The organism is Nocardia carnea NBRC 14403, assembly GCF_000308515.1.
Taxonomy (GTDB): Bacteria; Actinomycetota; Actinomycetes; order Mycobacteriales; family Mycobacteriaceae; genus Nocardia; species Nocardia carnea.
The window spans coordinates 226,612-283,730 of record NZ_BAFV01000022.1 but is presented as its reverse complement, the minus strand read 5'-3'; the positions used below and the strand labels follow the sequence as shown (position 1 = coordinate 283,730).

The window sequence follows — 57,119 nt, the reverse complement described above, 5'->3', positions numbered from 1 at the left end:
TGCAGATCACCGATTCGGAGTACGTGGCGGTATCGATGCAGATCATGACTCGCTCCGGAGCCCCCGTGTGGAGTCGGCTCGGCGAGGACACAGAATTCGTCGAATGCCTGCACTCGGTGGGCGCACCGCTGAGCCCGGGGCAACCCGATGTGGCGTGGCCGTGTGACCACACGAAATACATTGCGCATTTCCCGGAATCCCGCACCGTCTGGAGCTACGGCTCCGGCTACGGCGGTAACGCCCTGCTCGGCAAGAAGTGTTTCGCCCTGCGGATCGCCTCGGTCCTGGCCCGCGACGAGGGGTGGCTGGCCGAGCACATGCTGATCCTCAAACTCACTTCCCCACAGGGCCGCACCCATTATGTGGCAGCGGCGTTCCCGTCGTCCTGCGGCAAAACCAACCTGGCCATGCTCGAGCCGGCGCTGGCGGGATGGAAAGCCGAAACCGTCGGCGACGATATCGCTTGGCTGCGCTTCGGCCCCGACGGCCGGCTGTATGCGGTGAACCCGGAAGCCGGGTTCTTCGGTGTCGCCCCGGGTACCGGTATGAAGACCAACCCCCACGCGATCGCCACCATCGAGCAGGGCAACTCGATCTTCACCAATACCGCGCTCACCGATGACGGTGATGTGTGGTGGGAAGGGCTCACCGAAACCCCGCCCGCGCATCTGACCGATTGGCGCGGTAACGACTGGAAACCCGGCACCGCGACCGGCCCGGCGGCGCACCCGAACTCACGGTATTGCACCCCGATCGAGCAGTGCCCGTCGGTGGCCCCGGAATGGAACGACCCCGCCGGGGTGCCGCTGTCGGCGATCTTCTTCGGCGGCCGCCGCGCCACCACGATCCCGTTGATCGCCGAATCCTTCGACTGGACCCACGGGGTGTTCACTGCCTCGGTGCTGTCCTCGGAAACCACCGCCGCCGCCGCGGGCCGGGTCGGTGTGGTGCGCCGGGATCCGATGGCGATGCTGCCGTTCCTGGGCTATCACGTCGGTGACTACTTCGCCCACTGGTTGCGCCTCGGCAACCGGGCTGACCCGGCCTGTCTTCCGAAGATCTTCCAGGTCAACTGGTTTCGCCGCGACGCAAACGGACAGTTCCTGTGGCCCGGATTCGGCGACAACGTGCGCGTGCTGAAATGGGCGCTCGAGCGGATCGAGGGCACCGCGGCAGCGGATTCCACCGCGGTCGGCTACGTCCCGGTGCCGAGCTCGCTGGACCTGTCCGGATTTTCCGACGAGGACAAGCGCCGAACGTACGCCGCGCTCGAGGTACGCCACGACGAATGGACCGGCGAGATCGCCTCGATCGAAGACTGGTACACCGGTATCGGCTCCGACACCCTGCCCACACAACTGTGTGACCAGCTCGCCGCGCTGAAGAACCGCCTCGCCCACACCCCGGCCCGCCCTGCCGGCACCACCACCGGGGCGTCGTGATCCTGCGCCCGCTGCTGCCCACCCGCGCAGACTGGGCGCCTGCACTGCGCCGCCCCGGCCCGGACCTGCTCGCCGGCGTCATCGTCGCACTGGTGGCGCTGCCATTGGCGCTCGGTTTCGGGATCAGCTCCGGGCTGGGCGCCGCGGCGGGCTTGGCGACCGCGATCATCGCGGGCGTCACCGCCGCGGTGTTCGGCGGCTCCCGGTTCCAGGTCTCCGGTCCCACCGGCGCAATGACGGTGGTACTGCTGCCGATTGTGGCCGAACACGGCGGCCCCGGTGTCCTCGCCGTCGGGCTGATGGCCGGTGTCATCCTGGTTGTTCTCGCCGTGGCCGGAGTCGGTCGCGCAGTCCGCTACATGCCTGCCCCGGTAATCGAAGGATTCACCGCCGGTATCGCCGTGGTCATCGCATTGCAGCAATTCCCCTCGGCCCTCGGCATCGCCGACGCCGAGGGCGAAAAGATGTGGCGGCTGGCGTTCGATTCACTCGACCGCTACCTCGATCACCCCGCCCCGGCCCCGCCGGTCACCGCTGTGCTGGTCGCCGTGGCAGTTCTGATCGGCGGCCGTTACCTGCCCAAACTTCCGTTCGCGCTCGTGGCCGTCGCGCTCGCCACCGCCGTCGCCGAACTCGCCGGGCTGGACCTCGCTCGCATCGGTTCGCTGCCCGCCGGGCTACCTGCCCCTTCCTTCGAATTCTTCGATCCCGGCCGCCTCGGCTCGCTGATCGCTCCCGCGCTGGCCGTGGCCGCGCTCGCCGCGCTGGAATCACTACTGTCGGCCACCGCCGCGGACTCGATGTCGGTGGGCAGCCGCCACAATCCCGACCGCGAACTGTTCGGCCAGGGCTTGGCCAATATCGCCGCGCCCTTGTTCGGCGGCGTACCCGCCACCGGAGCGATCGCCCGCACCGCGGTCAATGTCCGCTCCGGAGCAGGTACCCGGCTCGCCGCGCTCACTCATGCTGTCGTGCTGGCCGCACTGCTCTACCTCGCCGCACCGCTGGTCGCCGATATCCCGCTCGCCGCGCTCGCCGGTGTGCTGCTGGCCACTACTGTGCGCATGGTCGAAACCGCGTCCGTGGCGGCGATCGCCCGCGCTTCCCGCGGGGATACCGCGATCATGGTTGTCACCTTCGCCGCCACGGTTGCATTCGACCTCGTCACCGCTGTCGCTGTCGGCGTCGGGATCGCGGTCCTGCTCGCACTGCGCGCGGTAGCGAAAGAAGCCCGCCTGCATCAGGTACCTCTCGACGAGGGCGACCACCTGGCCGAGGAACGCGATCTGCTCCGCGACCACATCGTCGCCTACCGCATCGACGGCCCGCTGTTCTTCCCGGCCGCGCACCGCTTCCTGCTCGAACTCACCGAGGTCTCCGATGTCCACGTCGTCATCCTGCGCATGTCCCACATCACCGCCCTCGACACCACCGGGGCCCTGGTGCTGAAAGACGCGATCACCAAACTCCGGCACCGCGACGTCACGGTGCTCATATCGGGACTGCGTGCCGACCACCGCCGCCGGCTGACCGCCCTGGACGCCCTCCCTGTTGCTGATCACCAGTTCACCCACACCGACGATGCCATCGCCTATGCCCGTGGCCACTTCCCCACCCCGGCTCGCGCCTGACCGACTCCAGCAGAAGGGATTCGGAACCGGGAGAGTGCGATGATCGGGCGACCGATGGACAGCGCTCATATCGAGGCGAATACGGATCATTTCCGAAAATGAGCCGGGCCCGAACGATTGAAAATCGTTCGGGCCCGGCTCGTTGGTAGCGGGGACAGGATTTGAACCTGCGACCTCTGGGTTATGAGCCCAGCGAGCTACCGAACTGCTCCACCCCGCGTTGCATCGGTAACCGTAGCGCACGAGAGGCCGCGGGACCAAAACGCGCTCCGGACTCCTGCCTGACATGCCCCGGGAATCGGCCACTGAAGCGTCCACCCGAGTGAGGTGATGCACATTCCCGCCCGGAATGTCCGGCCCGGAAATCGGGGGTGTTACCGTGACCGCGCGTTGGTTACCGCCCGTCTACGACGGGCGGTTCGCAAGAGGGAATCCGGTGGGAATCCGGAGCTGCCCCGCAGCGGTATGTGAAAACGACCGCGGTCATCAGCACTGGGCCTCGCGCCCGGGAAGCGACCGCCAGTAGGCGATACCGGAGTCCGGTATCACGTTCACGAGTCCGAAGACCTGCCCGCGCGGCCTCGCCGACGGCGTGGTCCGGTGTCGACTCCGAGGGAACGGTTGACCAGTGATGGGTTTTCGTGGCATGCGCACGTCTGCGCATATCGACATCGGGATCGGACGACCGGCTCCGATTCGATGAGCACACACGGGATCCGGCGACTGCCGGTGACGGCGTTGATCGCCGGTCTCACCGTGGCGCTGGTGGTCGTCTCCGTTCTCGCGTTGATGCTCGGCGCGGTGCATATCCCCTGGCGGGCCACGGTCGGTTTCCTGTGGGCCGAACTGACCGGCGGTGTCGTCGTGGCGGCGGATATCGCCGAGTACCGGATCGTTGTGGACTCGCGCTTGCCGCGGGTCGTGCTGGCCGCCGCCGTCGGCGCGGGCCTCGGTGCCGTCGGGTTGCTGGTTCAGGCCATGGTGCGCAATGCCCTCGCCGATCCGTATGTGCTGGGTATTTCGTCGGGTGCGTCGGTGGGCGCCACCGCGGTCGTACTTTTCGGCGCCTTCGGTGCGCTGGGGGTCTACGCACTGTCGTCTGCGGCGTTCGCCGGCGCGCTCGGCGCCACCGTCCTCGTCTACCTGATGGCCCGGTCGAGCACCGGGCTGGTGCCGTTGCGGCTGGTGCTCACCGGCACCGCCGTGGGCTACGGCTTTTCCGCGACGACAACAGTGCTGGTGTTCATGGCACCGCACGGTGACGCCGCCCGTTCGGTGATGTTCTGGTTGCTCGGCAGTCTGGCCGGAGCGGGCTGGCAGATGGTTCCGCTGGTGGTCACCGTTGCCGTGGTGGGGCTGGCGATCGTCGCGGCGTTCGCCCGGCAGCTGAACGCCTTGTCGATGGGCGATGAGATCAGCGCCGCTCTCGGCCTGAATGCCTCCCGGTTCCGCCTGCTGTTGTTCGTGGTCTCCGCCGCGATGACGGGGTGTTTCGTCGCGGTCTGTGGGGCCATCGGTTTCGTCGGCCTGGTGGTGCCGCACGTCGCCAGGCTGCTGGTCGGCGCGGACCATCGGCGGCTGATCCTGGTGACCCCGCTGCTGGGCGCGGTGTTCCTGGTGACCGCCGATCTCGTGGCCCGTATTCTCCTGCCGCCGCAGGAGTTACCGCTGGGAGCCGTCACGGCGGCGGTGGGTGTGCCCGTATTCGTTCTGCTGATGCGGCGCCGCGGCGCCATGAGCGGAGGCGGCTGATGCGTATCGATTACGACGATGTCACCGTGGAGCTCGGCGGTACGACGATCCTCGAGGCGGTGACACTGGCGGCCGAAGCCGGGCAGTTCGTCGGCATCGTCGGCCCGAACGGCAGCGGTAAATCCACTCTGCTGCGTTGTCTGTATCGCGCCGTATCGCCCAGCTCGGGACGAGTCCTGGTGCAGGACACCGATATCGCGGCAATCGGGATGCGCGCGAACGCCCGGCGCGTGGCGGCGCTGACCCAGGACACCACCACACCGTTCGATTTCACCGCCGCCGAGGTCGTCGCCACCGGTCGGCTACCGCATACTGCGCTGCTGCGCGGGACCCACCGGCGCGATGCCGAGATCTGTGCGGCGGCGATGGCGACGGCCGATATCGCACATCTCGCCGACCGCGGTTTCCTGTCGCTGTCGGGCGGGGAACGCCAGCGCGTCCTGATCGCCCGGGCCCTGGCCCAGCAGCCGCGGGTGCTGGTATTGGACGAACCGACCAATCACCTCGATGTACACCACCAGTACGGTGTCCTGTCCGCAGCGCGAGATCTGGGGATCACGGTGGTCGCAGCCCTGCACGACCTGAATCTGGCTGCCCAGTACTGCGATCGGCTCTTCGTACTGCACGGCGGCCGGATCGCCTGCTCGGGCACGCCGCACGAGGTGATCACCGCTGATGTGATCGCCCGCTGGTTCTCGATCGGCGGTCATATCGTCACCCATCCCCGGCTGGGTGTTCCGCAGATCATCTTCGACGAGAAGGACTGTTAGATGAGGTCTCCCCGCTTGCTCGTGGCACTGGCCGTCGCGGCCGCGGTCGTTTCGACGGCGTGTGGCGCCGAAGTGCAGCAACCCGCGCAGGCTGTCACCGGCAAGCCGGTGACGGTCACCAATTGCGGTGCGCCGCTGACGGTCCACGGAATCCCTGAGCGGGTCGTCACCAACGACACCGGTATCACCGAGATGATGTTCGCGCTCGGTTTGGCCGACCGGCTGGTAGGCCACAGCAGTTATCTCGGGAAGGAACGCGATATCGCCTCCTCGCCGTGGCAGGCCGAGTTCGACCGCACACCGCTGCTCGGCTACGCGTTCACCCGCGAGGTCGTCCAGGCGGCCGATCCCGATTTCGTCTTCGCCGGGTGGAACTACGGATTCAAGGAGTCCACCGGCCTCACCCCGGAGTGGGTGCGTTCGATCGGTGCGGTGCCGTACCAGTTGACCGAGGCGTGCCGGCAACCTGGTTCTGATCGCCGCGGCGTGATGGAACCGCTCGATGCGCTCTACACGGATCTGGCCGATCTCGGGGATATCTTCGGTGTGCGCGCGAAGGCCGATCAGCTCATCGCACAGTATCGGGACCAGGTCGCGAAGGCCGCCGACAGCGCCCCCACCGGGCGAGAACCGGCCCGGGTGTTCCTGTTCGACAGCGCAACTCCCGAACCGTTCACCTCCGGCCGGACCGCAGCGCCGTCGCAGATCATCCGCGAGGCGGGCGGCAGCAATATCTTCGACGATATCGACGATTCCTGGACCAGTGCGTCGTGGGAGGCGGCAGCGCAACGGGATCCGCAGGTGATCCTGATCGTGGACTACGGTGCGGGTCCGGAGAATTCGGTGCAGGCCAAGATCGAGCAGCTCCGCACGCACCCGCTGATGGCGGGTACCACGGCCGTCCGCGAGAACAATATCCTCGCCTTGCCCTACGCCGCGCTGGTGGAGGGGCCACGCAACCCGCAAACCGTTGTCACCGTGGCGGATTTCCTGCGGTCGAAAGGTTACTAGCGGCTCCCGCTCGCTACAATCCGAACCGTTGCAGCAGCGCCGGGATCTTCGACGCCGACATCAGGGCCTTGAACTGCCAGCTGTCGTCGCGTGGGAGGATCCCGCCGCGCTGCGTGACATCGAAGGCGTCGTAGAGGGTTTCGCCTTCCTCCATGAGTCCGTCGGCGTTGAAGTGGTAGCGGTCCACGGCCGGGCACTGGATGAAACGGCCGGTGCCGTACAGCACGGGAGCGCTCTCGTCGTAAGGGTAGAGCCGCAGCGGGCCGTCCCAGTGGCCGCTGCCTATGTAGCGGATGACGACCCGGACCTTCTCGTCGGGCATGACATCGAGATAGACCTGGTCGGGCAGCGGATCGTAGCGCCAGTCCGGGATGGCGTCGAAAAAGGCGAAGTTGTACTTCACGAATTCGTCGATACCGGCGATGGTGCGGCCGAAGGTGGTGACATCGGTGTAGCGGATATCCGGCGCGTACAGCTCGTGGTTGAGGCTCATATCCCGGGCCAGGAAACTCCACCAGTATTTCTTCGCCCACTCCATCAGCCAGGACAGGTCGAGACCGAGTTTGCCGTAGTACTCGAGTTTCCGGTCGAACTGGACGAACCACTCCTCTGTAGTGGCCTGCAGCTCGGGTTCGGGGATCACACGGATCGGTACCGCGCGATTACCGTCCAGGAATTCGGGAGCGGGCCGGGCGAGGCGGGGGCGGCGCAGAGTCTGCTGGAACGTTTCCTCACTGAACACAGCGGCAACCTTTCGACGGACGCGGGCCGGCCGCACCCGGTAGCAACGTGAATCGTATGATTCATGTTGAATCACTCGATGTCAATGGCGGCGGTCGATGCGAGGATGAACCGATGAGCGCACCCAAGCTGTGGCGCGGCCGGACCCTGGACGACAGATCCGCGCAGCGCCGCGAACAACTCGTGGACGTCGGATTCGACCTGCTGGGCACCGACGGGCCGGCGGCGGTCACCATGCGGGCGGTCACGCGCCTGGCGAACCTGAGTCCTCGCTATTTCTACGAGAGCTTCACCGACCGCACAGCGCTGCTCACCGCCGTCTACGACCGCCTGGAAACCGAACTCCTGGCCCGCCTCGGCGCCACCGCAGAGGCGGCGGATATGCACGCCACGGTCCGTTCGGCGCTGGAGATCTGCGCCGCCTACTTCGAAGAGGACCCGCGCCGGGCCCGGGTGCTGTTGCGCGAACCGCTCACCGACGACACCCTGCGCCGGCACAGCGCCGACCGGCTCCCGGTCTTCCTCCGCACGGTGCTCCCCGCGCTGGGCGGCGAGGTGAACGCACTCCTGCCCGACAGCGAAGAAGCCCTGATCATCAGCGCGACCGCACTCAGCGGCGCACTGGTCGCGCTCTACGTCGACTGGATCGACGGCCGGCTCCCGGTGTCACGCGACCGCTTGGTCGACGCGGCCACCGAGATCGTCCTCGCCCTCGCCCGAACAACCACCTAGCGTCGGCGCCGCGATATCCGGATTCTCGACAGGCCCGCCGCGCAGGCCGCCGGCGGCACACCGGGCCGGGGCGGTCGCGCCAGTCACCGGGGCTGCCGACCTTCGAGCACGCGATCCGACGAGACCTGCCGATTCGTCACGACCCTGACCGCAGTTCCCGGGTCGACCGGATCCGAACTGGTCCCGGCGACCACCTGGTCGTGTACGCGAGCGCGACTGCGACCGGCTCATATCGCCGACCGCACCCGCCGAACGACGCCGACCGGCCGGCGGTGAGCACCATCGCCCCGCGCCGCGCCCGAGCTGTCAGCCCGGATGGGAGCACGCCGGCTACGACCTCTGCCTCCGGCTGAATCAGCCGGTCGACCGGGAAACCGGCGTACCGCGTGGCGGGCAACGGTCCGGCCGGAGTCCGCGGCTAATCTGTAGCCGCGCCCGACAGGCTTTCCGGCCGGTCAGCGAGTCCGTTTCCACCGTAGTCGTGTACGCCCCGGTTGTTTTCCGTCGAGGGAAGGTGGTCGAGCATGCCCGGCGTAGGGCCCGGCGAACGGAAATATCTCGGCATCACCGTAGTGGTGCTCGTAGTCGCAGTGATCGCCCTGATCGTCCCGCCACGTGCCGAGGCCGTCGTCGCCGACAGCGCCTGCGGTGCACCGCTGGCCCCGGCCGCCGTGGCCGAGATCGTCGAACTCTCCGAGACTTCCGAACTGCTCGACGAGAACACCGGCCCATCCCTGGCCCGGCTCGAACGTGCAGTGGAACAGCATCGGCGGATCACCGAAATCCTGGTGGCGCATCGGGACCGGCGAGGCCTGCTGGCCCTGGGACTCGATGCCGTGGAGCAGGCCGCCGTCATGCCGTTGCAGCGCAACCCCCGCGCGTTCGACGACCCCGAGTGGGCGCATCGCGTCAGCCTCGATCTGCTGGCCCGGTTTCTGCGCAACCTGCACGCCGAGTTCACCGGCGCACCGGCCGAGCCGCAGTGGGCCCACTATTTCGCGCTCACCCGGCAGTGTGAACTGTCCGCCGCACGGGTCGCGATGGCGGGCTACAACGCCCATCTCACCGTCGATCTGGCCTATTCCGTTGCCGCGACGCGGGCGACACCGGTCCAGGCGCGCGACCATTTCACCATCGTCGACGCGATCGCCCGGCACGGTTTCCTCATCGTCGATCTGACGAAAGCCGTCTACGGCGCCGACCTGGGCCCACTGTGGCGGTTCTATTTCATTGGTGAGGGTCTCGACGCCGTCCTCGGCGCGGATGTGGCCACCGATCCGCTGCTGCGATTGGCCGATGCGGGCGCCAATGTGGTGATCTTCGGTAACGGTCTGGCCCTGCAGGATCCGGCCGCCGCACCGTCGGTGCGGGCGGAGATCGATATCCTGTGGCGTAGCGCCGACACCGCGTTCGAGGTACTCGCCGCGCGCGGCGCACTCTAGACCGAGCGGGCGACCCGGAAGCCGACGTCGTCGAGGCGCAGTGTCGGATGGCTGCGCCGCCGCACCGACGCCCGGCAACTCCAGTGTTCGTCGAACCAGCCGCCACCGCGCAGCACCCGGTATTCGCCGTAGACGGCGGGATCGTAGATATCCCAGCACCATTCCCAGACATTGCCGATCATGTCGTACAAACCCCACGCGTTGGGCCGTTTCCGGCCGGCGGGATGTGCGGTGCCGCCGGAATTCCCGCGATACCAGGCGATTTCGTCGAGTTCACCGTAGCGGGGGCCGGTGGTCCCCGCCCGGCAGGCGTATTCCCATTCGGCTTCGGTGGGCAGGCGATACCCGTCGGCCGAGGCCACGGTTTCCGTGTTCTCGCCGCCCCGGCGGTACACCGGGGTCAGGCCTTCCCGCTCGGACAGGCGATTACAGAATGACACCGCGTCCTCCCAGGACACACTGTCGACCGGCACCCCGTCGGCGTCCACGCCGCCGATGATCGCCGCATACTGCGCCCGGGTCACCGGTAGCGCCGCGATCCGGTACGCCGCGACCTCCACCCACCAGCGCCGTTCCGTCCGGCGATCCGCCAGTTCCACGCGGCCGGGCCGAATATCCACCAGCTGCATTCCTGTACCCACCCGCAGTGTCTACCAGCAGCGAGACCGGGCCGGGACACCGGCCCGATCCGGCACGGTCAGCGGTTCAGGCACTCATCAGAGGTACCCGGCTGCTCACCGATTCCGGCGGCAGGCGCCGGCCGCCGCACCAGGTGTCCCGGAGCGGGCCATCGATCGTCGGGGCAACCGCAGGGCACCCGGCGCGACGCCTGATCGGCGACCGCCGACTGTGCTCAGTTCACGCCGGTAGCCCCACCAGTTCGGCGCTGTCGCACCACAGTTTCCGCGCGGCTTCCGCGCTGCACGCCGCCGACGGATCCGGCCAGGTGAGCTGCCCGCCGCGCAGCGCGGCGTAGATCCGCCCGGCCGGTGGGCGGGTGACCCCCGACGCCAGGTCCGCCAGGGAGTTCGCGGCGTCCTGCCGGGTGTTGAGGGTGCGATCGAACCGGCGGGCCGCCTCGCTCAGCACCGGCGACCCCATCAGCGACCACGCCGCCCGCAGGTGCAACGGCAGCTCCCTGGCGAGGCCCGTCCCGAAGACCTGGCCCGGGCAGTAGGCGATTGCGGTGATTTTCTTATCCGGTGCCGGTTCCTGTTCCGATAACGCCCGCGCGGTGAGCACGGCGCACAGCTTCGACGCGGTGTAGGCGTGTTCACCGGCTTTCCGCGGACGGTGATCCAGTTCCGGATCGCGGTCGGGATGGGCCAGCAGTGCTGCGTCGGCGTGCCGGGGCGGAGTGAGCCCGGCGCCGGTGGCAGGGTCGTGGGTGCCGCTGGTCGTCAGGACCACCGTCGCTGTGTCGGCGAGAGCGGGTAGCAGTAGGCGCAGGATCAGGTAGTGCGCCAGGTGATTGACCGCGAAGGTCGTTTCGAATCCGTCGGCGGTCCGGCGGTCGGTATCGGCGCGGACCAGACCGGCATTCAGGATCAACGCGTCGATCGGGACACCGGCCAGTTCGTCACGGACAGCGTGTGCGAACGCCCGCGTGGATTCGAGTTCGGTCAGATCCAGCGGTAGCGACCCGGCCGGCTCCTGCATCCCCCGCGCCCCCAGTAGCAACCGGGTATCGCCCGAACACCGGAGGCGGCCGACCGTAATAGCCCCGAAGCCCGACGTGCCGCCGGTCATCACCATTGTCGACATCAGCGCCCCTCGACCTCGGCCGGATCGTATTCCCAGAATAGGGCGTATCCCCCGGCACCGCCGCCCATTGCGCGATCGGGCAATCGCTCCCGGGCCAGGACGCGCCGGCTTCGCTCCGAATCCGCTCCACGGAAGAATCAGTAGGCGGCGGTGAACCGCATGCCGCGGTGTGCGGATCGTTCGGCTTCGTCGAGCAGTACCACCGCGAGGTCGGCGTAGGACAGTGCCGACCGCCCGTGCCGATCGACCACCAGTGCGTCCCGGCCCAGTCGATAACGCCCGGTGCGGGCGCCGGTATGCAATTGCGCGGGCGGGCTCAGATAGGTCCAGTCGGTGCGGGTGGCAGCGCGGCACACCGCGAGCTGATCGGCGCAGGCGCGACCGATAGGGCGCAGGGATTCGGGGAATCCCGGCTCGTCCATCACCGTAACCCCACCGGTACCGGGCACGGTCAGGGTGGCCGCACCGCCCACGAGCAGTAGTCGCGTCCCGGTGCGCGCGGTGGCGGCCGTGAGGTTGGCGGCGGTGGTGATCAGCTCGCTTTCCCGGCCCGGGGCCGGACGGGTCGCGCTGATCACGAGGTCCTGGCCGTCGGCGAGATCGACGACGTCCTCGGGGCCCGTGGCATCGCCGATCCGGACCTCCGCGGCGCGCGGTATCTCCTGTGCCCGCTCCGGGCTGCGCAGTACCGCGGTGACCCGGTGGCCGCGGTCCAGCGCTTCGGTGACCGTCCGGCTGCCGGCCTGTCCGGCTGCCCCGAAAATGGTGATACGCATAGGTTTTCCTTCACTGAAGAGCGGTTACGCGAACGGTGGTTACTGTGCTCGGGTGGTCCGGTCGAGCGTCCGGTCGGCGGCCCACAGCAGCACCGTGGCGGTCGCCAGCACACCCCCGGCGACACCGACACCGATCCATCCGGCCCGGTCCCACGCGACGGCGGTGAGCGCCGATCCGGTCGCCCCGCCGAGGAAGAAGGTCGTCATGAAGGCGGAATTCAGCCGGTTGCGGAGTTCGGGAGCGAGCGCGTACAGCACGTTCTGGTTGCTGTTGAGCAGCGCCTGCTGGCCCACGGTGAGCACGATCGCACCGGCGATCAGGGCGGGCAGGGAACTCACGCCGGCCGCGAGCACGATCCAGGCCACCACCAGCAGGGCCGCGCCGGCGCCCGCGACCCGGTGCACCTGCCCACGGTCGGCCAGGCGCCCCGAGAGGGGCGTCGCGACGGTGCCGGCGATCCCGACCAGCCCGAACAACCCGATCGTGGCCTCGGACCACTGATAGCCCGGGCCGGCCAGCAGGAAGGTCACACCGGTCCAGAACAGCGTGAACGATGCCATCGACAATGCGCCCAGCCCGGCCCGCCGGCGCAGTACGGAATTCGTGCGCAGCAGCCCCGCCGTGGACCGCACCAGCGCCGGATACGACATCCCCACCGGTGCATGCACCGCGGGCAGCGACCGCCACAGCGCGACAGCCACCACTGCCAGGGCGGCCGCACCGAACCAGTAGACGGTGCGCCAGCCACCGACTTCGCTCAGCAGCCCCGCGACGGTCCGGGCCAGCAGGCCGCCGACCAGTAGACCGCTCATCACGGTGCCGACCACCCGCCCACGCCGCTCGGGCGTGCTCAGCGCCACGGCGAAGGTCACCAGTACCTGCGCCGAGACCGAGGTGAAGGCGGCCAGCGCGGTCGCGGCCAGCAGCACCACCCCGTTGCCGGCGGCACCGCAGACCAGCAGGAAGAACGCTGTGGCGCCGAAGAGTGTCACCGCGAGACGCCGCCGCTCGAAGAGATCGGCCAGCGGCAGCAGCAGGAACAGGCCGAGCGCATAACCCGCCTGGGCGGCCGTGACGATCAGCGCCGCGGTACCGGTACTCAGTCCGAAGTCGCCGCGGATGGCATCCAGCAGGGGTTGTGCAAAATAGTTTCCCGCCACGATCAGGCCGGTCGCCACCGACATCAGCAGCAGCAGTCCGCGGGACAGGCCGCGGGCTTCGGACGGGTCGACTCCTGGCTGCGGCCGGGCCGCTGTCGTCATGCTCATGACTCAACCCTGCGGCCTCGCGATCAATGAGTCCAACACATGTTTGTCAGAGAAACAATCGTGATTCACGATGATTCGATGGAACTGCAGCAGATGCGGTATGTCATCGCGGTGGCGGAGACGAAGAATTTCACCCGGGCGGCCCGGCAATGCCTGGTGGTGCAGTCGGCACTGAGTCACCAGATCGCGCGCCTCGAAAGGGAACTGGGCGCGAAACTCTTCGAACGCACCAGCCGCCGCGTCGAACTCACCCCGGCAGGCGTGGCGTTCCTGCCCGCGGCCCGGCAGGCCGTGGAAGCCGCCGAACGAGCGCGTGCCGAGGTCACCGCGGTATCCGGTGAGATCCGCGGTCGCCTCGCCATCGGCGCGATCCCCAGTGTCGGCGCCGTCGATCTACTGGGGACCCTGCGAGATTTCCGCACCCGCCATCCCCGGGTGCAGATCAGCCTGCAGGTGGGGATGAGCAACCACCTGGTGGACGATGTCCGCCAGGGTCGACTGGATATCGCCTTCCTCGGCCTTCCGGACGGTACCGAACCGCGTGGTGTCACAGCGCGCGAACTCGCCCGCGGCGAGCTGGTCGCCGTGGTCTACCCCACCCACCCGTTGGCCGGGGAACGCGACATCGACACGGAACGGTTGAGCGCGGAACTGTTCGTCGACTTCCCCGCCGGTTCACCCGGGCGGGCACAGGCCGATCAGGCCTTCACCGCCGCCGGGGTGCACCGTGAAGTGGCGTTCGAAGTGGTCGCGGTGGACTATTTCGTCGAACTGATCCGGCGCAACCTGTGTATCGGCCTGCTACCCGAGTCCATCGTGGCGGCCTTTCCGGATCTGCGGACCGTCACCCTGCGGAACCCGCCGCGCCGGGTCGAGTACGTGGTGTGGGGCCCGCGGAAACCCGGTCCGGCTGCCGCGGCCTACCTTTCGGCGCTGCACACGTCGTAGATTTCCGAATCCGGAGGTCCCGCGCTAACGCGACAGTACGGCCACCAGGAAATCCGATTCGCCGGTGAACGGGCGCAGATCCCAGGTCGAGAGCAGCAGGTCTTCGTGGAAGCCCTGCTCGGCGGCATCCGCACGGAACTGCGCGAAGTCGTAATCGCGGCCCGCACCGAAGCCGACGACCAGGCGGCCGTCCGGCGCCAGATGCCGCGCGAAACCGGCGAGCACGGCGGGGTGGGTCGCCGGTGCCAGGAACGTCACCACATTGCCCGCGCAGACGATCACATCGAAATCGGCGGGGACACCGCGCGCCGGGAGATCGAGTTCGGCGAGGTCGCCGACGAGCCAGTCCGGGCCGGGATAGTCGGCTTCGGCAGCGGCGATCAACACCGGATCCACATCCACACCCACCACCGCATGCCCGGCATTGTGCAGGAACCCGCCCAGCCGGCCGGGGCCGCAGCCCGCATCGAGTATCCGGCCCCGGCGGCCGAGCATCGCGTCGATCAGCCGTGCCTCCCCGAAAATATCCTGGCCTTCGGCGACCAGGTCGCGGAATCGCTGCACATACCACTGCGAATGCTGCGGGTCGGCGGCAACGAGCTCCTCCCATTTACTCGGAACGCGCCCTTCGGGGGTATGGGCGTTCATCGGGTTTCCTCCTCGGCTCGGGCTCGGCGGTAGATCACCGTCACCACACGGTACGGCCCGCCGGACACCCCCGGTCGGCCGCGGCGGCCGGCAGACCACGGCGGAGTGGCGGATTCAGGACAGCGCACCGTATTCGGTGCTGCCGGGCCCGGCTTCGGCGCCGCCGCCTGTGATAAGTGTGGGCGGTATGACTTCCCCGAATCCAGTGGGCCTGCCACCGTGTGAACTGTGCGGCGGCCGGCAGGTCGGCAACCTCTCCGTGGTGAGCCAATACCACGTCGGAATCCACCCCGCGGGGCGTCAGCTGTGGGGAAAGCCGCTGTCCCGGCTCTCGGCCGTCACCTGCCTGACCTGTGGTCATACCAAGATGTTCGCGACCGATCTGGACAAGATCCGCGCCGAGGCAACAAAACGACCCGAGGCCTTTCGCTGGTAACAGCGCACCCCGGGCGCACAACTCGAACCGGTTCGCGGCCGACGAGCACGGCGCACGGACGAGATCGGGCCTCTGCGCGGTCAGTCCAGATGCTTGCGCAGTACTTCCAGGTGGGTCGGTTTGGCGTCGTCGAGCCGCGCCCGGCCTGCCGGGGTGAGTTTCAGGAAGTTGGCGCGCCGGTCGAAATCGCAGGCGGCGCGCTCCAGCAGACCTGCCTTCTCGAGTCGCGTCACGGTGCGTGAGAGGGCGCTCTGGCTGAGGTACATCTCCGCTTCGATGTCCTTCATCTTGACCTTTTCGGTCTTCTCCGCGCCGCAGCGTCCGCCGAGGACCTGCAGGAGTTCGAACTCGCTGAGCCCGAGCTCATGCCGTGCCTGCAGCGCGTTCTCCAGCTCGCAGGATGTGCCGTGGTACAGGCGGAGCGTATCGGACCACTTCGCGCAGACATCTTTGTCGGTGTCGTGGTACATAACCCGAGATTATCATGTCAAGTCATTATATGCCCTCGCATTACATGCGTTGACATTTAATGTACGGGCATCTAAGTTTGCCGTCGTGCCCCTGACTGCAACCTCGCCGCAGAACCTCACCCCGGCAGAGACTATCCCCCGCGTCCACCCCCGGCCGCTGGAGCCCCCATCTGTGGGCGATCCTGCTGGTCGCCGGCCTCGCCATGTTCCTCGATGCCCTCGACGTCTCCATGGTCGGCGTCGCGCTCCCCTCCATCGGCCAGGAACTGGGCCTCGACACCTCCGCACTGCAGTGGATCGTGAACGGCTACATCCTCGGCTACGGCGGCCTGCTGCTCCTCGGCGGTCGCGCCGCCGATCTCCTCGGCCGCCGGCAGGTTTTCCTGACCGCCCTGGTCGTCTTCGGTATCGCCTCACTGGTGGGTGGGCTCGTGGACGAGGGCTGGCTGCTGATCGCCACCCGGATCGTCAAGGGTGTCGCCGCCGCGTTCACCGCCCCGGCCGCGCTATCGATCATCACCACCACGTTCAAGGAGGGTCCCGACCGCAACCGCGCCCTGTCGATCTTCGCGATCTTCGGCGCCACCGGATACGCCTCCGGGCTCATCGTGTCCGGCCTGCTCACCGGCATCGACTGGCGGCTGACCTTCTACCTGCCGGTCGTCGTGGTCGCCGGGGTCCTGCTCGCGGCCTACCTCGTGGTGCCGCGCAATACCGAAAAAGAAGAGGGCCGGATCGATTTCGCCGGCGCCGCACTGCTCACCGGCGGAACCCTCGCCGCGATCTACACCATCGTCACAGCCCCGGAGACGGGTTTCACCGCCACCGTCATCGCCACCACCATCCTGGCAGTCGGCCTGCTCGGCAGCTTCTTCGTGGTCGAGAACCGGGTCGGTCACCCGCTGGTGCGCCTGAGCATCTTCAAGGTGAAGTCGATCGTGCGCGCGAACCTGGCCGCCCTGGCGATCTTCGGCTCCTACCTCAGCTTCCAGACCATCGTCTCGCTGTACCTGCAGAACACACTGCACTGGGAACCGCTGCAAATGGCGCTCGCCATGGCACCGACCGGCCTCATCGTGGCCGTTCTCTCACCGCTCGCGGGTAAGCTGATCGACCGCTTCGGCACCACCCCGATGATCCTCGCCGCGCTCACCTCCTTCGTAGCCGGCTACGCCTGGTTCCTGACCCGCGGCGGCAACCCCGACCCGGTCTACGCGCTCGACTACCTACCCGCGTTCCTCCTGCTGGGACTCGGCTTCGCGCTGGGCTTCTCGGCTGTGATGGTGCAGGCCACCGAAGGTATCGCCGACCACGAACAGGGCCTGGCCTCCGGCCTGGTGCAGACCTCGTTCCAGATCGGCGGCGCGGTGGTGCTGGCCATCGCGACCGGCCTGATCAGCGGTGCCACCGGCGACGGTATCGCCGGGTACCGGCCGGGACTGTACCTGGTCACCGCGGTCGCGGTGGTCGGCCTGGTGGCTTCGGTCGCGGCGGTGCTCAACCGTAAACAGGCGGTCCCTGCCATCGCGTAAGTACTTGCCACCGTGATCCGTCCGCCGCTCCGGATCACCCCTGCCCGCAACCCGATCCGGGTTGCGGGCAGGGACGTTCACCCGGCCGGTCCCGCAGCCCTCCGGGCACCGACACCACGGCCGTGCTGCCGAATCCGGCGAATATTCCGGTCGAGCATCATGCACGCCGGTTTCTCAGGCCGGCCGCTGGGTGCGGATGATCTCGGCGAGATAGGCGTAATCGTCGGCACGGGCGGTGGACGCGCGGTACACCAAGCCCAGAGTGCGGCCGGGGGCGGGCGCGGCGAACCGCACGATTTCCAGGGCACCGCGGCCGGTTTCGGCCGCCACCGCCATCTCCGGGATCAGGGTCACCCCGAGCCCGCCCGCCACGCATTGCACCACCGTCGACAGTGATGCCGCCCGGGTATCCCCCGCCGCGCCCGGACGGATCTCCGCGGAACGGCACAATTCCAGGGTCTGAGCGCGCAGGCAGTGGCCCTCGTCGAGGAGCAGGATCGGCAGCGTGTCCAGCGCTGCCGGGGCGAGATCGGTGCGACCCGCCAGCTCGTGCCCCGCCGGCACCACCACGACGAAGTCCTCCGTGTACAGCGGTATCTCCACTACACCGGGGACATCGGCGGGGAGAGCGAGCACCGCGACGTCCAGGCTGCCGGCGCGCAACTCGTCGAGGAGGCGGGCCGTTCTGTCCTCGACGATCCGTGGTGTCAGTGCGGGCAGCCGGCGGCGCAGAGTCGGCAGTAATGCGGGCAGCAGATACGGTGCGACCGTCGGAATGATGCCCATCCGCAGGACGCCACCGAGCGTATCGCCGTTCGCGGCGGACAGGAATCGGTCGGCCGCGTCCAGTGTGGCGATTGCCTGCGGTAGCAGTCGCCGACCGGCTTCGGTGACCAGGACCCGCCGGGTGCTGCGTTCGATCAGCTGCAGTCCGAGACCGTTTTCCAGCGCGGCCAGGGCCTGCGAGAGCGTGGGTTGGCTCACATCGAGGCTCGTGGCGGCCGCACCGAAATGGCGGTGTTCGGCCACGGCGACGAAGGCACGCAGCTGCGAGAGGGTTGGCTGATAAGACTGATCGGACATGCCTATCAGTGTAGTGCGACCTATCACTTTTGCCTTTTGCGAGTTCATTGGCAAGATCGACACAGAACGCTCACCCCGCCGGCGAGATCCGCCCGGCCACTCGATACGACAAGGAGTTCGACCATGCCCCTGTTGACCATCGGCGACCAGTTCCCCGCCTACGACCTCACCGCGGTGATCGGCGGTGACCTGTCGAAGGTCAACGCGCAGCAGCCCGACGACTATTTCACCCGGGTCACCAGCGCCGACTATGCCGGCAAGTGGCGGATCGTCTTCTTCTGGCCGAAGGATTTCACCTTCGTCTGCCCCACCGAGATCGCCGCCTTCGGCAAACTGAACGACGAGTTCGCCGATCGCGACGCCCAGGTGCTCGGCGCCTCGGTGGACAACGAGTTCGTGCACTTCCAGTGGCGGGCCCAGCACGAGGATCTGAAGACCCTCCCGTTCCCGATGCTGTCGGACCTCAAGCGTGAACTCGCCGCCGCGACCGGCGTTCTCAACGCCGACGGTGTGGCCGACCGCGCCACCTTCATCATCGACCCGAACAACGAGATCCAGTTCGTGTCGGTGACCGCCGGTTCCGTGGGCCGCAATGTCGACGAGGTGCTGCGGGTGCTGGATGCACTGCAGTCCGACGAACTGTGCGCCTGCAACTGGAAGAAGGGCGATCCCACCATCGACGCCGGCGAACTGCTGTCGGCGAGCGTCTGAGAGACGAGGTAACACAGTGAGCGTCGACAATCTGAAGAACTCGCTTCCCGAGTACGCCAAGGATCTGAAGCTCAACCTGTCTTCGCTGGCACGGACCACCGTGCTCAACGAGCAGCAGCTGTGGGGCACCCTGCTGGCCACCGCGGCGGCCACCCGTTCGGCCACCACGCTGCGCGAGATCGCGGAGGAAGCGGCCGACACCCTGTCCGCGGAGGCCTACAACGCCGCCCTGGGCGCCGCCTCGATCATGGGTATGAACAATGTGTTCTACCGGGGCAAGGCCTTCCTCGACGGTAAGTACGACGATCTGCGGGCCGGTCTGCGGATGCAGATCATCGGCACGCCGGGCGTGGACAAGGCCGATTTCGAGCTCTGGTCGTTCGCGGTGTCCTCGATGAACGGTTGCCAGCACTGCCTGGAGGCCCACGAGCACACCCTGCGCGAGGCCGGTGTCTCGCGCGAGGTGATCTTCGAGGCCCTGCGCGCGGCGGCCATCGTGGCCGGTGTCGGCCAGGCCGTGCAGACCAACGAGGTGCTGGCCGGCGCCGCCGTCTGATCTGCCGCCCCCGCGGCGATTTCGTTCACCAGCCCTGTGGGGCCGCCGGATTCGGCGGCCCCACAGCCTGTTTCCAAGGACCCACAACCTGCTTCCAGGGACGAGCCGTGATCGTCAACTCCGCGTTGACGATCACGGCTCGTCAACCTACGGTTGACGTTAGCCGGGCGTGCTTCACACCGGCGACGAACCGACACGGGAGTGGTAATGGCAACCATGGAAACGCCGGATTCGGCGAATACCGATAAAAATCGGGTGCTCATAGTGGGCGCCGGTATCGCCGGACTCGCCGCCGCCTTACGGCTGCACCGGCAGGGCTGGGCGGTCACAGTGGTCGAACGCGCACCGGCCCGGCGCAGCAGCGGTTACCTGGTGAACCTGCACGGCCCCGGATACGACGCGGCCGAACGGCTCGGGCTGGTACCGGCCCTGGCGCCGCACGATATCGGCTTCTTCACCTCGATCATGGTCCACGCCGACGGGCGCGAGAAGTTCCGACTACCGTCCGCGGTCGCCGAGGCCGCCGTCGGCGCCCGAACACTCGGTATTTTCCGGGGCGACCTGGAATCGGCGCTGTACGACGCGGTAGCCGAACACGCCGATATCCGGTTCGGCACCACCGTGCACGCGGTGACCCAGAACGCGGACGAGGTCGACGCCACTCTCGGCGATGGCAGCCATATCCGCGCCGATCTGCTCATCGGCGCCGACGGCGTGCACTCCCGGATCCGTGAACTGGTCTTCGGTCCCGAAGCCGAATACCTGGTGGACCTGGGCCATATGGTGGGCGCATTCCCGCTCGAGACGGTCCCCGAGCGCGTACCGGAAGGCGCCGGAACCACGTTCATCGGCCCCGGTCGCACGGCCGCGGTGATGAACCTCGGCCCCCAGCGTTCTTCGACGTTCTTCGCCTACCGCTGCACCGATACCCGAGCCGAACTCACACAGGGTCCCGCGACCGCACTCACCCGGTCGTTCGGAGATCTCGGCGGCGGGGTCACCGAGGCACTGCAGCAGCTCGAAACCGCCCCGGAGCGTGCCTATTTCGATTCCGTCGGCCAAGTGGTCATGGAACGCTGGAGCGACCGCCGCATCGTCCTGCTGGGCGACGCCGCCTGGTGCGTCACCGTCTTCGCCGGCTACGGCGCGGCCCTGGCCCTCGACGGCGCCGACCGCCTCGGCGCGGCCCTGAGCGAGCACAGCGCGGATATCCCCGGCGCCCTCGCCGCCTGGGAGGCATCGCTGCGACCGGAAGTCGGCAAACGGCAAGCGTTGGCGCGCAAAGGAATCAGCAGATTCGCGCCGTCGACCCGCGGCCAGGTCTGGGCCAGTGAGCTCATGCTGCGCGCGATCGGGCTACCGGGTATCCGCGGCGTGGTCCAGCGTTCGATCCGGCGCGCGAACAACTGAGCCGCTTCGTTCGCATCGTCCAGGGGCCAGCGCAGGACATATCGGACTGCATCGTCAGCGCGGTGAACACCCATCGCCAGGTACCGAAGACCGTCCACAGTCGAAGTCGATTGTGGGCGCCTTCCAATCGCCCTACTCGGGCACTCTCGGCTTCAGGCAGCAATGTGTGCTGCGAGCCGGTCAGCGGCGGTGCGAGGCTCGCGCCCGAGGAGTTCGGCCAGCAGAGGGCCGGTTTCGGCGAAGAAGCCCGCGCGGACTGCTTGATACCAGGTGAGCATGAGCCGGGCCGGCTGCTCCGGTATACCGATCGTGTTCTGCTCGGCGATCCACTGTTCGTCGTCCAGCAGTATGCGCTCGATGGTGCGACCGGTGAGATCGGAGGCAATTGCTGCGAGATCGTCGAAGGTGACGGCGGTTGGCGCAGTGAGGGTGACAGGACCGTCGAAGGCGCGGTCGCCGGCGAGGATGACGGCAGTGGCCTCGGCTATATCGTCACGATCGGTATACGGGACGGGGCCGTCTTCGGGCTGAGCGATCACTCCGGTCCGCTGCCACGGGCCGAGAACCTGATCGAGCGGACCGTAGGCGGCGTTGCGCAGTGCGGTCCAGTCGACTCCGGAGTCGCCGAGGATCGCCTCGGTGGCGATGTGCGTATCCGACGGCCGGTACGGGTTGCCTGGGACAGCGCCGTGCTGGCTCGTGTAGACGATCCGCCGGGCACCGGCCGCGACCGCGGCTTCGATGGCACCGCGGTGGAGGCCGACCATATCGGCGGCCGGGTCGTTACCGGACACCAGCAGGACCTGCTCGGCACCGGCGAACGAGTCACGCAGCGCGGCCGGGGCCTCGTAGGAGCCCTGCCGCACGCGCACGCCGCGGTCGGCGAAATGCTGCGCCCGGGCGGCGTCGCGGACACTGATACCGATCCGGTCGGCGGGTATGCGCTCGAGGAGGTGCTCGACGGTGGCTCCGCCCAGCCCACCGGTAGCGCCGGTGACAACGATCATGTTCTCGACCTTCCTGAGCGCCCGCAGCGTCCGTCTCGACGGTGAGCGCAATTATAAATTGACCAACCGAGTCAGGTTCTCTCTGCCTGCGACGGTAGGTAAGCTGACTCGATGAGTCAAGTTCCGTCGGTGAGCGACAGAAAGAGACGGTGAGTGCCATGCCCGGTGCGGTGCCTTCGGAGTCCCGGCTGCGCGCCGACGCCCGGCGCAATTCCGAACAGATCCGCGCTGCCGCGATCGGCGCCTTCCAGGGGCAGGGCCTGGCGGTGCCGCTCGAGGAGGTCGCCAGGGCAGCCGGGGTGAGCAAGGCGACGATCTTCAACCGGTTCGGCGGACGGATCGGCCTCATCGACGCCGTCATCGAAGAAGTCGTGGCACGTGAGCTGTTCGATGTTATCGACCGCACCCGGACCCTCGACGACGTCGGTGAACGGATCACGTACTACCTCACTGCGATCCGCGACCTCCAGTACCGTCAGCCCGCCTTCAACGACGTTCTGTTGCAGACATATCCGCACTCGCAGCAGCTCATGGAGATCTGCCGGGCCGGAAGCGAGGCCAACGAAGAGCTCATCGCCGCGGCGCGGACCTCCGGTGCGTTGCGGCCGGAGTTCACGGCCGGCGACCTCCACGCACTCGTCGTAGACACCGCCCTCGCCCTCAAGCACGGCACGCGGCCTCCCCGAGACGACTACGACCGCCGCACTCGGTACCTCCTGGACGGAATCCAGGGGCGCTCCGGCGGACAATAAAGCGCCCTTGCCCTGGTGACCCGCGTCGTCCCCCGGTCCGGGGACACGGCGGCACGGTCGGCGCGAGCTACGTCGCCGGGCACATCGCGGCCCGCCAGAAGGCTGCGAGCGCGTCGTCGGCCGGGTGCGGCTGCGGTTGCCCGGTGGCGTCGGGCCGGTTCGCGCGCACCAGGTTCACCGCGACCGACATCTGGCGCTGCCCGTCGGCCGAGTGCAGCGACATCGTCGAGGCCCCGAAAACCGAACCGTCGTGGCCCCAGAGCGTCTCGCAGCCCGGTAATTTCACCTTGTGCAAGCCGAGCCCGTACTCGATCTGCTGCCCGTCCAGCGCGATCACCGGAACCGTTTGCCGCATCTGCTCCAGCGCCTCCGGGCCGACGATCGCACCGCCGAACAGCGTGCGGTAGAAGGTGTTCACATCGGCCATGGTCGAGACCAGACCGGCGCCCGGGCCGAGCCAGGAGTTGTCGTAGGTGCTGTAGTCCCGCGGGGGGTCGATGATGCCGTACAGCGCCTCGTACATCCGCGAGTGCGGCGCCTCGAGTTCGGGCCGGTCCGGGAAGTACGTGTGCTCGAGCCCTGCCCGCGCGATCACCTGTTCGGTGACGTACCGCTCGAACGGCGTACCGGTCGTGTGCCGTACCAATTCGCCCAGGATGCGGTAGCCGGTGTTGGAGTACACGCCCGGTAGCGCGCCCGGCTCACCGGCGGGCGCGTTCACGCCCAAGGCGATCAACTCCGCCGTATCCCACTTCCGGAACCGGTTGTCGTCCAGGCTTTGCGCCGAAATCTCACCGCCGGTGAACAATCCTGCGACCGACGGGAACGCGTACGGCAGATAATCGGGCAGCCCGCTGGTGTGGTTGAGCAGCATCCGCACCGTGATCTGCCGGCCGCGCTCCCCCGGCACCACATCCGGCAGATAGTCGCCGATCGGCGCGTCGAGGTCGATACGGCCTGCCTCGACCTGCTGCATGACCGCGACCGCAGTGAAGGTCTTGGTGACGCTGCCGATGCGATGCCGCATATCCGGGGTGACGGGGCTACCGGTGGCCAGGTCGGCGACCCCGGCGGCTTCACTCCACACCTGATCGCCGGCCGCCACCTCCGCGAAAACTCCCGGCATCCCCGCACGCTCGATCGCGACCAGCGCGGCGCGCAAGCGCTCGGTGTCCAACGCGTCCACGGGCTCGGAGGTGGTCGAGGACGCCATGGTGCAGGCGCTGATACTCAGCGCGGCGGTGAGCACGATGGCTATGTGTCGGAACTTCACGTCGTTCGTCCTCTCGATTCAGCTCGAACGCAACAACCTTCGCGCCGGCCGAGGGGTCGGCGCGTCTGCCGAGAGGCTTCTCCGAGTACGAAAGCAATCGTAGGAGGACGGTGGCCCGGCTACGCGGGCCGTCGTAGGCGACTCACAGCTCGTAGGAGCGCACCACTACCATCACGTCGCCGTCCGGCCGGATCGAGGCGATCGTATCCGCCGGTCGTGGCCGGAATCCGGGTGCTTCGGTAAGACCGTGACTTTCGTCGAGCGCCGTGACGCGTACCCGGTCCGCGCCAGGGGTCCGCACCGTGAAGTCGGCCCCCTCCGGTGGTAGGTCGCGGAAGCGGACCTCCCCCGGCAGATCGTCCGGACGCGTCCCCGCGACGGAAACGGTGACCGGTGCAGTATCGGCAGCCGTTGCGGTGACGAGATCGATCGGCCGATCGAAGCGCAGGATCACCGAGGACGCCGCGCGCGATGACGTCACATGCATCGTCACGGTATCGCCGTCGCGGCGGCGCAGTTGTACCCGCGGCGCTTGCGCATCGATCGGGTCCGCCGGCCCGGTCCACAGCGGCTCGTGCGCATATCCGGCCGGGAGACCGGAAGTATCGCGATCGGATACGTACCGGCCGGTCCAGTCGGTGGGATACCGTTCGGCGCTGACCCAGTGCGCCCGCCCAGTTTCGGCGTCGAGGACGTAGGCGAGATGACTGCGCTGCGGATGTGCCGGGTCGGCGGTATCGACGACGAGACCCGCACCCACCGCGGCGATTCCGAATACTGCCACGGTCGCGGGCACCGCCCAGGCCTTGGTCCGGGGTAGTGCCCAGGGTTTCCCCGTGAACACCTCGGGTTCGGGCAGCAGCAGCTCGACCGCGGGCAGCAGCATGAGACCGAACAGCGCCAGGCAGGCGGCGCCGGCTCCGGCATAAACCATCCCGACCGCATCGAAGACGCCGCGTGCGCCGACCGGCAGGAACACAGCCGACAGGGAAAGCCCGCCCACCAGCGCCACCGCGGGCCAACCGGCCCAGCGCACCGGCATCATCGCCAGCAGCGCGCCGAGCGCGGCGAACCCGGCCGGCAGGGTGAACAAGAATGCTGCGCCCGGCGCCGCCGCCGCGCACACCACCCCCAGCCCCGCCGGCCAGGCGAGTGCCCCGATGGCCAGCGCGGCCGGACCCAGCCGCACCCGCAGCAGCAGATACCAGACGAGCAGCACGGTGCCGGCCAGCGCGGCCAGCGCGGCCTCATAGAAATCCGGCCGGTACAGCAGTCCGTTCATCATGTGGTACCCGGGCCGCAGCGCCACCAGCAGCCACCACAGCGCCTGTCCCAGCCCGATCACCACCCCCAGGGGCAGCACCACCGAAACCGCCGCCAGCATCATCCGCGGTGTACTGGCCAGCTCGCGGCGCCGCGCCACGACGGCCAGCCCCACCACCAGGGCCGCGGCCAGCGCCGCCAGCGGCCAGACCAGCGCGTTCGGGTAGTGGATCGAGAGCGGGCCGATCCGGAAGTAGGTGGCGTCCCGGTCGGTGTGCAGGTCCGGCAGGTCGGCGGCGCCGAGTGCCCGGGTCATGGCCAGCATGTTCTCGCCGTGGTGTTGCAGACTGCGCGGGTCGAGGTTGGCGAGTGAATCACCGGCCGTGTGATAGAACGCAGGCTGTTCGATATAGGCGAAATTCAACCCGGTGAAGCCCGCCTCCCGGAACTCGGTGAAATCTGTGTCGTTCGGCAGCTTCCGGTAGATCTCGACCATCGACGAATCGCCCCGCGGGTCCGGCACCGTCTCGGCGAACAGGGCCGACAGTTCCGCATTACCCCGCGAGGTCTCGAACATCAGCGAAGGCCCGCTCACCCCACGGGCCTCCCAGTTGAGCACCACCCCACCCGCGCGACCCAGCGGATGCTCGCGGACGAACGCCTCCGCACCCAGCAGCCCGTCCTCCTCGCCGTCGGTGAACAGCAGTACGAGGTCGTTCCGGGGCTCGCCCTGCGCTGCGACCAGCCGCCCCACCTCCAGCATCGCCGCGACAGCGGCCCCGTCGTCGGATGCCCCGGGCCCGGTGGCGGCGGAGTCGAAATGGGCGGCGACCACCACGGTCCCGGTCGAGTTGTGACCCGGGAGGGTCGCGATCACATTGTCGACCCGGCCGAAGGCGGCCAGCCCCGGCGCCGTACTCGCCCCGACCGCGTGCTGGATCTCCACGTCGAACCCGGCGGCACGCATCTGCCCGGCGATGTAATCCTGCGCCCGATCGCTTGCCCGGCTCCCCAGCGGCCGCGGTTCGGTCGCGAATCGTTCCAGGTGCGCGCGTCCGCGTTCGGCGCTGAACTGTCCGGTTTCCGCGGCGGGTACCGGCTCCCGGCGGTTTCCTTCCGCCCAGACCGCGAGCACGGCCACTCCCGCCACTATCAGCAGGACCACTACACCGAGCACCCGCCGGGGCGTATCGATCAGTTTTCGGATCACTACCCGACATTAGAAGCTGCTGCGGCCGCTCGGGACTTTCGCCACAGCAACGCTCCCACTCCCACACCGGCCAGATAGCACAGCACCACGTAATCAGCAGCGACTACGCCGCAGCCCACACCGGCGGGCCCACCAGCATCCGGCGATAGCCAGGCCGGCGAGCTCTGCCAGCGCGACCGGAGAGGAGCCAGGTCAGCAGAGCGACCGTCGCGTAGATCCACAGGTACAGCGGATCGGGCGGCTGCCGGGTCTCCCCGGCAGCGGCGTTCAACTGGATAGAACAGCGGCCGGGCGCCGCACACGAACCGGTCCATCGCCGAACACTCCGTCGGCCCCGAATACGCGTTCGGCGAACCGTTCGCCGATCAGCTGGTGTGTCGCGGCGTCCGGGTGCAGCCGGTCGGGTAGCGGGTTCGCGCGGTAGTCGGTTTCGCCGTACAGTTCGCGGCCGTCGAGGTAGAACAGGTGCGGATCGTTCGCCGCCCGTTGGGTGACGATGCGGGACAACTCGTCGCGAATACTATCGAGTGTCAGCTTCCCTTTCGCCTGGTCGGCGGGATCGCCGGTGGCGATGAATCGCATCTCGCCCACGCTGAGGGCCTCGGGGTCGAAGGCTCCCGGCCCCGGTGTGTTCTCGTGGATTTCGCAGTAGATGGACGAGATCACCAACAGCGGTGTCGTGGGATGGCCCTCGCGCACAGTGCTGAGGAAACCGTGCACGGCGGGCCCGAAGGCGCGCATCCGCATCACGTCGGCGTTGACCAGATTGATGCCGATCTCGAGGCCGATCAGGTCGGCCGGGGTATCGCGAATCAAGCGGGCGGCGAACGGGTCGAGCATGGCACTGCCGCTCAGCCCCAGATTGGTCAGTTCGGCTCTGCCGCGGGCAGCAGCGAGCGCGGGCCATGTGGTGGACGGGCTGCCGGCATTGGAGCCCTGGCTGATCGAGCTACCGTATTGGAGCCAGACCCGGCGATCGCCGTCCCGTACGGGCTCGACGGCGGCATCGGTGCGCAGACTCGAGAGTTCGGTGATCTCGTTGTACGGCAACCATATTTCGACATTCTTGAAACCGGCGGGCAGATCGGCGAACCGCACCGTACCGACCGGCCCCGGTTGCCGGGTGGTGCGTCCGGTGGCCATATCGATGAGCAATTTGTCGCCGCCGGGAGCGTTTGCCTGTGCGGCCAACCGCCCATCGATACGCAGGTCGTAAACCCCTGGCGGGCGGCCCGGGCCGTCCGCGTACCCCAGCCTCGTCGCGACGGTGTCGAGTTCGATCGCCGTGGCGGAGGTACCGAAAACCACCCGGACCCCCGAGGGCTGGGCTTCCGCCATCGCCAATTGCCCATCGGCCCATTCCGCGCGGGCCCAGGCGGGCAGTCGATGCGGTAGGACGCCGCGTTCGGTGTGCTCGAGTTCAACAGCACCGCGGACGATATCCGCAGTGATCGCCGTGGTTGTCCACTCGGTGTCGGAGTGCATGGATTCACCTGTGCATCGGTTGTCGGAGGTTGCGCCGACCGACCCTGCGCGGCGCTTCAGCACAAGCCATAGTAGTTTTCCTAATCGGTTTAGGCAAATGGTTAATGCTGTACGGTTACCGGTGTGGCTAGAACAGGACTGACCCCGGAACGGCTCACCCGAGCCGGCGCGGAACTGGCGGACGAAGTCGGTTTCGACCAGGTGACCGTCTCCGAGGTCGCCCGGCGCTTCGGCGTCAAGGTCGCCAGCGTGTACTCCCATCTGAAGAGCTCCCAGGACCTCCGGACGCGGATCGCACTGCTCGCCCTGGAAGAAATGGCGGACAGCGCCGCCGAAGCCGTCGCCGGCCGAGCAGGCCCCGACGCACTGACCGCTTTCGCGAACGTCTACCGCGATTACGCCCGCCGACACCCCGGACGCTATACCGCCGCCCGGATGCGACTACCCGCCGAGACCGCGGCCGCGAGCGCGGGTGTCCGGCACTCCACCTTGATGCGCGCCGTCCTGCGTGGCTACGACATCGACGAACCCGACCGGACACATGCGGTACGACTACTGGGCAGCGTTTTCCACGGCTATGCCGCCCTGGAACTCAGTGGCGGCTTCGACCACAGTGAACCCTCTGCCGCGGACAGCTGGGCACGACTCCTCGAGGTCCTCGATTTCACACTGACCAACTGGCCGGCCCGGCGGCAGTAGCGACATTCCGGTTGCGGAGATCCGAGTTCGCGACCTACAGTTCGGGCAATCCGATCGGCGCTCTCCAGAAGTACAGCCGCAGAATGAGAGCCCGCGCCCGGTGTTTCGGGCGATGGAGTGGGCGGCGCTGTTTGCCCACCCATTTTCCTGGAGGAAACCGATGAATATCGGACTCGGATTACCCATCGCCGAACCCGCGGCCCTGCTCGATTGGGCCCGCCGCGCCGACGCCGGCCCTTTCTCGACCCTCGGCCTGCTCGACCGTCTCGTCTACGACAATCCGGAACCGTTGGTCGCGCTGGCCGCCGTTGCCGGAGCCACCAGCCGCGTACAGGTACAGACCGAGGTCCTGCTCACCCCGTTACGCGATACCGCACTCCTGGCCAAACAGGTCGCGACACTGGACCGCATGTCCGGCGGCAGGCTGGTACTCGGCCTCGGCGTCGGCGGGCGCGCCGACGACCACCTCGCGGCAGGAGTCGAACTCAGCAGCCGGGGCCGGCGCATGAACGAACAACTCGCCCAACTGCGCAGCCTGTGGTCCGGCGAACCGTTCGGCCCCGGCTGCGGTCCGATCGGCCCCACTCCGGCCCGGCCCGGCGGACCGCCGATCCTCTTCGGCGGTTTCCGACCGGCCGCTCTCGCGCGTGTGGCCCGCTGGGGCGACGGCTACCTCTCCGCCGCCCCGGTGCAATGGTGCGGCGACCTCTACGATTCGGTCCGCACGTCCTGGCACGAGCACGGCCGGACCGGGGAACCCCGATTCGTCGCCCAGGTCAACGTCGCCCTGGGACCGCAGTCGCTGGTCGACGAAGTACGCGCGGCTCTCGGCGCCTACTACGAATTCACCGGCTATGCCGAGAACATGGTGTCCGGCCTACAGACCACCGCTGCCGAGATCCGCACGGCGATACGGCAGTTCACCGACCTCGGCGCCGACGAGGTGATGTTGTACTGCTACGGCACCGACCCCGGCCAGGTCGACCGGCTCGCCGATATCGTCGCCTGACCGTCATCGGGCCGGGATCACCGTCGTTGCGTCGATAGACTCACGAGGTGAGCCCGGCCCGATCGACCCGGCAGTACGTGCTGTGGTGCTACTGGTCGTTATGCCTCGCCGGAACGTGACAGCGGTGGCCGCCGCCGGAGATCGTGGCCAGCGCGGCCGCCGCCGCCAACGCAGCCGCGCCCCATAGCAGCACCGTCAACCCGGCGCCATCGAGAACCACGCCGCCGGCGAACGATCCCAGTGCGATACTTCCGGTGAAGGCGCCGACGTACAGCCCGGTGACGGCCTCGCGCCGGTCCGGCGCGGCCTGGACAGCCCAGAGTTGGCTGCACACCGAGACACCTCCGTAGGACAGTCCCCACAACACGAGGACCGCCGCCGCGCCGAGCGGGGTGGTTCCGAGCAGGAGCAGAGCCGGCAATGCGACGGCGATTCCGATCGCCAGGACCAGCATCGTCGTACGAACTCGTCGCGCGGCCGCTGCGCCCGCCGCGAAATTCGCGACGATCCCACAAATTCCGTAGAGCAGGAGCAGCAACGAGATCCCGATACCGTGGACACCCGACAAATCCTCCAACGCGGGCCGCACATACGTATAGGCCGCGAAATGCGCGGTGACGAGGAGAGTTACCGCCACGAGCCCCCTCCGCACCGCCGGAATCGCCAGTAACGACCCGGCCTTCGCATTGCCGGCCACCTCCGGTAGTGCGGGCAGCGGCGGCAAGAGCACGGCCAGCCCCGCGGCAAGTACGAGAGCCGCCAGCGCGAGCGCCCCGAAAGCACTGCGCCACCCCGCGATATCGCCCAGCACGGTCCCGATGGGCACACCCAATACGGAAGCGACCGCGACACCGCTCACCACCATCGACACCGCGAGACCCGCCCGGCGTTCACTCACCAGCCGCGTGACCAGCGCCACCGCCAGCGCCCACACGGTCGCCATGGCCAGCCCGACCACCACCCGGCCCAGAGCGAGAACCGCGAACCCCTGAGCGGCCGCGGTGATCAGATTGCCCGCGGCGAGCAGCAGCGCGGCCGCCACCAGGACACGGCGCCGGTCGAGACTGCCGATCGCCCGCGCGACGAACGGCGCGGCCAACGCGGCAACGACACCCGTGACAGCCAGGCTGAACCCCGCGGTTCCCGCGGAGATACCCAGCCCGTCCGACATCGGCGTGAGGATGCCGACCGGCAACATCTCCGCCGTCACGACGAGAAAAGTGGACAGCGCCAGGACTGTGATCGCCGCCCAGCGTTCGGCGGGTTCGGCTGCGGGCGCCCGCGTTTCACTCACAATGGACATGAGTCCAGTCAATGTCGCGCGGTATCGCGGAACAACAGTGATCAGCTCATTGTTCGATCAGCTGAACTGATCGATCACGGCGACCGGGAGGAGCGGCATGCCGGACCTACCCGTCCGCGAGCTGGAGTGTCTGCTGGTACTGGCCGAGGAGCTGCACTTCGGCCGGACAGCAGAGCGGCTGCGCGTGTCACAGAGCCGGGTGAGCCAGCTCGTCGCCGCACTGGAACGCACCATCGGCACGCAACTCGTGCACCGCACCAGCCGCCGGGTCGCACTCACCGATTTCGGCGCCGATTTCGTGGAGCGCGTGCGGCCCGTGTACACGGAACTGACCGATCTCGTCGGCGGGGCGCGGCGAGAAGCCCGGCACGAGGTACCTGCTCCGATCCGTCTCGGTTTCCAGGGCATCGCCTACGAAACCGTCACCTGGACCCTCACCAGATTCGCCCGTGAGAACCCGGAGGTGAGCCTGGCGTTGCACGAAATCCCGCTCGGCGATCCCTTCGGCGCCCTGCTCGACGGGCGCGTGGACGCGGCCGTGGCACTGCTCCCGGTGCGGGAGCCGGAGCTCTCGGTCGGGTTCGTATTCCCGCCCGCGCCACGAATGCTGGCGGTCGGACGCGGCCATCCGCTCGCGGAGGCCGAACGCATCGACGCGGAAGTCCTCGCGACCGTGGATCTCGTCTCGCCGGCGGGGCCCGCACCGGACTACTGGCGGGACGTCCATTTTCCTCGCTTCACACCGCTCGGCGCGCCGATCACGACGACGGCCAGGGTGGCGACCCTCCAAGAGGGGATGACTCTCGCCGCCACCGGCCGGTACGCACTGCTGACCTGCCGCCCGGTCGCGGAACGCAATCAGCGCGCCGACCTGCGCTACGTCCGCGTCACCGGTTTCGACGAGGAGTCGAGGATGGCGTTGATCTGGCGTTCCGGCCCGCGCCGGGCACAGTTGACGAAACTGGCGGCGCTACTGGGCGAACTTCCCGGCGCCCCACCGGCCGACCTGTTCGCCACGGCGAGTTCGCCCACCGGGCTGCCGGTGGTTTCCTGACGAGGCCGGGCAGCGCAGCTCCCCCATCCGGCAGTCGACGAGCAGAAGGTTCGGCGCCGGTGTTCAGCGTTGGGGCACCATCAGATCGAACAGCAGCGGCAGCTCCTCGCGCAACTGTGTGACTGCGTCCGGCATCCCGGACAGCACGTAGAGCAGTGCTCGTTGAAAAACCCCGTCCAGCAGGGCGTATGCCGCTGCCGACGAGAGCGCCGGCGCCGTGCCGGCGAGTTCGGCGTACCGGCTCACCACTCGCCAGATCATGGCTTCGCGGCGTTCATCGATGTCCAGGACGTCGCGGCGGAAGGTCTCGTCGAACAGGCTCTGGTTGCGCAGGTCGTACCAGAGCCGGTGCAGCGGCGCGTCGGCGTCCAGGGTGGCGAAGAACATCGCGGTGAAATCGGCGCGTAGCCGGTCTGCCGTTTCCGCGCCGGCGACGACCTCGTCGTAGCGGGTCACGCAGACGGCTTCGTACTGACGGACCGCTTCGGTGATGAGGTCGCGTTTATCGGCGAAGTAGTAGTGCAGGACGCCGTGCGTGAATTCCGAATTCTGCGCGATTTCCCGCAAGCTGGTGCGGGCGTAGCCCAGATCGGCGAGGGTGTGCAGGGTCGCGATGGCGAGTTCGGTTCGCCGCGCGTCGAACTTGTCGACCTGGCGGCGTGCTATTCGCTCTCTTTTCGTCTCGACGACCTCGGTCACCCATTCGTCCCGTCGGCTCGGTACAGCCCGCGGCTGCGGTATCCGGCAGCAGTCTATCGTGCACCATTTCGGCCGTCTTGACAACTGTCAAAGAAAATCTTGACGACTGTCCAAACGCTGTTACTGTGTGATCCACGCCGCATTCTCGCCCTGGCGAGCCCGGCGATTCAGGTTTCTCGACGAGGAGGTTCCGGATGACGAGCTATGACTTGACGGGCCGAAAGGCGCTGGTCACAGGAGGCGCACGCGGGTTGGGTGCGGGAATGGCCGAGGCATTGGCCGCGGCGGGCGCCGCGGTGGCCATCGGCGATGTGCTCACCGACGCCGGGACGGAGACCGTGCAGTCTCTGCGGAACTCGGGCGCCACCGCCGAGTTCGTCACATTGGACGTCACCGACGATACGAGCTGGGCCGCCGCCGTACCGGCGGTCGTCGACGCACTGGGCGGCCTCGATCTGGTGGTGAACAATGCCGGCGTCGAAATCACCAGCCTGCTCGTCGATCTCGACCCGGCAGGCCTGCGCACCATGCTCGACGTGAATGTGCTCGGCACCGCCCTCGGCCTCAAGCACGCATTCCGGGCCATGCGCCCCGGCGGCCCGGCGGGGAACGGCGGCGCCGTGGTCAACATCTCCTCGGTCGCCGCGACCATCGCATTCCCCGGTATCGCCGGCTACTCGGCCACCAAATCCGCCATCGACCGGCTCACCCGGGTCGCCGCCGCCGAATCGGGCAAGCTCGGCTACGGGGTCCGCGTCAACTGCATCTATCCGGGACTCACCCCCACCGTGATGGGCACCCAACTTGCCGTGGACTGCGCCGAACTCGGGCTGTTCGCCTCCCCCGAGGACGCCGTCGCGACCGTCACCGGACTGACCCCGCAAGGACGCCTCGGACAGGTCGACGATATGGCCGACGCGGTGGTGTTCCTGGCATCCGACGCCGCCAAATTCATCACCGGGGCAGGACTTCCGGTCGACGGCGGCATGGGCATGTGAGCACTCTCCCCTCGAACGGAAGGAACACCCCTGTGGCAACCGACAAAAAAGTAGTCGTCTACGGCGCCTCCGGCTACACCGGCCGCCTGATCTGTGAATATTTGCGCGAATACAACATTCCGTTCCTCGCGGCCGGCCGCAACCTCGGCCGCGTACAGGAGGCCGTTGCCGCTGTCCCCGGGATCGATACCGTCGATCACGAAGTGGCCGAGGTCGAGCACGACGCGGCCGCGCTTGCCGAGGCGTTCCGCGGCGCCCAGGTGGTACTGAACACCGTGGGCCCCTTCGCGCGGTACGGGCACGAAGTCGTGCAGGCGTGCCTGGAGATCGGGGCGCACTACACCGATACCAACGGCGAACAGAACTGGATGCTCGACGCCCAGGAAGCCTACGGCGCCGAGTTCGCCGCCCGCGATCTCGTCCTCACGCCCGGACTGGCCCAGATGTACACCATCGGCGAGATCGCGGCGAATATCTGCCTGGAAACTCCCGGCCTGGACACACTCGATATCGAGGTGTTCTGGAAGGGCCATCCGACGGTCGCCTCCACGAATACGATCCTGACCAACGCGGCCTTCGCCGCGGCGTACTACCTGGAACAGAACGAGTATGTGGAATGGCCGGCCGACGGCGGGCTCTACGAACTCGTCGTCCCCGGGCAGCACGAACTCGGCCTGGCACTGCCGTGGGGCGGCACCTCGCATCCGGTGTGGTTCCGCAACGACCCCCGGGTAGCGAATGTGCGAGCCCTCGGCGGGGTGTTCAACCGGCCGTTGATGCAGGCCGTGCCGCAGATCGTGGCCGGGGCCCTGGCACAGATGGAAGGCCGCACCACCGAGGAGAAGTACCGGATCATCGACGAGCAGTCGGCGCAGGTCCGTAGCGAGATGCCGCCGCGGGAGAACCCGCGGATCAACACCTCACTCGATTCGGTCCACGCCTCCGGCCCGCTGGGCCGCGCGCACTGCGTGATCCACGGAAACTGCAACTACAAGCAGACCGCACTGCTCAACGCGCATGCGGCAGCGCATCTGCTGCAGACCCGTCCGCGCAAGACCGGTTTCGCCTCCAGCTGCCAGGCTTTCGGGCACCGGGAACTGCTCGGCACGCTGCGCGCCTTCGGACTCGTCCTCGAACCGAAGCTGGAAGTCCACCACTGATCCGCCCGGCCGGCCGTCACCCGGCGGCCGGCCCGGGTTCCCCACTCCTACAGCGAGGTACAGAAACGTGCGGCTGGCAGACTACCTGGACAAGGGCGCATCCTTGGGTGCCGACGCCCCTTGTTTGACCATGAACGGTGCGTCCCTCACCTACGCCGAAGCGCAGTACGCGTCCCGGCGGATCGGCGCCGCACTGCGTACCTCCGGTATCGGCCGCGGCGACCGGGTCGCCATCCTCTCCGGTAACGATCCCATGGCACTGACCTGCGTTTTCGGCATTTCCCGGATCGGCGCCGTGTGGTGTCCGGTCAACCCCCGCAACGAGGCCGACGAGAACCGGCAGCTGCTCGACTTGTTCGGTTGCCGCTGCCTGCTGTTCCAGGAACAGTTCGCGCCGCTTGTGACCGCCATCCGTGCCGCCCTGCCCGAGCTGACGACCCTCGTCTGCCTCGATGGCACGGTCGATGGAGCGATCGACTTCGCCGACTGGGTCGCCGCCGCGCCCGAGGGCCCGCTGACCGAGGTCGTGCCCGGTGGTGACGAAGTCTGCATGCTCGCCGGAACGGGCGGCACCACCGGAAAACCGAAAGGTGTCCGGCTGACCGGCACCAATATGGCCGTCTCCACCGCCTCCGCACTGATGAGCTACCCATTCGGCGACCGGCCCCGCTACCTCGCGCTCGCGCCGCTCACTCATTCCGCCGGGGTCCTCACCTTCCCGATTCTGTCGCTGGGCGGGGAGGTCGTGATCATGCCTGCTCCCGACCTCGGTGCGTTCCTCCGGTTGATCGAACACTGCCGTATCACCCACGCTTTCCTGCCACCGACAGTGATCTACGGCTTACTGGATCATCCCGCCCTCGAGACAACCGATCTGACATCCCTGCGCTGCCTCTGGTACGGGGCCGCGCCCATGTCGCCGACCCGCCTCGAGGAGGCGCTGCACCGTATCGGGCCAGTGCTCGGACAGTTGTTCGGGCAGACCGAAGCACCCAATATGATCTCCACTCTCGCCCCGGCGGAACATTTCCGTGCCGACGGGACGATCGCCACCGAACGGCTCACCAGCGCAGGCCGGCCCACCCCATTGACGCAAGTCGCGGTGATGAACGAAGCAGGCGATCTCCTGGACCGGGGCGAACGTGGGGAGGTCGTGGTGCGCGGCCCCCTGGTGATGGCCGGCTACCACAACGATCCCGAAGCCACCGCGGCAGTGAGCACGCACGGCTGGCACCATACCGGCGATATCGGATACCTCGACGAGAACAACTTCCTCTACATCGTCGACCGGGCCAAGGACATGATCATCACCGGCGGTTTCAACGTGTATTCGGCCGAGGTCGAACGCGCGCTGACCGCGCATCCCGCGGTCCAGGACAGTGCCGTCCTCGGCCTGCCCGACGACAAGTGGGGCGAACGGGTCACCGCCGTGGTCCAGTTGCGTCCCGCCCAACAGGCCACCGGCGCGGAACTGATCGACTTCGTGAAACAACGGCTGGGCAGCGTGAAAGCGCCCAAACAGCTGGAGATATGGCCGGACCTGCCACGCTCGAAGGTCGGCAAGGTTCTCAAGCCGGAGATCCGGAAGACGCTGGCCTCCCCCACCGAGTAGTCACCCGGCAGCCGACGCAGGTCGCAGCGGCCCCGGTTACCACGCGAGCTGCCTCAGGTCCGGACGCGCGCACGTCGAGTCGCCGTTCAGTACTCCCCCTTCGAAGTCTGTAACCGGCTACGCTGCGCGGCCGAGCTGATTCGATCTCTGTCGGGGCGCGGGCACCGACACGGCGGCACACCTCGAACGTGCTGGGCGGGTGGCATATCGATCACCGGCACCGCTCGCAGTTACTCGGCGATTCCCGGCGCGGCACATCCACTGGCCGCCGCCGGTGGAGCTACGTTCACCTGGCGGCACCGGCCGAGCACTCTGTCCGACGGCACTTTCGCCGGATATCGCGTCGCACCAAACCGCAGACCGTGGCAGCACGAACCCCTTCCGATGTCGATCCGGACGCCCGGCGTACACGGCGGCCGCCCGGCGTCATCGCCGACAGTGACCGCGCGAGGCATACGAAAGGCCCCGACTTTGACTACGCGATCCCTACGCACCACCGCGATACGCTGCGCCCTCACCGCCGCCCTGGCCACCGCCTGCCTCATCGGCACCGGCAGCACCGCCACGGCGGCCCCGGACGCGGCCGTGGTTTCGGTGGAGCAGGTGAACGATCGGCAGCAACTGGTCTCGGTGTTCTCACCGGCGATGAACCGTCCGATCCAGCTGCAGGTGATCCGCGCCGCGGACGGTTCACGCCCCCGCCCCACGCTCTATCTGCTCAACGGTTCGCAGGGCGGCCCGGCCGGCAGCGGATGGGACGTGCAAACCGACGCCGTCGAATTCCTCCGCGGCAAGGATGTCAATGTCGTCACCCCGTTCGGCGGCGCCAGTTCCTACTACACCGACTGGATCCGCGACGACGCCGCCCTGGGCCGCAACAAATGGCAAACCTTCCTCAACGAAGAGCTACCCCCGGTGATCGAGGAATTCCTGGGTGCCGACGGTAACCGGGCGCTGGCCGGCGTATCGATGAGCGGCACGTCCGTATTGAACCTCGCCATCGCCAAACCCGGCTTCTGGAAAAGCGTTGCCTCCTACAGCGGTTGCGCCCAGACCTCGGATCCGATCGGGCAGGAGTTCGTCCGGATCACCGTCGAGAACTGGGGCGGCGGGCAGAGCGTCGAAAACATGTGGGGCCCACGCAACGGACCACTGTGGCGCGCAAACGATCCCCTGGTGAACGCCGAACAGCTGCGCGGGACCCAGATCTACTTGAGCACGGGCAGCGGAATCCCCGCGGCACCACACGACACTCCCGCGGACAAACGAGTCCAGGAGGGCCGGATCCCGCTACCGGTCCAGATCGCCTTCGGTGGGCCGATCGAAGCAGCGATCCAGCATTGCACCATGAACCTCACCAACCGGCTGCACGAGCTGAACATCCCCGTGACACTGCACGAGCGTCCGGTAGGCACCCACTCCTGGGGCTACTGGGAGGATGACCTGCACCACTCCTGGCCGTTCCTCGCCGAATCGCTGGGGGTTCGGGCATAAAAAAACAGCCGCTGATGTGCATGCAAGGTGTGGAGCGGACACGGGAGTCATCGACCGAGCTAACTCGGAGCAGCCGGCTCCCCCGGGTGGAGCGGGCATTGTAGGCGGCCATCCGATTCCCCGGCCCGGGAACCACTCCGAGCCTGCGTGCACCGCTACGTGTGGTTTTCGTGGCGGAATCCAGAATCGATATCAGGTCACCTCGGGCCTGGATTTCGAGAGGGCGACTCCGCCTCGGCGGAAGTTCGCGATATAGCCGCGGTGACCCATCCGGGCGAGAACGTCGAATGCGCGGCCCGCCAACCCGGGCGCTATATCGGGCTCACGAGCCCAGTATCCAGCGGGCGGATCCGCCGGGTGGCGTTTCGCCGCCGGGTCCAGTTCGACCTGTCCGATCACCACACCCGCCCCCGAGTCGTCGCGCCGGGCGACCTTTTCGCCTCCTGCGCCGTAGATCGCTGAGCCACCCTCGCAGAGCAGGGGCACCCGCAGCACCGGAAGAATCGGCACGGGAGTCCAGTTCGTTCCTGACGCAGCCTTGTTCGTGTACACGACCGGAATTCCGAACTGCCGTGCGTAGAACTCACCGATCGCGGCAAGTTGCCGCCGAAAGGCTCCGGCGACCACCGGAAGCCGCGGGGTCGGCGCCGAATGCGGCATCAACAGCAGGTCGGGTGCCTGCTCGGCCAGGTGCCGGTAGAACCAGGCCGTCTGGTTGTCGTTGCAAATACCGACGGCGATCCGGCCGATTTCGGTATCGATGATCTTCGACTCGTCGGACGGCGCGAAGTACCAGCCCTCGCAGAACGGCAACGACGCCTTCCGCACCCGACCGGCGAGCGTCCCATCCGGCCCGAACAGTGAAAACGTGTTGTAGAACTGGTCACCGTCAGCCTCGAGGTAACCGGCACCGATATAAACACCGCACCCGCCTGCCAGTTCCGCCAACCAGTGCTCTGTCGCGCCACCCGCGGGTTCGGCCCGTTCCCAGATCCGCTCGTCGTACTCGTACCCGGTCGCGAGAAACTCCGGGCACACGATCAACTCCGCACCCGCCGCCGCAGCTTCCCGCACCAGGCGAGCAGCCCCGGTGAGATTCTGCCGCGCCGCCCCGTTCTCGCTGACAGCCTGCACCGCTGCAACGGTCATCCCCTTCACACGCTCGAAGGTAGCAGCCGCCTGCCCGAGTCGGAGCTCGGTTGTGTTCATATCGCCGATCGACCTGTGTGCGTCCGCGAGCAAATGAGCACGTCGGCCGGCGCCATGCGCCCTCGTATGCGCCTCCTCGATAACGCACTGGACACGTCAGTAGCAGAGCCGATGCGCTGACCCACGCGACGAAACTCCTCGTCGAGCCGCCTTCCCCTCATCACATAGATCTGCCGCGCGGCTGCTCTGGAGGTCGTCAACCAGTTCCCCGCCGAAGTCGAGTCGATCGTCAATTCTCGGACTGCTCCTGGGAAGACCGAGCCCCATCGGCAGATAGGAACCGACGAAGAGATTCGTGACCTCTATCGAGAGCTGACCATAAATGGCGAAGCAATGGATGTCGGAAAGTACCCAGGCGAGGGAACGCGCCTGCCGGACGGAACTGAAATTCACATGAGAGAGGGGAGTAAATCGGCCGGTGTTACGCTCGATATCAAGTATCCAGGAGCTCCGGAACCCGTGAAAGTGCATCTGCCGAAGAAATGAACGAAAAACTCGAGCACTTCCTGCTGTATGAACTGTCGGACGATTGGGCACCGATCGCAACGTTCGACGGGATGGTGGCACGGATTACGCCTGACCACTACTCGCGTGAGAACGTCTTGGCGATACTTCGCGAACTCGCCACCAAGGGCTACATCCGATTCGGCGCGTTCCCGGGCGGAGGCCGGACATGGGAACCCTGGGATGCATCCATCGAGGAGTCCATCAACCGAATTTCGTACGGATACAACGGTGTCCCCGGTTACTTGACAATATCTGACGAGGAAATCGGAACGAACGAAGTATTCCGGGCAGATCTGCTCGACGCAGGCGAAGTTCGACTCGCGCGGATGGGTAACCCTTATGAGAAGTACGGGGATCCGTGGAAAGACACGCACCGCCGTGTCCACGACCGAATGCCGAACTGCTGCAACAGCGTCAGATCCTTTTCCCGCGCGCAGCAGACCAGGTGATCACCGCATCCTTCGACGGCACCGCTCGCATCTGGCCGGTAGATGTCGACCTGAACGAACTCCGCACCCGAGCCAGCGCGCGCGCATATCGATCGTTGACGCCGGAAGAACGTTCGGCGCATCTGCTTCCGGCTCACTGAACCGGGTCGACAACCCTGACCTCCCGGCCGACGAGGTACTGCGTGGGGTCGAGCCCGAGCGCTTCCCGTTTCGGCGAGGCCCAGTAGCGCTCATTCGCTTCCTCGAACGTGTCCTCGCCCTCATAGGAGATCAGCCAGATGAACTGGCTGCGTTCGTGGTCGAGCCAGGCTCCCCCGATCTCGAAACCGAGTTCGAGCCGAAGCGGCACCACCAGCTCCCGCCACTTGCCCGCCCACTCCCCGAGAAGTCCGTCCCGGATCGTATAGGTCCGCAACTGCGTCGTACGAGGCATAGTCGCCCCCTTCATCACCAAAGCAGAAACCACGTCTCGGCATGGTCGCATGGGTGCCGGACGCCTCTGACGGAACAGAACTCACGTTGGGAGAAACTGGCTCCGCATCGAGCCCGGATCGAATCGGCCAGCAGGCCGGGACGGCCACATCCACCGACAGCAACAATTCCCATGACCGTTTCGAACGGTAGTTCGACGACATCGCATTCCGCGGTGACAACGCCGAACCACCTACGACGATCCGGCAGTGGTGGGTTTCGGACTGAAACGGGACCCGGCCCCGGCTACTGGGTGGAGTGGCCTCACTCGATAGGTAAGTTCTCGAAACCCGACGGTACCGGCGGAGTCACAGCGTTGATGGCCGGCCCGGATAAACAGTTCATCGATGTACCGAAAGACAGTCCGTTCTTCACCCACCCCTCCATAACCACTGTCGGTGGAGCGATCACAGGCTTGGAAACTGCCAGCGGAGGCAAAGGCCTCGAAGGTATGCGGATGGTTTTGGATGAGGACCAGCTCGCGAAGGTGAGCGCGGGAGCGAAATACGCCGGTCCGGGCCTCGGTATCGCCACTACCATCTGGGATATGGCTGCCGCCGAGACCGCACGTGAAGCCTGCGTCGCAGGGGTGTCGGGAACTGTGGGGACCGTCGGCAGTGTCGCTGTCGGCACGGCGTTCGGAATGGGCGGCGGACCGGTCGGAACGGTCTCGTCGGTGGTGGGGTCGATGGCTGGGGCCTGGGTATTCGGAAACCTTGGATCGCGGCTCGGCGAGGCTGTCTGTTGACGTCGGGAGCACACAGCTACTTCCCGCTACCAGAGCAGTATCGTAGCGGCTTGACCTGGATGGAAGGCACCTCGTTCGTTCTCGTCGGCGCTGCGTCGCTCTATCTGTTCAGCCTCGTAGTGCAAGGTTTCGGTTCGGAGCGCACCGGCGATCTCCTGTTGTACGCGGCAGTGGCGGCGTTCTTCGCCAGCGGCGTCGGCTTACTGATCGCCAACCGGCGGGGTCGTGAGCGCGTAACCATCGACGGCACCCGCGTGGGTTGCCGCGGTGGCGAACTGGTTGCGGAACACTCACTCGCCCACACGGCAACACTCACCCTGATGGCGTTATCGGGAGCGATGGTCGGGGTCCTGATCTGCCTCGGCTACCCTTCCGAGGATGCCGTATTGCCGATGAACAGCACCCAGCGGTGGATATTCGCCCCGGTAGCTGCCTGCTGTTCAGCACTGATGCTTGCCTATGCGGTGCTCTATGTTGCACGGCAACGTTCACGTCGGCTCAGGCTGTCGCCGAGCGGGATACAGGTCCCAAAGGTTGTCTCGTTCCAGTCCGGAATCAAGTGGTCGGACCTGAAAAGCATAGAAGCCGAACATCGGACTAACGCCACGGGAATCGTTCGATTGGAATCCAGGGGCCGTCAGCCGTCCGAAGCTGTCAAGAACAGGATCTACGCCGAACGGCTGTCCATGGGTGCGGCAGCAACGTATTGGCTGATCCGGTTCTACCACCAACACCCCGAACTCCGTGCAGAGCTATCCGACGAACGGGCGCTTGAACGCCTGCTTTCGTATGGGGTCGTAGAGCAGAAATAGAGGTTGAGGAGTCCGATGTGACCGACGATCCGTACGCTGGCCTACCGCCCGAATACCTTCAACTCCTTCGAGAGAAGGCAGCAGAACAGGACACAGACTCCCGGGGAGACCTCGCTCCGCCCCAGCACCGCGGACCGACACCGGAAGAAGAGGAAGAGATGGATCGCTACTACAGCCGAGCAAGCTGGCTGGAGCACACCGATCGCCGCTCTGCCAAAGAACCCAGCGAAGAGTGGCATCCCCCAGCAATAGGAGACGGCCTCTAGTTGTTCCGCGCCTGATATTCGTCGCATATCCGGACGGGCATCGCCCCGGCACTCTCCGGGGTTGCCGGCCGAACGGGACAACTGCGTGGCCCGTCGTCGCCATCGCTTGCGCAGTTGTCCGATTCCGCCACAGCCTGTTTCGGCTCGACTCAGATTTGTCCGTTGCGGGGTACTCGGGACCGGTTCGCCGATCGAATCGGATTTCTGTCGAGCCCGATTACGCGATGCGCGACGAGACCGGGCAGTTTCGGGAGGTCCTGGGGACCAAGCGCGCAATCCCGCGGTCGAACACGGTGATTCCGAGGACTCACATACTCCTCGGGCGACCGGGTTCCGGTGGTACATCGAATACGATGCCCCGTTCCTCGTCCGCCTTGATCTGCGCGTCGACTTCTTTGAGTTCGTTCCACAGCGAGAGGATCATGGAGCCCCACAAACCCATGCTCGGTGCGCCCCCGGGGTTGAAATGTATGACACTGTTCTCAATGGGGCAGATGTAGTCCAGAATGTACATTCCGGTCAGCGATATTCGAAGGAAGGGATTGGTGTCTGCGGGTAGGAACTTTGCCGATGTGTATACCTCGAGCACCCTTTCTTCGCCCTCGTATTTCAGAGGCGCCTTATCAGGCATATCTTCGAGCGCAACTGCCAATAATTCCGCTCCGGAAAGTCCCCGTACGAAGTCGCCGGCACGGCAGTACCCCTTCATGGTCCGCCAGAATATCATTTCGAATTCGTTGGCGAAATTCATTCCCGCTGTACTCGGGGCGGGAATGAATCCGTCGTTCATCCAGTATTCTTCGCTCACATTGCCCGCGTCATCGGCTTTCCGTCCGGACATCACATTCTCCGGAAAGATCGGTCCGTCGCGACTGACCGCGGGATCCACGTAGTAGAACCACTTCCCGGGGCTCCTGCGTGCGGTTGCCCGATCGTTTTCCGATATCGGTGGAAGTGCAGGCCTTCCGAGCCGATTGAATATGCGAACGTCGGTCATGAAAACCCCTCCGGATCAATGGGTTGTACTGTGGTCGGGTTATGGGTTGGGTAGAGGAAATACGGGTCGGGGTGATGAGGTCGTCACCTCCGGTGGAGTCTGTCGCCCAGTTCCGCCCTTCGTGGCAACTCTGCAAAATTTCTGCGAATCCATTCCGAGAAGGTAGCGCTGCTTCTCCGGAGTGGTCTTCCTCCGGTGTATATCCAGAAGTACGGATCGTTGGACGGTAGGTCCTCTTTTCTGAAGAAATTGAACATGTAGCCCTGGTGTGTCTCGAATATAAATGATTCGGCAAACGGCGAAAAATCCCCTTCGTAATCTTCCTCCACGATCTCGCGGGCGACTACCTTTGCTTCCAGGACCCATTCGTAGTCCCACTCACCGCCGAGGCTCAACCAGTACGGAGTCTTCCCGCTGAACAAGAGGAACTCGCGGTAAGAAAATGGTAATTCGGATACTGACTGAGCGGACTTCAATTCGTCTACTTCGACGTCGGTGCATCCCTTGATTGCGTCCCGGGTGACCAAACCCACATGCGCTGCCCGCCGGGCCGCACGCTGCAGATCGACGAGATCTCGGATCTCGGGGGCTTCCGCATCGAGCATGCGGAAGGATGGTTCACGGCCGGACGGAGGATCCGTGTCTGGTCGGGCGCCCGCGGTGGTGGGGGGTGTCGGGTCTAGTGGTCGAAACTCCCCCGGTCGGGCCATGCCCCCCGGTTGTTGAGGCGGTACTGCGTGATCCACGCCGCCACCTGTTCCGGTGTCCGGTCGCCGGGCTGGAAATCCCCCATTGGCTGGACGTGGCGGGTCTGCTTGTTGATCCCCAGCATGAACAGCTTGCCGGCCAGGAACGGGTTGTCGAAGGTCACCGTATACCCGACTGACAGGGCCTCCTCCCATTCTTTCTGGATATGCACCTGGGGGGCACGATGGTGAGTTCGGGGTGGTTCCGTGGTCCATGCGGCGGGCGGGGTTTGCCTGGGGTAGATCTGTACGGCCTCGGGTCGGCTGCCCGCCTCCTTGGAGGTGTGGAAGCTGCTGGTGATCATTCCGAGCGACCAGCTCGGGTACTCGTAGATCGCTCCGTTCTCCGCGTCGACTACCAGTTTCGGCATCCCGACGTCCTGTTGGGTCGAGGTTTCGTACTGGGTCGGTATCGGGGAGCACACCCACCCGTGATCGATCTGGTAGATCCGGTACTCCCGGTCGGGTTCGAGGATCTGTGCCAGATGGGTTTTCACCTGTTCCTCGGTCTGGAACTGTGCCGGCATCGGGTGCTCCTATCGGGGGAGGGAATGACGTCGACTCACTATGTCGGCCGATTTCGTTCCGGAATTCTGACGCGCACTTTCCTCGCATCCCTCGGCGATGGATGGTGGTCGGGAAGATCTCGCGAGCCGGTGAAGGATACGAGATTCCGTCAGGAATGGAGCGCATTCCGGACTTCAAATTTTTCACGTCGGTTTCGTTGACGGATCGGCGGGGGGCGTACGCTGGCGGTAGCGTGTGCACCCGTTACCGCATTCAACCTCGAGTACGCCGAATTCACGAAGGTCGGTTACCCGCAGCACGGCTTTGCATTTGTAACATGTCGCACTTACTTCTTCGCTCGCGTCGTGCTGGTGGATGGCCAGCACGACGGCAGGCATCTCGGGATGCTTTTTGCGGATGAAGTCGGGGACCTCTGGTGGCCCTTCCCCCGTGCTCATATCAGTATCGCCCTCTCTCACGCATAATTCTTATCTCCTCTTCTATCTCAGCGACCTCCTCGGCCGTGATGCACCATGTACTCCGGTTCTCCAAGATTATTTCCCGTGCTCGGATTTCGTTGTCCAGGACCGATCCCCCATCGGCCCCCGTAGAGACCTGGCCGGCGGCGGCCTGGCGGGTGTGTATCCATTCTTCACGTAGAACCCGTACGTTCGAGGCGTGCTCGCGCCGGACCATGATCAGGTCCTCGCCGAGGCTTACCGCATGCACCTGATCGGGTTCGATGCCCTGCATCCGGGCGCAGAAGTCGAGGTAGGCGTTGGCTTCCTCATCGGATCGGACCTCGACGCCGTCGCGTTCCAGATCCGCCAGGACATGTTCGAGCGCTTGCTGTCGTTCAGACGCCGGCCCTGGATCCTGCCCTGGCGGCGGGGGATCGCTGCTCCGTCCTCCTTCTGCGGATATCGGTGGTCTGGGGTCCCCGGGAAGCACTCCTGGTCGGGCCGGGCCTGGTCCAGGTGGGCTTCCACCTGCGCTCCGGTTTGGAACGGTGCCGGCATAGGGTGCGCCTATCGGGGAGGGAATGACGTTGAACCATAGGCCGGCCGAGTCGGCGATCAGGTCCTGCGGCGGGCCTTCGGCCAGGCGGTTGCCCTGGGGGTCCACCCATACCGGGCCGTCGGCGCCGAGCGGGTAGACGATGGCGATGGCGTGGTTGCCGTCGGTGACAGGCCGGCCGTCGGGGCTGTACTGGAATTCTCTGGTGGCGGGGTCACGGGCATGCCATTGGTTGACCACGAACGCCGCGGCACCCGGCCCCATGCGGGCGACTTGATCGTGCAGGCCGCGGAATTGCTCGTTGATGGTGCTGCCGAGGTCGAATCCGGACCGCAGGTCCTGGCCGAGCCAGGCTGCCGCGCGCCGCAGGCTGTCGGCCTCGCCGGCCGTCACCCGCCCGTGCGCATCGGGTTGCTCGGCTCGCCAGCACGGCGCGGCGACCAGGGGCCGACCGAAGAACGACGAGAGGAGAGCCATGCAGCTTTCGACGCAATTGTTGTTGCGGCCGGGAACGCTGGTACCGCCGTCGTTGATCCGCGAGAAGTAGGGATTTGTTCGTGGGTCGGCGAACATCTGGAAGTGGTCGCCGGTGCGCAGGGCGTCCTCGACGGCGGCCTGGTATTCCGGGCGTTCGACAGGCCGGAGGTATCCATCCGCGAAGACTCGGCCCTGGGAAGGGTCGGCGAAGGGGGCGCGGGTATTCGCGGTGGCGATATCGTTGCCGATCACGCGGAGGTCCGCGGTGTTCAGGCCGGGATCCCCTGGTCGGCTCGGGCCGATTCCCAACTGGTCGCGCACGAAGCCCGCGAGAGTGCCGGGATCCGCGTGATGCGGATTCCAGACGTTCGGCCCGTTCTGCCGGGGATCGACAGAAACCCGGACATTCGCGGCCGCCGGATCGTTGGTGTAGACGATATCGAGCAGGATCCGTTCGCCGCCCGGGAGTTCGTAGCCGCGGTTGAAGGTGCTGTCGACCGTTGTCTGTACGGATTCCATCACCCGATGCGCATCCGCGCGGGGCACATCCGGAGGCGCACTCACATGGACCGCGATCGTGGCGACGGTGATCCGCCATGGCGGATTCCCTGCGATATCGACATGCCGGACGCTGTACGCGGGCCCGGACCGTGGACGTGCCGCCGGTGCGACCGGTGTTACGCGTCCCTGGACCGGCGGGAGCTGACGGCAATCTTCGCGGAAAACGCGCGTGGGGTTCGGTGGATTCTGTGGGCGGGGGGCGGGGGCGGCCGGCGTGTCGGTGCGTCGGCCGTCGCCGACGGGGCTTCGACCGTCTTGCGGACGGGCCGGGCCGGGCGTCTGCGGTCGGTCGGCCCGGGCCGGTGAATTAGTCTCCGGCGCACGGTGGCCGGGGTGGGACGCGATACCTTCCGGCGTGCGATGAGGGGCCGCGACCGGGGCATTCCCATGAGGACTAGCGACCCCGCCGTTGCCTGGTTGCACAGCCGGGGTTCCCGGAGTCGGTGTGCGAAGCCCTGGACTCGCCTCCGTCGACCGGGGCGCGGGAGCATTCGGCGGGGCGTGATGATCGGGGTGAGTCCTGGTGTCACCGCGCGGCGCCGGTGGCTGTGCTGAACCGTTTTCCGGGGCGTGCGGAACAGCGGGCGGCACGCTTTCCGGTGCCCGGGCCGGGCCGGAGTTCGTCGCGTTATCTGTCCGTGCAGCGGGGAATTCCGGTATGCCCGTATTCGTGGCGGGCGCCTGGTGCAGTGCCGGAGCCGGCTGCCCTTGGGGGAATCCGTGAGCTCGAGGATCGGTGTCGGTGCGGCCGGCGGAGTCCCGCTGCGCCGGCTCGGGCGTCGCTCGGGATTGTGGCGGGAGCGCAGGGTTGCTCTCCGCGGAGTCCCTGCCGAGGAGGTTCGCGATGTCGGCTGGGTCCCAGATGGGGTCGCCGGGGAGGGGGTCGGTGGCGAAGCGGCGTCGAGGTTGTTCGTTGTTGCTGTCGGGTGCTCGGTAAGGGTTCGAGGGTGGTTCGTTTTCCGGTGCCCGGCCCGGATCGGGGCCCGGGGTCGTAGCCGGCTGTGGTGGTGCGGGCGCGGGGTCCGTCGGCGGCGCGGAGGAATTCTCCGGTGAGGTGAAATTCGGGTGATCGCTGTATCGGAAATTGGGATTGTAGATGGGTGGTAGCACCCGGGCGCTGACTATCTGGTTCCAGTTATCGGGGTCGAACACGATTTCGCGTGTCCATACGCGATAGATCACGTCGGAGGAAAGTCCGCCCGGTGCGAGAACTTCCGCTTCCCGGTGACCGCTGGGATTGCCCGTGTCGCGATGTGAGGACTCCACGTCGACACCGAAGGGATGATATGCCTCGTACATGTAGCGCGTCTGCCGATACAACCCGTTGGGCAGTTGTTCGACTCCGTGCATATCGACGCTCAGCGAGTCTTCACGCTGGAGCACATGTTCCGGACTGTTGGAGAACGAGACACATCCACCGCCGTTGGTGGCCTGGCCGGTGTGCGCCCCGAGGTTGGGGTCGCCCGGCCTGCGGCAGTGGAACCCACCGAGGCCGCCGATTTCGGCCGGCCCTCTGCTTTCCATACGGAACAGCGCGTTCTCCTGGCGAAGAAAGGCGTCGCCGGCGGAGCGATCACGCCACACGACCGCGTCGTCGCCTTCTTGATTCAGAAAGAGGTTGTCGGCAACCGGATCCACAGCGTCGGCCAGTGCGTCCGCCGGCATGTCACGGGTGATATGAGCGGGTAGCTCATTGTCCGGGCAGCCCGGTTCGAACGTAGGGTCGGCCATACTGTCGTAGGGCGAGACCCGGCGGTTGTGCGAGTAGTGATGCTCGAGAACCGCGTTCAAGTAAGCTTCGTCGAAATTGTCCGGCGGCGGCAGCGCATCGACTTCCTGGATCTGTAGTCTGGGGAAAATTTCCCAGTTCGGGTCGATCAGGAGATCGCCGGCTCGCACTTCCCGTTGAACTTCCTCGAAGGTGAGATTGTTCTCCTGCGCGTAGTTGAGCATCGCTCTGAGCATGTTCGTGCGATTGGCGCGGTCCGCGAGTTCGTGCGAGGTGAGGGCCCGACGATCCGGAGGATGGGATTCCAGCGGTGCGGTCTCGTTGTGGGTCCCCGGGGTGAGCGAGTCGTCCGTTGGTCGGGGCGCGACAGGTTCAGCGGGCTCGGCGGAGCGTGCGGGTGTGCCGGCATCCGGGGGTCGGTGCGGTGGCGGGTGATCCCAGGAGCGGTGACCGGGCCTCGGACTATCGCTTTCCCCGTACGGTCTCGATCTACCGGCATCGGGTGCCGGGGTCGGTCGCGACCGGCGAAAGGGGTTCAGGCCCGCCGCTTCTCGCGGTCGTTCGAGGCGGTGCGCGGGACGGTCGGCGGGTTGGCCGGAACGTTCGAGGTCGCCGCGGGCCGGGCGCGGGGGGCCCGCACTCGGTGCTTCCGGTGCGCGGCCCGGGGGGATTCCGCGGGCCGGATCGGTGGTGGTCCGTGGCGCTCCCGCCGGTCCGGCCTCGGCTGTGGGCGCAGCGGTGTTCGGCCGATGACTGCCCTCGGTGGCCTGCGAAGTGGGGGTGCCGGAGAGAGGTACGGCGGAGGGCGGTGTCGAGGTGGCGGGGGTGCCCGTTGTTGTGGTGGTCGCCGCTGCGCTGGTGCCGGCGGGGTTGTCGGTGCTCGTCGGAGTGCCGGAGGTGTGCGGGGTGGAGGTGTCGCCCGTTGTCGGCGCGGAGGGGGCATCCGAGGTGGCCGGCGTGGGGCTGGGTAGGTCCGGTGGCAGGTTGAGGCTGCTACCCGGCACTGTTCCGTCGGGCAGGACCGTCTGCGGGGTATCCGATGTGTTGGGTGTGGTGCTGGGAGGATCAGGGGAGAGGTCGGGGCTGCTGCCCGGTGGGGGGCTGTCGGAGGTTGGGGTGTCGGGTCTATCGGGGGCAGTGCCGGGCACGTCGCCGGCAGTGTCGGGCGTGTCGGGTGACGAGTTGGGGCTACTGCCCGGTGAGGTGCTGTCCGTCGTCGAAGCCGGGCTGTCGGGCGAGGACGGGGTAGAGGTATCCCCCGGGGCGGCCTGGCTATCCGGAGTTGGTGCCGGCCCGGCACTTTCGGGTGCCGATCCGGAATCGGTCGGAGTGGGGGTGCTTTCGGGAGTCGATGCCGGACTGGCCGAGGTGGTGGATGCGGAGTCGTTCTGCGGCGCGGAATTCGGGGATTCGCTGCTCGGGGTGGAGCCGGTGTCCGGATCTGCCCCGGTGGCGGCGGGCTGTGTCGCGGTCTGCTCGCCGGGTGCGCCGTTGTCCGGCTGCGCGGGAGTGCCGGACTCCGAGGGGGTTGATGCGGGGCTGCTCGGATCGGTATCGGCCGGGCTCCCGGTCTCAGGGACGGAGGGGGCGCCTTGGCCGAAATGTGTGCCCGCGGCTTCCCCCGCCGCGGAGGCCCCGCGCTCGGCGGCGCCACCGGCGGCTCCGGAAGTGAAGGTCTCCAAAGTCAATTCGCCACCGACGGCCACGGTTCCCGCGACATTCCCGGCGACCCCGGCCGCACTCTCGACACCGAGTTCGGTGACGGTCTTCCCGACAGTGGAGCCCACCTGGTTGGTCAACGGTGCGGCAAGCCCGCCGGATCCCAGACCACCGCCCACGGCGCCACCCACCGCACCGGCGATAGCGCTGCCCCTGAGCCCCGCCCAGTCCTCGTCGTTCAGTCCCGTCCGTTCTCCCGAGGCGAACTGGATCAGGTGCGGGATCAGTTCACCCGCGCCGCCTTCGAGGACTCCGAAAAGCACGCCCTTTCCGACCACGGTGGCCAGCCTCTTGATCAACATCTGGATCGCTATGCGAATCCCGGCCTGAGTGGCGACCCGTGCCGCGGCACCGGCCACCGCACCCACACCGGTCCATGCGGTCAACCCCGCCACCACCAGTTCGGCGGCGAGCAGGACCATGGCAGTGATGATCGCCAGCTTGGTGTGCTCGATATCGAGCGCCCCGTCATCGGCCTGGTCGGCCAGCCATCGGCAATGCTCGATCAGCTTCGGTAGCGCGGCGTCGTCCTTGCCGCCGACCAAGTCCCAGTGCGCGCTGAGCGCGGTATGCGATTCGCCCGAGTGGAGTGCGGTCAGCGCGGCCTGCATGGTGAGGTTCGCGTCACCGGAGCTCTCCTCGAGCGCCGTCGCCATACCGTTCCACGCATCGGCGATCCGCCGTATGGCCGTCTCGTCGGCTTCCGGCCAATCCCCGGCCCCCACAACCCATTTGGCGACCCATTGCAGTTCGTCCGGGATCTCGATACCCATCAGGACGCAGCCGAGCCCAGATTTCCGGAGATGATCTGTTCCTGGGCCTCCACATTGTCGGCCAGGGTCACCACATCTTCTCCATATCTGGTGAACGCATCCCGTACGTCCTGTATGGCCTTCAGTCCCGGGTCGGGTGTGTAGCGCTTGGCGAACGCCTGACCTACCTGGTCGGTGCCCCAGCACTGCCCCTCGGTGTCGAGCACGCGACGCAATTGTTCTGCCGCGCTGGTGATATCGTCGGCCACCGCACCGAATCGCGGTCCGGTATTGCGGAGGCCGTCCGGATCGACGCCCAGGACACTCACGACATGTCCTCCCCGGTCCGCTCGTCGGTCACCGGCCGGGATCCAGGTAGGAACGGTTGCGGAAGTACTCGTCTTCCTCTTCGTCGGTCAGTTCCGGCGTGGCCTGCGGGGGTGTGACCGGCGGAGGTTCGGAGAAGCTCGACACCATGTCCCGGATGCTGGGTGCGCCGGGGATGAGCTCGGAGAGATCGGGCATCGCGCCGACCTCCGCCTCGAGCGGCGCCATGGCCTGCTGCGTGGCGTCGCCGGCTTGCCGGGCCGCGGCGTGCACCGCCTCGAGTACGGAACGGGCGAGCTTGTCCGCTGTGGTCCGTTTGAACGCCCCCGCATCGATGTGCACATCGACCGGGATCCCGGCCACATTGCTATCGATCCGGACCATATTGTCGGCCGACCACACACTCACCGTCGTGGCCGCCAGCCGGGCCTGGAGTTCTCCCAGCTGTGCGCGCTGCTGTTCGAACGACTCCAGTAGGGCATCCATCTCGGCCCGCATCCGATCGTTCCGTGCCCGCTTCTCCTCGCGCTCGCTCACTTGGCCCCCCTTACCGGTCGTCGCCTCAGTACTTGTTCCGGCGCACCGATCCGCGAACGGTCCCACCCTGTCCCTCCGGATTCCATCATCACATCGGAGTCGAGGCAAATCGGAACGGCGTGCCAAGCCTCGTCCGTGAGCAGGTACTGGCCGCGTAGTGCTCCAGTTCGAGGAGTGGCTGGGATTGTCCGAGCTGAGCCCGAACCATCACAAAGATCAAGGGCGACGCCGTCGAACGTCTGAACCTCGACGGATTCGAACCGGTACCCGAAATCCAGGGACTCACCGACACAGGGTGGCGGGGCGAAGACTCACTCATCGCCATCGACAACGGTGAAGCTGTCGGCCTGCACGCGCCTCGCCGCCGAGAGGCGCATATCTACGGTGGACTCGACGCTTGGGGTCTCACCGGCCACTGATCCCGAGTTGCGGGCGCTACCGAGCGTTCGGTTCCATCGTTCGGACGCTGCCGGAACAGGCGTCGGCAATAGCGGCGGTGTCCCAGTAGAAGGGACGCACCTCGGTGATCAGGCCGTCGGTCACGGTGATCGTCTGCAGAATGGGGAAACTCAGCTCTCGACCGCTTTCTCGGGAACGCGCGTTCACCTGAGTCAGGACAACGAGCGGACTGGCGTCGGATAGAAACACCTGCTCGGTCAGCTCGAAACGGTCCCAGGTGGCGCTCATCGACAGAAAGAACCGTTCCATGCCGTCATGGCCGTGCCAGTTTCCTCCGTAAGGCAGAGCGTCCGCCTGCCACAGCACCACATCGGGGGCGAAAAATGGTGCGAGCGTGGTGAATGATGCTGTGCCGGGGCCGCCGGCTGCGAGGTACTCGGCCTCGGCTTGGTACATACGTTCAAGGACGAGCCTGGGCGACGGTGCGGAAGATTCGATCACGACGCTCAGTATCGGACTGCGATCCTCGACGTGCTGGCGGCAATCGGACGGCGCAATCGTCCCGTAACGACTCCGCTCGCCGCCGATCACCGGCCAGTACCCAATAGTTACATTCCCAAACCTACTGGTTTGTAACGTGCGCCGCACTCACCGCTATTACCCATTACACAGCAGGGAATCACGCTGTCCGAATCCATCGCAGACCCCACACAACCCGAGGTACGCAACCATGACCGCCCCTCCCCTCCCGCCTGCACAGATGCCGCCCGGATGGCCTGCCGGCCCGTATCCAGGGATGCCGGCACCACCGAATAAGCAGAGGAACACGCTGGGGCTTATCGCGATCATTGTGGCCGTCCTCGGCTTCATATTCGCCTGTATCCCCGGGATCCTGATCGTGGGATGGGTCCTGTTGCCGATCGCATTCATTCTCGGCATCGTGGGCGTGTGCCAGTCCGGCAAGACCAAGGGCACCAGCATCGCCGCCCTCATCGTCGCAGTCGTCGGTACGGTCGTCGGCTTCGTCGTCTTTTTCACGGTGGTCTCCGACGCGGTCGAGGATTCTTTCGGCAGCGGTGACATATCCGTTGCCACTCCGGCCGCACCCGCCCAGGTAACCGACTCCGACGCAGCAGACCAGGACACGGCAGCGGATCAGGGCACACGCACAAACCCGTACCCACTGGGATCCGTGATCACCGACGGCGACTGGCAGGTGACCGTCAACAGCGTCACGCCCGACGCGAATGACGCTGTCGCAGCCGCGAACCAGTTCAACGATCCATCCCCTGCAGGGTCACAGTATCTCCTGGCCAACGTCACCATCACCTACACCGGCACCGACCCACAGGGCGAAACCCCCTTCACGTCGATCGGGTACGTGACTGCGGATGGGAACACCGTGAACTCCTACGACGGTTTCGTCGTCGCTCCGGACGCACTCGATACACTCAGCCCCCTGTTCCAGGGAGCATCGACTACCGGCAATCTGGTCTTCACAGTGCCGACCGCATCGGCGACCCAAGGCACGCTTGCCGTTGGAGCCACGATGTTCGCCGACAAGGTATTCGTTGCCGTGAGCTGACCGCTTCCGGCCGACCGGACCCCCGCAGAGCCTCCGCCGATCAGATCGACGCAGGCCCGTCGGCGGTTGTGTAGTCGAACGTCGTTGCCGGATTCGGCACTGCCGATCCTGTGGAAGGATCTCGGCACATGACCCGCTCGGCCACAACGATCACTGTCAACGGCAATCCGGTTCAGATCAGTGATGAACAGATCTTCCTCGCCACCCGTGCCCAGACCCCCGGAACGCCGCAGACCTATGCCGTGTCGGTCAACAACGCTCTCTGGCCGCCGACCCAGCTCATCGGACTGGTCACCGGGGTGCCTGGTAGGTCCGGCGAGACCTATAACTACAACTCGCACGCCGCGCTGAAAGCACTGAACGAGCTGGGCTTCGCCACGTTCGAGCGCGTGGAGTACGACACACTGGGGACCGTTGTGGTGCGCGAAAGCCGGAAGCGCACCTAGATAGGGGATCGAGGTTTCGAACCCGATTCTCCCACCGGTACGGCGGAACCCAGAACCTTCGACTCATCTGCCTGAAGGAGACGAGGTAGTTGACGCGCACCGCTCGGACGTCCGCCGTAGTCCTCGTAGCGGGCTTCGTCTTTGCTGTGCTTCTACTGGTTGCCGCGGACGCGAAGCTGGCTGAACGGAAGCAAGCTCTGCTCGCATCGCAGTGCACAGCGCATTTCGCCGTGCCCGCTGCCGCAGTGGTTTTCAATTGGTCTGCCGCGATCCTATGGCCTCGACCAGCTAGTGACCGCGTCGAAATTCTCCACGCCACTGACCGAGGCCTACAGCGTCACCGAGACCACGATCGCCGGTCCGCCGCTGGAGACCTCACCGGCGGTCCTGAAGACGGCGGATGTCTACCGGAACACCGAGGGCAAGTCGATCAACCGGAACGTCATTGTGGACGAACGTGACCCATCGACCCGCTTCGTGCATCTCCAACTGTTCGACACATGATCCGCGTGGTCTTCCGCATTCGATGACGCCGTAATGACCGACGCCGCCGTCGATCCGGCCGGTCTCGCAGGAATCGAGTGGAGTCGCTTCGGGTCGGTAGTCCATACTCGAATCTTCGTGATCGTAACCGAAGGAGGGGGATATGAAGCTGGCAGAAGCTCTGTCGCTGCGGGCAGATGCGATGCGTCGCATCGAACAATTGCGCACCCGAGTCGTGAGCAACGCCCGCTTCCAAGAGGGCGAGGAACCCGCCGAGAACGCCGCCGCACTACTCGACGAAGCCCGCGAGGTACTAGCGGAGTACGAAACACTGATCCGCCGGATCAATCGCACCAACGCCGCCGCGAACATCGGCGCGGACGGCACCCTGACCGACGCACTCGCCCGCCGGGACGCGTTACGGCTACAGCATTCGCTGATCACCGACGCAGCCGACGCGGCCGCGGGCAAGAACCGTGGCGGATACACCCGACAACTCCGGTCGGAGCTGAAGATCCTGTCCGCGCTGCCGGTCGCCGAGCTCCGCGCGCAGGCCGACGGTCTCGCCGCGCAACTACGTGAACTGGATGTGCGGATCCAGCGGGCCAACTGGGAGGTCGACCTCCTGGACTGAGCACAGCAGTGGAGCAGGTAGCCGGCACGGAGGCGCGCACCGACCCGCTGGACCGACGGGTAATCGGTCACCTCCTGGCGCACGAAGGGCAGTGCAAGGGGTTCGACTCCCCTACCCACGTCGCAGCCCAGCAACGCGCACAGGTGAGAGCGCACAGCGCACAACACACAACCGGGTGCGGATCCGTCACGGTGAGGGCGGGAACGGGGTACTCCACTGTGCACTACACGTCCGGCGCTGCGGTGTGGTCGAGAAATCGGCACGATACCGACCGCACCGGCCCGGCCATCTTCAAGACGCCGCCCGCGCCCGTCGCACTGCTGGGCAGCGCAATCACGACGCGCTCACCACCTACGGTCTGGCACCGACTGCCGGAACGTGCAGCTGTGCGTCAGCGGGAATGAACGAGGGACAGATTGGAGCGTTGTTTGAAGCCGACGCCCCCGAGGACGAGGCGTTGTTCGGGCGCCCGTGACCGTACCGGAGGCCCGGACGGCCACCAGTCGTCGAGTTCGGTCAGGCCCGGTGCGAGGAGTTCGAGCCCGTGGAAGATCTGCAGGTGTTGTTCGCGGGTGCGGTGCCGCCCAGGCCCCAGACCACTTGCGGTGAAGGCATTCTCCAGCTGGTCGGCGAGAGCGTGGAGTTCGGGGTCTTCGTCGGCGGGGTCCCAGAAGCTCGTCATGGCGACGAAGGAGCCTTCGGGTAGGCGGGTGATGTACTCACGCATCACCCCGGCCGGGCAGATATCGTCGTCGAGGTGTTGCAGCACCCCGCAGACGAGGAGGCCGATCGGGCGGTCCGGATCGAGATAGCGGATCACGTCGCGGTTCTCGAGCAGGGTGCCGGGCTCGAGGAGGTCGCCGCGGAGGTAGCGGATGTTGTCGTTCTGGGCGAGTAGCGCGCTGCCGTGCACGGCACAGAGCGGGTCGTTGTCGACGTACACCACTCGGGCGTGACGGTTTTCGTGCTGCGCGATCTGATGCGTGTTGAGCGCTGTCGGTAGCCCGGCACCGATATCGAGGAACTGGTCGATCCCGGCCGAGCCGGCGAGGTACCGGACCACCCGCTGCAACCAGCGCCGGTTCATCCGGCCGACCTCACCGTACCGCGGCGCGGCTTGTTCGATATGCGCCCAGGCCGTGCGGTCGACGTCGTAGTTGTCCTTGCCGCCGAGGCTGTAGTCGTAGACGCGGGCAATGCTCGGTCGCGTGGTATCCACACCGACCGGGCGGCGGATGTATCGCTGGGACTGCGAGGGCAGGGCAGGCATTGACATGGGCTCGCTCACGTGGTTGTGAACTGCAGGATGCAGGGGTATCGGTCGGGTCGGATGAACGCGCGTTGCCAGATGGGCGCGCCCTCGGCGGTTTCGAGGCGGGCCTCGATACAGAACGTGGCGCGGCCCGCCGGAATACCGAGCGCTGCACAGACCGGAGGGTCCGGGACGGTGGGCACCGTGGTTTGGGCGACAACATCCAGCCGGCCGGATTCCTGGGCGGATACGGCGAGCAGTATGCCGACGAGTTCGGTCCGGACCGAATCCGCTGTGTCGGACCAGTTCTCCAAGTAGATGAGCGGTGCCCCGTCCGCGTGCAGTAC

The 57,119-nt window shown here is 66.7% G+C and carries 53 protein-coding genes, 1 tRNA gene and 1 riboswitch (2 of these 55 only partly in view); of the genes, 28 read left to right on the top strand and 26 right to left on the bottom strand.

The window, feature by feature from the left end; all coding sequences use genetic code 11:
* A protein-coding gene (locus ON22_RS08905) for a phosphoenolpyruvate carboxykinase (GTP) (protein WP_051157341.1) crosses the window boundary here: on the top strand, positions 1-1,442 show its 3' portion. Its footprint begins 433 nt before the window's first position; the window shows 1,442 of its 1,875 coding nt (coding positions 434-1,875); the start codon falls outside the window, past its left edge; its stop codon occupies positions 1,440-1,442.
* Positions 1,443-1,444: 2 nt separating this feature from the next.
* Positions 1,445-3,073, top strand: a complete 1,629-nt coding sequence (locus tag ON22_RS08900) for a SulP family inorganic anion transporter (RefSeq protein WP_033245403.1) — start codon at positions 1,445-1,447, stop codon at positions 3,071-3,073.
* A 143-nt stretch (positions 3,074-3,216) separates the two neighbouring features.
* Here ON22_RS08900 and ON22_RS08895 read toward each other — a convergent pair.
* A tRNA-Met gene (locus ON22_RS08895) sits at positions 3,217-3,293 on the bottom strand.
* Between the two features lie 154 nt (positions 3,294-3,447).
* Positions 3,448-3,662: riboswitch (cobalamin riboswitch) on the top strand.
* Between the two features lie 110 nt (positions 3,663-3,772).
* On the opposite strand from ON22_RS08895, the gene ON22_RS08890 reads away from it, so the two are divergent.
* The 3 genes from ON22_RS08890 to ON22_RS08880 are packed head-to-tail and all read left to right on the top strand — an operon-like array spanning position 3,773 to position 6,606.
* Positions 3,773-4,825, top strand: coding sequence for a FecCD family ABC transporter permease (locus tag ON22_RS08890; protein WP_033245053.1), 1,053 nt, complete (start codon positions 3,773-3,775; stop codon positions 4,823-4,825).
* Positions 4,825-5,595, top strand: coding sequence for an ABC transporter ATP-binding protein (locus ON22_RS08885; protein ID WP_033245052.1), 771 nt, complete (start codon positions 4,825-4,827; stop codon positions 5,593-5,595). The genes ON22_RS08890 and ON22_RS08885 overlap by 1 nt, the downstream gene beginning before the upstream one ends.
* A complete protein-coding gene (locus ON22_RS08880) occupies positions 5,596-6,606 on the top strand; it encodes an ABC transporter substrate-binding protein (RefSeq protein WP_033245051.1) in 1,011 nt (336 codons plus the stop codon). It abuts the gene before it with no gap.
* 13 nt (positions 6,607-6,619) lie between these two features.
* On the opposite strand, the gene ON22_RS08875 is transcribed toward ON22_RS08880, so the two are convergent.
* Entirely contained in the window at positions 6,620-7,348 is a 729-nt protein-coding gene (locus ON22_RS08875; protein ID WP_033245050.1) for a nuclear transport factor 2 family protein, read from the bottom strand.
* A gap of 113 nt (positions 7,349-7,461) precedes the next feature.
* On the opposite strand from ON22_RS08875, the gene ON22_RS08870 reads away from it, so the two are divergent.
* Positions 7,462-8,079 (top strand): TetR/AcrR family transcriptional regulator, encoded by a 618-nt coding sequence (locus tag ON22_RS08870; protein WP_033245402.1) that lies wholly within the window; start codon positions 7,462-7,464, stop codon positions 8,077-8,079.
* A gap of 524 nt (positions 8,080-8,603) precedes the next feature.
* A complete protein-coding gene (locus ON22_RS08865) occupies positions 8,604-9,521 on the top strand; it encodes a DUF5995 family protein (RefSeq protein WP_051157326.1) in 918 nt (305 codons plus the stop codon).
* Here ON22_RS08865 and ON22_RS08860 read toward each other — a convergent pair.
* From ON22_RS08860 to ON22_RS08845, 4 genes are all read right to left on the bottom strand, one after another.
* The gene (locus ON22_RS08860) at positions 9,518-10,144 is read right to left on the bottom strand and encodes a formylglycine-generating enzyme family protein (protein ID WP_197039692.1); all 627 of its coding nucleotides are present in this window, start codon (positions 10,142-10,144) and stop codon (positions 9,518-9,520) included. The genes ON22_RS08865 and ON22_RS08860 overlap by 4 nt on opposite strands.
* A gap of 235 nt (positions 10,145-10,379) precedes the next feature.
* Positions 10,380-11,285, bottom strand: coding sequence for an SDR family NAD(P)-dependent oxidoreductase (locus ON22_RS08855; protein ID WP_033245048.1), 906 nt, complete (start codon positions 11,283-11,285; stop codon positions 10,380-10,382).
* Positions 11,286-11,422: 137 nt separating this feature from the next.
* On the bottom strand, positions 11,423-12,061 hold the full coding sequence (locus ON22_RS08850; RefSeq protein WP_033245047.1) for an NAD(P)-dependent oxidoreductase: 639 nt from the start codon (positions 12,059-12,061) through the stop codon (positions 11,423-11,425).
* Positions 12,062-12,100: 39 nt separating this feature from the next.
* Positions 12,101-13,330 (bottom strand): MFS transporter, encoded by a 1,230-nt coding sequence (locus ON22_RS08845; RefSeq protein ID WP_051157324.1) that lies wholly within the window; start codon positions 13,328-13,330, stop codon positions 12,101-12,103.
* 78 nt (positions 13,331-13,408) lie between these two features.
* On the opposite strand from ON22_RS08845, the gene ON22_RS08840 reads away from it, so the two are divergent.
* Positions 13,409-14,278, top strand: coding sequence for a LysR family transcriptional regulator (locus tag ON22_RS08840; protein ID WP_033245399.1), 870 nt, complete (start codon positions 13,409-13,411; stop codon positions 14,276-14,278).
* A 24-nt stretch (positions 14,279-14,302) separates the two neighbouring features.
* Here the strand turns inward: ON22_RS08840 and ON22_RS08835 are convergent, their stop codons facing one another.
* A complete protein-coding gene (locus ON22_RS08835; protein ID WP_033245046.1) occupies positions 14,303-14,926 on the bottom strand; it encodes a class I SAM-dependent methyltransferase in 624 nt (207 codons plus the stop codon).
* A gap of 187 nt (positions 14,927-15,113) precedes the next feature.
* Between ON22_RS08835 and ON22_RS08830 the strand changes: the two genes are divergently transcribed.
* Positions 15,114-15,362, top strand: coding sequence for a hypothetical protein (locus tag ON22_RS08830; protein WP_156052337.1), 249 nt, complete (start codon positions 15,114-15,116; stop codon positions 15,360-15,362).
* An 80-nt stretch (positions 15,363-15,442) separates the two neighbouring features.
* Here ON22_RS08830 and ON22_RS08825 read toward each other — a convergent pair whose 3' ends face one another.
* Positions 15,443-15,832: a MarR family winged helix-turn-helix transcriptional regulator gene (locus tag ON22_RS08825; RefSeq protein ID WP_033245044.1), complete on the bottom strand. Its 390-nt coding sequence runs from the start codon at positions 15,830-15,832 to the stop codon at positions 15,443-15,445.
* Between the two features lie 203 nt (positions 15,833-16,035).
* Between ON22_RS08825 and ON22_RS08820 the strand changes: the two genes are divergently transcribed.
* Positions 16,036-17,364: an MFS transporter gene (locus tag ON22_RS08820; protein WP_043739928.1), complete on the top strand. Its 1,329-nt coding sequence runs from the start codon at positions 16,036-16,038 to the stop codon at positions 17,362-17,364.
* A 174-nt stretch (positions 17,365-17,538) separates the two neighbouring features.
* Here the strand turns inward: ON22_RS08820 and ON22_RS08815 are convergent, their stop codons facing one another.
* Entirely contained in the window at positions 17,539-18,447 is a 909-nt protein-coding gene (locus ON22_RS08815; RefSeq protein WP_033245042.1) for a hydrogen peroxide-inducible genes activator, read from the bottom strand.
* Positions 18,448-18,570: 123 nt separating this feature from the next.
* Here ON22_RS08815 and ON22_RS08810 point away from each other — a divergent pair, with 123 nt between their 5' ends.
* The 3 genes from ON22_RS08810 (at position 18,571) to ON22_RS08800 (ending at position 21,124) form a co-directional block, all read left to right on the top strand.
* Positions 18,571-19,158: a peroxiredoxin gene (locus ON22_RS08810; RefSeq protein WP_033245041.1), complete on the top strand. Its 588-nt coding sequence runs from the start codon at positions 18,571-18,573 to the stop codon at positions 19,156-19,158.
* A 16-nt stretch (positions 19,159-19,174) separates the two neighbouring features.
* A complete protein-coding gene (gene ahpD, locus ON22_RS08805; RefSeq protein WP_033245040.1) occupies positions 19,175-19,714 on the top strand; it encodes an alkylhydroperoxidase, AhpD family in 540 nt (179 codons plus the stop codon).
* 207 nt (positions 19,715-19,921) lie between these two features.
* Positions 19,922-21,124, top strand: a complete 1,203-nt coding sequence (locus tag ON22_RS08800) for an FAD-dependent oxidoreductase (RefSeq protein WP_033245039.1) — start codon at positions 19,922-19,924, stop codon at positions 21,122-21,124.
* Positions 21,125-21,276: 152 nt separating this feature from the next.
* Here ON22_RS08800 and ON22_RS08795 read toward each other — a convergent pair whose 3' ends face one another.
* Complete coding sequence (locus tag ON22_RS08795; protein WP_033245038.1) at positions 21,277-22,131, bottom strand: NAD(P)H-binding protein; 855 nt, start codon at positions 22,129-22,131, stop codon at positions 21,277-21,279.
* Between the two features lie 158 nt (positions 22,132-22,289).
* Between ON22_RS08795 and ON22_RS08790 the strand changes: the two genes are divergently transcribed.
* Positions 22,290-22,883, top strand: coding sequence for a TetR/AcrR family transcriptional regulator (locus tag ON22_RS08790; protein ID WP_033245037.1), 594 nt, complete (start codon positions 22,290-22,292; stop codon positions 22,881-22,883).
* Positions 22,884-22,950: 67 nt separating this feature from the next.
* On the opposite strand, the gene ON22_RS08785 is transcribed toward ON22_RS08790, so the two are convergent.
* The 3 genes from ON22_RS08785 to ON22_RS08775 form a co-directional block, all read right to left on the bottom strand.
* A complete protein-coding gene (locus tag ON22_RS08785; protein WP_231508636.1) occupies positions 22,951-24,156 on the bottom strand; it encodes a serine hydrolase domain-containing protein in 1,206 nt (401 codons plus the stop codon).
* 142 nt (positions 24,157-24,298) lie between these two features.
* Entirely contained in the window at positions 24,299-26,629 is a 2,331-nt protein-coding gene (locus ON22_RS08780) for a M20/M25/M40 family metallo-hydrolase (RefSeq protein WP_051157322.1), read from the bottom strand.
* A gap of 267 nt (positions 26,630-26,896) precedes the next feature.
* Entirely contained in the window at positions 26,897-28,114 is a 1,218-nt protein-coding gene (locus tag ON22_RS08775) for an SGNH/GDSL hydrolase family protein (protein WP_051157339.1), read from the bottom strand.
* Positions 28,115-28,237: 123 nt separating this feature from the next.
* On the opposite strand from ON22_RS08775, the gene ON22_RS08770 reads away from it, so the two are divergent.
* Positions 28,238-28,813 carry a TetR/AcrR family transcriptional regulator gene (locus tag ON22_RS08770; protein ID WP_033245036.1) on the top strand — a complete coding sequence of 192 codons (576 nt, stop codon included), beginning with the start codon at positions 28,238-28,240 and terminating at the stop codon, positions 28,811-28,813.
* Between the two features lie 160 nt (positions 28,814-28,973).
* Positions 28,974-29,822 carry an LLM class flavin-dependent oxidoreductase gene (locus ON22_RS08765; RefSeq protein ID WP_033245035.1) on the top strand — a complete coding sequence of 283 codons (849 nt, stop codon included), beginning with the start codon at positions 28,974-28,976 and terminating at the stop codon, positions 29,820-29,822.
* 88 nt (positions 29,823-29,910) lie between these two features.
* Here ON22_RS08765 and ON22_RS08760 read toward each other — a convergent pair whose 3' ends face one another.
* Positions 29,911-31,125, bottom strand: coding sequence for an MFS transporter (locus ON22_RS08760; protein WP_051157321.1), 1,215 nt, complete (start codon positions 31,123-31,125; stop codon positions 29,911-29,913).
* Between the two features lie 97 nt (positions 31,126-31,222).
* On the opposite strand from ON22_RS08760, the gene ON22_RS08755 reads away from it, so the two are divergent.
* Complete coding sequence (locus ON22_RS08755) at positions 31,223-32,179, top strand: LysR family transcriptional regulator (protein WP_063820555.1); 957 nt, start codon at positions 31,223-31,225, stop codon at positions 32,177-32,179.
* A 63-nt stretch (positions 32,180-32,242) separates the two neighbouring features.
* Here the strand turns inward: ON22_RS08755 and ON22_RS08750 are convergent, their stop codons facing one another.
* A complete protein-coding gene (locus tag ON22_RS08750; RefSeq protein WP_033245034.1) occupies positions 32,243-32,878 on the bottom strand; it encodes a TetR family transcriptional regulator in 636 nt (211 codons plus the stop codon).
* Between the two features lie 194 nt (positions 32,879-33,072).
* Between ON22_RS08750 and ON22_RS08745 the strand changes: the two genes are divergently transcribed.
* From ON22_RS08745 to ON22_RS08730, 4 genes are all read left to right on the top strand, one after another.
* Entirely contained in the window at positions 33,073-33,876 is an 804-nt protein-coding gene (locus tag ON22_RS08745) for an SDR family NAD(P)-dependent oxidoreductase (RefSeq protein WP_033245033.1), read from the top strand.
* Positions 33,877-33,908: 32 nt separating this feature from the next.
* Positions 33,909-35,036 (top strand): DUF5938 domain-containing protein, encoded by a 1,128-nt coding sequence (locus tag ON22_RS08740; protein ID WP_033245032.1) that lies wholly within the window; start codon positions 33,909-33,911, stop codon positions 35,034-35,036.
* 67 nt (positions 35,037-35,103) lie between these two features.
* Entirely contained in the window at positions 35,104-36,648 is a 1,545-nt protein-coding gene (locus ON22_RS08735; RefSeq protein WP_033245031.1) for an AMP-binding protein, read from the top strand.
* Positions 36,649-37,119: 471 nt separating this feature from the next.
* Entirely contained in the window at positions 37,120-38,142 is a 1,023-nt protein-coding gene (locus ON22_RS08730; RefSeq protein ID WP_033245030.1) for an alpha/beta hydrolase, read from the top strand.
* A gap of 192 nt (positions 38,143-38,334) precedes the next feature.
* On the opposite strand, the gene ON22_RS34505 is transcribed toward ON22_RS08730, so the two are convergent.
* A complete protein-coding gene (locus ON22_RS34505; protein ID WP_051157320.1) occupies positions 38,335-39,351 on the bottom strand; it encodes a carbon-nitrogen hydrolase family protein in 1,017 nt (338 codons plus the stop codon).
* A 482-nt stretch (positions 39,352-39,833) separates the two neighbouring features.
* Here ON22_RS34505 and ON22_RS08720 point away from each other — a divergent pair, with 482 nt between their 5' ends.
* On the top strand, positions 39,834-40,307 hold the full coding sequence (locus ON22_RS08720) for a hypothetical protein (protein ID WP_063820554.1): 474 nt from the start codon (positions 39,834-39,836) through the stop codon (positions 40,305-40,307).
* Between the two features lie 133 nt (positions 40,308-40,440).
* Here ON22_RS08720 and ON22_RS08715 read toward each other — a convergent pair whose 3' ends face one another.
* Entirely contained in the window at positions 40,441-40,740 is a 300-nt protein-coding gene (locus ON22_RS08715; protein ID WP_033245391.1) for an NIPSNAP family protein, read from the bottom strand.
* 357 nt (positions 40,741-41,097) lie between these two features.
* Here ON22_RS08715 and ON22_RS08710 point away from each other — a divergent pair, with 357 nt between their 5' ends.
* Together ON22_RS08710 and ON22_RS08705 are read left to right on the top strand one after the other, a co-directional pair.
* Positions 41,098-41,526 carry a lipase chaperone gene (locus tag ON22_RS08710; protein WP_051157319.1) on the top strand — a complete coding sequence of 143 codons (429 nt, stop codon included), beginning with the start codon at positions 41,098-41,100 and terminating at the stop codon, positions 41,524-41,526.
* Between the two features lie 50 nt (positions 41,527-41,576).
* Positions 41,577-42,338 (top strand): hypothetical protein, encoded by a 762-nt coding sequence (locus tag ON22_RS08705; protein ID WP_156052336.1) that lies wholly within the window; start codon positions 41,577-41,579, stop codon positions 42,336-42,338.
* A 573-nt stretch (positions 42,339-42,911) separates the two neighbouring features.
* Here the strand turns inward: ON22_RS08705 and ON22_RS08695 are convergent.
* The 7 genes from ON22_RS08695 to ON22_RS08665 form a co-directional block, all read right to left on the bottom strand.
* Complete coding sequence (locus ON22_RS08695) at positions 42,912-43,601, bottom strand: hypothetical protein (RefSeq protein ID WP_156052335.1); 690 nt, start codon at positions 43,599-43,601, stop codon at positions 42,912-42,914.
* Between the two features lie 83 nt (positions 43,602-43,684).
* Complete coding sequence (locus ON22_RS08690; protein WP_033245026.1) at positions 43,685-44,206, bottom strand: SMI1/KNR4 family protein; 522 nt, start codon at positions 44,204-44,206, stop codon at positions 43,685-43,687.
* 74 nt (positions 44,207-44,280) lie between these two features.
* On the bottom strand, positions 44,281-44,874 hold the full coding sequence (locus ON22_RS08685; protein ID WP_033245025.1) for a hypothetical protein: 594 nt from the start codon (positions 44,872-44,874) through the stop codon (positions 44,281-44,283).
* A 439-nt stretch (positions 44,875-45,313) separates the two neighbouring features.
* Entirely contained in the window at positions 45,314-51,130 is a 5,817-nt protein-coding gene (locus ON22_RS08680; RefSeq protein WP_033245024.1) for a toxin glutamine deamidase domain-containing protein, read from the bottom strand.
* Positions 51,130-51,438, bottom strand: coding sequence for a WXG100 family type VII secretion target (locus tag ON22_RS08675; protein WP_033245023.1), 309 nt, complete (start codon positions 51,436-51,438; stop codon positions 51,130-51,132). The genes ON22_RS08680 and ON22_RS08675 overlap by 1 nt, the downstream gene beginning before the upstream one ends.
* 28 nt (positions 51,439-51,466) lie before the next feature.
* Positions 51,467-51,973 carry a YbaB/EbfC family nucleoid-associated protein gene (locus tag ON22_RS08670; RefSeq protein ID WP_033245022.1) on the bottom strand — a complete coding sequence of 169 codons (507 nt, stop codon included), beginning with the start codon at positions 51,971-51,973 and terminating at the stop codon, positions 51,467-51,469.
* Between the two features lie 435 nt (positions 51,974-52,408).
* On the bottom strand, positions 52,409-52,873 hold the full coding sequence (locus ON22_RS08665; RefSeq protein WP_231508635.1) for a nuclear transport factor 2 family protein: 465 nt from the start codon (positions 52,871-52,873) through the stop codon (positions 52,409-52,411).
* 295 nt (positions 52,874-53,168) lie between these two features.
* On the opposite strand from ON22_RS08665, the gene ON22_RS08660 reads away from it, so the two are divergent.
* From ON22_RS08660 to ON22_RS08645, 4 genes are all read left to right on the top strand, one after another.
* Positions 53,169-53,957, top strand: coding sequence for a DUF4352 domain-containing protein (locus ON22_RS08660; RefSeq protein ID WP_051157317.1), 789 nt, complete (start codon positions 53,169-53,171; stop codon positions 53,955-53,957).
* Positions 53,958-54,085: 128 nt separating this feature from the next.
* The gene (locus ON22_RS08655) at positions 54,086-54,403 is read left to right on the top strand and encodes a hypothetical protein (RefSeq protein WP_033245021.1); all 318 of its coding nucleotides are present in this window, start codon (positions 54,086-54,088) and stop codon (positions 54,401-54,403) included.
* Positions 54,404-54,544: 141 nt separating this feature from the next.
* Positions 54,545-54,907, top strand: a complete 363-nt coding sequence (locus ON22_RS36605) for a hypothetical protein (RefSeq protein WP_156052334.1) — start codon at positions 54,545-54,547, stop codon at positions 54,905-54,907.
* A gap of 142 nt (positions 54,908-55,049) precedes the next feature.
* A complete protein-coding gene (locus ON22_RS08645; RefSeq protein WP_033245020.1) occupies positions 55,050-55,520 on the top strand; it encodes a DIP1984 family protein in 471 nt (156 codons plus the stop codon).
* Positions 55,521-55,911: 391 nt separating this feature from the next.
* Here ON22_RS08645 and ON22_RS08640 read toward each other — a convergent pair whose 3' ends face one another.
* Together ON22_RS08640 and ON22_RS08635 are read right to left on the bottom strand one after the other, a co-directional pair.
* Positions 55,912-56,796 carry an SAM-dependent methyltransferase gene (locus tag ON22_RS08640; protein WP_081595429.1) on the bottom strand — a complete coding sequence of 295 codons (885 nt, stop codon included), beginning with the start codon at positions 56,794-56,796 and terminating at the stop codon, positions 55,912-55,914.
* Positions 56,797-56,804: 8 nt separating this feature from the next.
* A protein-coding gene (locus tag ON22_RS08635; protein ID WP_156052333.1) for a GntR family transcriptional regulator crosses the window boundary here: on the bottom strand, positions 56,805-57,119 show its final stretch. It continues 366 nt past the right edge of the window; the window shows 315 of its 681 coding nt (coding positions 367-681); the start codon falls outside the window, past its right edge; the stop codon is at positions 56,805-56,807.

What these genes read in the sequence shown, in the direction of transcription:
- ON22_RS08720 (WP_063820554.1), top strand. Translation starts at nt 39,834, where the DNA reads ATGAACGAAAAACTCGAGCACTTCCTGCTGTATGAACTGTCGGACGAT.
- ON22_RS08795 (WP_033245038.1), bottom strand. Translation starts at nt 22,131, where the DNA reads ATGATCGTTGTCACCGGCGCTACCGGTGGGCTGGGCGGAGCCACCGTC.
- ON22_RS08855 (WP_033245048.1), bottom strand. Translation starts at nt 11,285, where the DNA reads ATGTCGACAATGGTGATGACCGGCGGCACGTCGGGCTTCGGGGCTATT.
- ON22_RS08755 (WP_063820555.1), top strand. Translation starts at nt 31,223, where the DNA reads ATGCCGGACCTACCCGTCCGCGAGCTGGAGTGTCTGCTGGTACTGGCC.
- ON22_RS08815 (WP_033245042.1), bottom strand. Translation starts at nt 18,447, where the DNA reads ATGTCCGATCAGTCTTATCAGCCAACCCTCTCGCAGCTGCGTGCCTTC.
- ON22_RS08810 (WP_033245041.1), top strand. Translation starts at nt 18,571, where the DNA reads ATGCCCCTGTTGACCATCGGCGACCAGTTCCCCGCCTACGACCTCACC.
- ON22_RS08645 (WP_033245020.1), top strand. Translation starts at nt 55,050, where the DNA reads ATGAAGCTGGCAGAAGCTCTGTCGCTGCGGGCAGATGCGATGCGTCGC.
- ON22_RS08655 (WP_033245021.1), top strand. Translation starts at nt 54,086, where the DNA reads ATGACCCGCTCGGCCACAACGATCACTGTCAACGGCAATCCGGTTCAG.
- ON22_RS08790 (WP_033245037.1), top strand. Translation starts at nt 22,290, where the DNA reads ATGCCCGGTGCGGTGCCTTCGGAGTCCCGGCTGCGCGCCGACGCCCGG.
- ON22_RS08695 (WP_156052335.1), bottom strand. Translation starts at nt 43,601, where the DNA reads ATGACCGACGTTCGCATATTCAATCGGCTCGGAAGGCCTGCACTTCCA.
- ON22_RS08845 (WP_051157324.1), bottom strand. Translation starts at nt 13,330, where the DNA reads ATGAGCATGACGACAGCGGCCCGGCCGCAGCCAGGAGTCGACCCGTCC.
- ON22_RS08640 (WP_081595429.1), bottom strand. Translation starts at nt 56,796, where the DNA reads ATGTCAATGCCTGCCCTGCCCTCGCAGTCCCAGCGATACATCCGCCGC.
- ON22_RS08775 (WP_051157339.1), bottom strand. Translation starts at nt 28,114, where the DNA reads ATGCACTCCGACACCGAGTGGACAACCACGGCGATCACTGCGGATATC.
- ON22_RS08880 (WP_033245051.1), top strand. Translation starts at nt 5,596, where the DNA reads ATGAGGTCTCCCCGCTTGCTCGTGGCACTGGCCGTCGCGGCCGCGGTC.
- ON22_RS08870 (WP_033245402.1), top strand. Translation starts at nt 7,462, where the DNA reads ATGAGCGCACCCAAGCTGTGGCGCGGCCGGACCCTGGACGACAGATCC.
- ON22_RS08840 (WP_033245399.1), top strand. Translation starts at nt 13,409, where the DNA reads ATGGAACTGCAGCAGATGCGGTATGTCATCGCGGTGGCGGAGACGAAG.
- ON22_RS08820 (WP_043739928.1), top strand. Translation starts at nt 16,036, where the DNA reads ATGTTCCTCGATGCCCTCGACGTCTCCATGGTCGGCGTCGCGCTCCCC.
- ON22_RS08680 (WP_033245024.1), bottom strand. Translation starts at nt 51,130, where the DNA reads ATGGGTATCGAGATCCCGGACGAACTGCAATGGGTCGCCAAATGGGTT.
- ON22_RS08830 (WP_156052337.1), top strand. Translation starts at nt 15,114, where the DNA reads ATGACTTCCCCGAATCCAGTGGGCCTGCCACCGTGTGAACTGTGCGGC.
- ON22_RS08885 (WP_033245052.1), top strand. Translation starts at nt 4,825, where the DNA reads ATGCGTATCGATTACGACGATGTCACCGTGGAGCTCGGCGGTACGACG.
- ON22_RS08745 (WP_033245033.1), top strand. Translation starts at nt 33,073, where the DNA reads ATGACGAGCTATGACTTGACGGGCCGAAAGGCGCTGGTCACAGGAGGC.
- ON22_RS08690 (WP_033245026.1), bottom strand. Translation starts at nt 44,206, where the DNA reads ATGCTCGATGCGGAAGCCCCCGAGATCCGAGATCTCGTCGATCTGCAG.
- ON22_RS08835 (WP_033245046.1), bottom strand. Translation starts at nt 14,926, where the DNA reads ATGAACGCCCATACCCCCGAAGGGCGCGTTCCGAGTAAATGGGAGGAG.
- ON22_RS08850 (WP_033245047.1), bottom strand. Translation starts at nt 12,061, where the DNA reads ATGCGTATCACCATTTTCGGGGCAGCCGGACAGGCCGGCAGCCGGACG.
- ON22_RS08660 (WP_051157317.1), top strand. Translation starts at nt 53,169, where the DNA reads ATGCCGGCACCACCGAATAAGCAGAGGAACACGCTGGGGCTTATCGCG.
- ON22_RS08765 (WP_033245035.1), top strand. Translation starts at nt 28,974, where the DNA reads ATGAATATCGGACTCGGATTACCCATCGCCGAACCCGCGGCCCTGCTC.
- ON22_RS08710 (WP_051157319.1), top strand. Translation starts at nt 41,098, where the DNA reads ATGGCCGGCCCGGATAAACAGTTCATCGATGTACCGAAAGACAGTCCG.
- ON22_RS34505 (WP_051157320.1), bottom strand. Translation starts at nt 39,351, where the DNA reads ATGAACACAACCGAGCTCCGACTCGGGCAGGCGGCTGCTACCTTCGAG.
- ON22_RS08825 (WP_033245044.1), bottom strand. Translation starts at nt 15,832, where the DNA reads ATGTACCACGACACCGACAAAGATGTCTGCGCGAAGTGGTCCGATACG.
- ON22_RS08760 (WP_051157321.1), bottom strand. Translation starts at nt 31,125, where the DNA reads ATGTCCATTGTGAGTGAAACGCGGGCGCCCGCAGCCGAACCCGCCGAA.
- ON22_RS08865 (WP_051157326.1), top strand. Translation starts at nt 8,604, where the DNA reads ATGCCCGGCGTAGGGCCCGGCGAACGGAAATATCTCGGCATCACCGTA.
- ON22_RS08890 (WP_033245053.1), top strand. Translation starts at nt 3,773, where the DNA reads ATGAGCACACACGGGATCCGGCGACTGCCGGTGACGGCGTTGATCGCC.
- ON22_RS08715 (WP_033245391.1), bottom strand. Translation starts at nt 40,740, where the DNA reads ATGCCTCGTACGACGCAGTTGCGGACCTATACGATCCGGGACGGACTT.
- ON22_RS08685 (WP_033245025.1), bottom strand. Translation starts at nt 44,874, where the DNA reads ATGCCGGCACAGTTCCAGACCGAGGAACAGGTGAAAACCCATCTGGCA.
- ON22_RS08800 (WP_033245039.1), top strand. Translation starts at nt 19,922, where the DNA reads ATGGCAACCATGGAAACGCCGGATTCGGCGAATACCGATAAAAATCGG.